Raw genomic sequence first — 57,671 nt, forward strand, 5'->3', positions numbered from 1 at the left:
ATGCCGGAACTCCTGCATGGTGACGACGTTGTAGCCATAGTCATAGGATGGCTGGAGCCAGTCCAAGGTCCGCGGGTGCCCTCGCAGGCCGATCTGCATCGAGCGGGTCGGATCAACCTTCCCCTGATCGGCGAGATATGCGCCCCAATGGGCTGCGGATTTGTGGGCGCCGAGGAAATGATCCACCTTGGTGAAAACGTCTGTATGGGCATCAAGATGCAGAAAGCTGATAGGTTCCCCACCGGCGATCTTGCCGCAGCCTAGGGCCTGAACGATGCCGCCAGTTATGGAATGATCGCCGCCGACGGATACAGGCCGCGCGCCGGCATCGTCTATCGTTTGGTAGAATTTGGTAATCTGCTCAATGCAATGCTCGTTGTCATTTGCCCGCGGGAAGGGGACGTCACCGACATCAGCGATCCGCGCGGCGTTCCATGGATCGATGCCGAATTGGGCATGAACCCGCCGTTGTACTGCGGATACGTTTCTGAGGGCGCGCGGCCCAAGGTGCTGATCGCGCTCGGTTGTTCCATTGCCTGCCGAATGCGGCACACCCACGAGCGCGATGTCTTGATCTTCCGGTCCGGAATTCGGGCAACGAAACATGGTGGGAATGCCCCACCAATAGAGGTTTTCCATCATCGAGCGGTCGTGTTCGTCAGCCATGTCTAATCCGCGCTCTTTGCCTTTTCGACTTCTTCCATGAGTATCGGAACCCCCATTGTCATCGAGTGTATGCCCATGATCGAGGTCAGTTGGATCACCTCAAGGATTTCTTCTTTGGTTGCACCCGCGGCGAGGGCATTCGCCATATGGCGCCGCGCACCCGACGGCCAGAGATGCGTTGTCGCGACGTTGATGGCGATAAAGATCAGTTCTTTGGTTTTCTGATCCAGCGGTCCGTTCTGGGGGACTGACCGGAATTGCAGGAAGGCCTCTAGATAGTCACGATCCAGTTCCTCCAGTGTTGACCAGAACGGATTCCAGTCGCCGGTAGCGCGCTGTGCGTCGGTCGCGGGGTAGGTTTTCTTGTCTGTCATGTTAGCCACCTCTGTGCTTGAAGCTGTCGCGGCGGAATGAATAGAGCGCAGCGGGGTCGACCATAACGTCGATAACAGCGGGTTTTCCGCAGTCCAGCGCTGCCTCGATTGCTTCGGCCGTTTGGGAAAGCGTTTCGGCGCGGTAGCCCTTGGCCCCATAAAGCTCGGCGAGTTTGTCGAACGGCGGGCTGGAGATATCCGCGCCGATGTAGCGCCCATTGAAGAAATCGCGTTGGTAGGCCTTTTCGGCGCCCCAGCAACCATTATTCATCACCACCGTGACGGTATTGATGCCGTAGTCGACCGCTGTGGAAAGCTCAGATGTGGTCATGCCAAATCCGCCATCGCCCATCAGGCTGACTACGGGGCGATCAGGACAGGCCAGTTTTACGCCCAAGCCTGCGGCAAAGGAGAAGCCAACCAATCCGAAATCCAGTGGTGTGAACAGGCTCTTGGGCTGCCAGTAGTTCAGTTTATCGGTTGCTTGCAGGCAGAGTGTTCCCGCATCCATCGTGAATGCGGCATCATGAGGAACAACATCGCGTAGAGTTTTAAACAAGCCAGAAGGCTGGATGATGGTATTCGAGACGTCCGCATCTATATCGCGCTGCGTCAGAAAGGCTTTGCGCTCAGCTTTGTAGCTCTCCGTCCATGCCTCGGCTTCGGCGCGACGCGCCAGCTTTCCTGCCTCATATGTGAGCTGCTGTGCGACGGTAGGTGCGTCACCCCAGATGCCCAATTCGACAGGAAAGTACCGGCCGATCGCGGTGGGTTCTTGTTCAACATGAATGATTGCGGCGGCGCGGTTGATATTGTCGTAACTGAAGAACGTCGCGTTGAAGCCGATCCGTGTACCCAAGGCCAGGATCACATCGGCTTCTTTCATGAGGCGGGAGGCGACCTCGTTGCCGCGCGGCCCCATCTGGCCCGCATTCAGCGGATGACCGAATGGTATGGCGTCGCCATGGCCCGGAGACGAAACGAGTGGCGCATTGAACGCCTCTGCAAGCGCGATGGCGTGACTTGAGGCGCCAGTATTTTTGATGCCGCCTCCAACCATGATGACCGGACGTTCCGCATTCGCTAGCATTTTGGCGGCTTGAGCGATGGATCGCTCTGGCGCGGCAGTCGGACCAACGGGGCGATAATGTTCGGGCGCAGGCATCGCCTCATAGTCGGCCTGACCGGAAAGGACGTCGCGGGGAAGGTTGAGATGAACAGGCCCCATACGCGGGGCATTTGCCACACGAAATGCCTCCTGCACGAGTTCGGGAACCCGTTCGGCAGAAGGGGCCGTCCAGGTTTTTTTGGTAATCGGGGTGAAAAGCGCCTGCTGGTCGACCTCCTGAAAGGCATCGCGATACACATGACCAGACGCCAATGCCCCACCGATTGAGACGATCGGAGTATAAGCGGCTTTTGCCTGTGCGAGGCCGGTAACGAGGTTGGTCGTACCTGGGCCGTTTTGACCGGCGAGAACGACGCCGGTTTCGCCACTCGCTCTGGCGTAGCCGTCGGCCATATGGGTGCCCGTACGCTCGTCGTGTACGCCGATGAAGTTGATCTCTTTGGCGTCGTATAATGCATCGAACATTTCCATCGTCGCAGAGCCGATCAGCCCGAACACATATTTGGTATCTTCTGCCTTCAGGGCTTCAACGGCGGCCTGCCCACCGGAAAGTCGGGTCATAGCGTTTTCCTCTATTGTTTGGTGAGCGTGCGGTTCAGGAAATCCCTGAGCGCGTGCGCGAAAAGTTCAGGTCTTTCGATCAGACCGAGATGCTGAAGCGACGGGATGATAATCGCTTCGGCGCCGTCAATTTCGGCCGTGATGGCCCTGGTCATTGCCGGTGTTGAGCCGGTGTCGTTTTCGCAGGTGAGGACGAGCGTCGGGTGGTTAATGGGGGAATCGGGTGCTATCAATTCGCGCACGCCTTCTGCCAGCACCCAGCGGTGCGCCGCATAATTCTTTGGATCATTGGCCAAGACGATCTGCCGAATTGATGCGACGTCTTGCGCATGGGTTTCCATGAAGTCTTTCGTGAACCATCGTGCCAGCGTTACGTCTATGCCGGCGGCAGGGCCGCCTTCCGCTGTATCTTGTGCGCGTTTCTCAACAATTTGTTGTTGCTCTTCACCACGATCGTGCGGTGAGTTTAGAACAGCCAGCGCGGATACGCGGTTGGGGAAATCGATAGCAATGCGCCGATTGATCATCCCTCCAAGTGAAAAACCGAGCAAAGCCGCTTTTTCAATTTTCAGTTCGTCCATGAGGTCAACAAGCTGCTTGGCGAGGGATCTTAGCGTAACCTCGACGTTTGGTAGAGCGGATTGGCCGTGGCCCAACAGGTCGTATGTAAGGACGCGGAAGTTCTGAGACAGATCGGGTACAATAGCCCCCCAAGTGCTGCTGCGTGTCAATCCAAGCCCGTGGATGAGTACGACCGCGGGGGCGTCGCTCGGGCCGGACAATTCATATGCGGTTCCGTTTTGCGAGATCGCCATCATAGGCCCGCAGGGTTGTCGGGGTCGCGGCCCATCTCTGCCAAATCTTGATACCGATCGCCGATGCGGTGGTTCGGATGCCCGCCCACAGATGCCCCTAAGGCAACAACAATTTCATCGGCGGCGGGAGCATCGGAAATCGAGGTTTGAATGGTTTGATAGTGCGACCTGCGACCTCCATCATCCTTGTCCATCAGGGGGATAGTGATAGGGCAATTCGCGGCACCGCGCGTGTTGGAAAAAACGAGATAGGATTTTGCGTTCACTGCTTCGCGCAGTTGGTTGCCGAAGTGAACGGTGTGCGTCATGGCTTGGGCGTGCTCAATTTCGCCTCCCATGCCAACGACGCTGGCCTTTCCGCACCCCTCCAGTTGATCGCCCGTTACATCGAGCAGCATCTCCGTCAGCATTTTCCCGATCACGGGACCATGCTCCATGATTTCGGGGCGCATGTTTTCAACATGCCCGCGACCGAACCACGGGTTCTTGATGATCGCCAAGGCCGCGACGAGCAAAGTTGGTTCGTCGACTTTCTTCCAGCCTTCGAGATATGTTGTTTGTCTCCAAAGAAGCGTGCGACGAAGTTCAACCGGCATCAGCTATTTTCCTCCTCTTAAATTCCGGAATTACCTTGTCGATGAAGAGTTGGAGCGACCGTTTTTGCTGATCCATGTCCATGCCCATCGACGCGTAGTAGATGAAGCCATCGAGGCCCAGATCCTCATAGAGTTTCAGTTTTTCGAGAACTTGAGACGGCGAGCCGAAGAGTAGGTTCTCTTCGAGTGTCGCGGGATCATATCGGAAATTGCCCTCAAGTTTTTCTGGTGGCACGGCTTCGGGGAAGCCATTCACGACATCACCTGTCTGCGTCATGAGATTGCCGAACTGGCTTAGTTGAACGCGGACGGATTGCAGGGCGTTCTGGCGGTCTGCCTCAGTTTCGTAGACCGCTGCGTGGCGCATCATCACCCATCTGCCGTCGTACTTCCCGCCATTCTTTGCGATCGACTCGTCGAGGCGTGCACGATAGGCCTCGGCCTCAGACATCGGCATCGTCAATGGCCATGACATGATATTGCAGTCGTTTTCGACGGCGTAGTCAAAGGTTATTGGCGAGCGCGCTGCCACCCAGACGGGTACGTCATCCTGAATGGGTTTGGGGCAAGACGTCGCGCGTGGAAACTGCCAATAGGTTCCATTGTGTTCGTAATCGCCCTTCCACAATTCGCGCACTACCGGCAGCATTTCCTGCATGTAGCGCCAGCTGTCTTTTTGATCGAGGCCGGGTTTCATGCGGTCGAATTCACGCTGATAGGCACCAGAGCCAATGCCAAACTCCAAACGCCCATCGCTGATCAGGTCAAGAAACGCCGCCTCGCCTGCAAGGTCGATCGGGTGCCAGTAGGCGGCGTTAACTACGCCAACACCGAGGCGAATATTTTTGGTGTGTTCGCCCCACCAAGTCAGGATCTGAAAAGGGTTCGGGGCGATAGTCATCTCCATGGCATGGTGCTCGGCAGCCCATGCGATTTCGAAGCCGGCGGCGTCTGCCATTTTTACCATTTCAAGCGTGTGATCCCTGACGTCCTTCATGTCGGTTTCGGGGCTCATGCGCTCCAAATTGATTGCGAGCTGAAATTTCATCGCTTCCTCCCTTGTTCAACGCGCCACAAACTGGCTTCCCAGTGGCTCTGAGGATGTGTTCATCCATACTGTTTTGGGGCGGGTGTAATCGTAGACTGCTTGGAACCCACTCTCGCGGCCGTATCCGGAGGTCTTCATGCCGCCAAATTCTGCGATCGGAGAGACGGCTCGGTAAGTGTTGACCCAGACGATACCTGCTCTGACGCCCCGACTCATGCGTAAAGCGCGGGCGCTGTCTCTCGTGAAGATGCCAGCGGCAAGGCCGTGCACGGTATCATTGGCCAGCGCGAGGGCTTCTTCCTCGGTTTTGAACCGCAGGACCGAGAGGACGGGGCCAAAAAGCTCCGTATCGACGATGTGCAAATCCGGCGACGGGCAATCGATGATTGTGGGCCTATAGTAGAGTTCGGAACCCGCCACAGCACGCTCACCGCCGCAGATGACTCGCCCGCCTTCCTCGATTGCGCGGGCAACCTCACGTTCGATGTTTTCAAGCTGACCGTGAGTGCAGAGAGGCCCCATTTCCGTTTCCTCGGCCATCGGGTCACCGATTTTCGCCTGATTGGCGATCTGGGCGAGACGTTGCAAGAATTCGTCTGCTATTGCCTCGTGGATGACAAGCCGAGAACCGGCGACGCAGCTTTGACCGGAGGCTGCAAAAATACCTGAGACCGCACCGTTTACAGCGCTTTCGATATCCGCGTCATCAAAAACGATTAAGGGTGACTTTCCACCAAGCTCAAGGCTGAGTTCGGCAAAGTTTTCGCGGGTGTTTCCAATGACATGACGGGCCGATGAAGGGCCGCCTGTGAACGACACACGCGCAACAAGCGGGTGTGATGTGAGAACGCGCCCGCATGGGTCGCCATGCCCAGTCACGATGTTGACCACGCCATCAGGTATTCCGGCCTTTGTGATCAATTCACCGAATTCCAACATTGCGGCGGAAGCATGCTCGGACGCCTTGAGGACAACGGTATTTCCAGCGGCAAGGGCGGGGCCGATCTTAACCGCGGAAAGGAACAGTTGCGAGTTCCAAGGCACCACTGCGGCAATCACGCCCAGTGGCTCGCGATTGGTAAAAACGAACATTTCCGGTTTGTCGATCGGAAGTGTCTCACCGTTGATCTTGTCAGCGGCGCCGGCGAAAAAGTGATAGAATTCACTTATGTATTTTGCCTGCCAGCGTGTTTCCTTGAACATTTTACCCGTATCGCGTGTTTCCGTTGCGCCGAGGCTTTCGGAATGCTCGGAGAGCAGATCGGCCAAACGCCTGAGGCAGTGGCCACGCTCGGTGGCGGACATGCGCGACCATGGCCCGTCGTAGCAGGCATGATAGGCCACTTTGACAGCGCGATCGACGTCAGCAGCGGTGGCTTCGGGGATGCGGGCCCAAGCGTTTCCGGTACTGGGGTCCATGCTCGTAAATGAGCCATTGTCGGAAGCACTGACCCATTCACCCGCAATCAACATCTTGTAGTTTTTCATATCGGTTTCTCAGGTTGCGGCGGATAGAAAGCGATCCGCTTTTGGGAGTACCCGATGGTAGCTGCCGTCACGGTAGGTGAGGGGTCGTGCGGCGCCCGCGAGAACGTGCCGAACATGGCCTAGAATGATGAGGTGGCTACCCGACAAAATCGTCTGTTGTTGTACGCATCGAAAGGCGGTCGCACCATCGATTTGGGGAGGCGTACCCGGGGCACCGTAGCAATCAATCCCAGAAAAACGGTCCTCTACCAGAGCATCGTGCCGACCAGCAAAGCGGTCTGCAATGTCGCTATCCTCCTCGGAAAGGACATTCACGCAGAAGTCTTTGTTCTCCAGAACGGCTTTGGCAATCCGGCTTTCTGCAAAGAGGCATATCAATATGGTTGGCGGGTCCGCAGAGACCGATGAAAAAGCACTTACTGTGGCGCCTAGCCGTCCGGCTGGGCCATCTGTGGTCACAACGGTAACCGATGAGGCAACCCTTCGCATGGCGTCGATAAAGCTGTCACGCGGCACCAGCTTCGTAGCATCCCGAAACATGTTTACCCTCCTGCGACTGCAAAATTTTGTTGATTGGCCAGATGTGTCACAGAAACTCAATTCTTGATAGTGAATAGTTTTGCTGCAAAAATGCAAAAAATTCGAATTAAGGGGGCGAGATGAATATTGTCGCGTTGCAAACGTTTTTGGCGATTGTGGAGACGGGTAGCCTCGTTCGGGCGTCTCAGCGGATGAACGTTACGCAGTCTACGGTGACGGCTCGCCTTAAGACGTTGGAAGACGAAATCGGCCAGGTGCTGCTCAATCGTCAGAAATCAGGAACGACATTGACGCCTGCTGGAACCAAACTCTTGGGGTATGCGCGGATCATGACTGGCCTCTGGCGGCAAGCCAAGTTTGAAACGGCGCTCCCTGCGGGCCTCGATGCTGTTTGCACATTTGGCTGTGACCGAGAATTATGGCACGGGCCGGGGCGGCGGTTCTTTTACGATATTCTGTCCAAGCATCCTGAGATTGCGATGTCTGTGCATCAGGGTAGCGCTAACGATCTCGAGGCTTGGCTTTCAGAGGGGTCCGTTGATGTGATCCTGACCTATGAGGCCGTCGCACGGGGGAGCCAAACGATACATGAGCTGCCGGTTGAGAGGCTGGTTCTTTACTCTGACAGGAATGATACTCCCATCATCGGGGATCCCGATTATATCTTTGTCGACCATGGGGCGGATTTTCGGCGTATGCATGCGCAATCCTATCATGATGCTGGGGTTGCGCGGATCAGCTTTGACAGCTCTTGGTGGGCGTTACAGTTTATGCTTGATAATCGCGGTTCGGCCTATCTGCCCGAGGCTTTGGCTGACAGGTTTGTGCGAAGCGGGCGCATTTTCGCGGTGCCCGATGCGCCTGTTTATACGCGCAAGAAGTGCCTTGTTGTCAGCGATAGCGCAGCGCAAGGTTGGAGCTGGTTCCAGCCGCTGGTCGAGCGGCTTATGGACGAGTCCGCGCTCTTCAATTTGTAGATAATTCGATTTTTTCGAATATAGTCTGCACAAAGTTTCGCTTATCAATTTTTTCACTCCCGCTAACCTGAGTGGGTCGAGGTTGCGTGCGCCGGTCGCCAGATCAGCTGATCCTCGCCCAAGAATGCGCCTGTGCGCTGGCGGAGAAGTCTCCACGGCGAATGCGGGCCAATGAGAAATTAGCAAATGCCGGATAAAGAACATGTCGGCGATAACTCATAGGGAGTAAGTCAATGAAGAAGCTTGGAACCATTCTGGTAGGTGCGACCGCACTTGCCGCTTCGCCGGTTATTGCGGCGGATATTGTCATCGGTGTACCCAACTGGCCTTCGGTAAACGCAACAGCGCATATCATGAAGGTCGCGATTGAGCAGAACCTCGGGCTAGAAGTGGAACTGCAGAACGGGACCAACCCGATTGTATTCGAGGCGATGGATTCTGGCGCGATGCATGTGCACCCCGAGGTTTGGCTGCCGAACCAGCAGAATCTTCACGATACGTTCGTTGTGGATAAGGGCACGGTGTCGATGAACCCGAATGGGGTTGAAGCGTTTCAGGGCATGTGCGTCGACAAGGCGACGGCGGATGCCAATGGCATTACGTCGATCGACGATCTGACCAATCCCGATATCGCGGCACTGTTCGACAGTGATGGCGACGGCCAAGGGGAGCTTTGGATCGGTGCGCCGGGTTGGGCGTCAACCAATGTTGAGAAAATACGCGCAAAATCATATGGTTATGATCAAACCTTCACACTGACAGAGATCGACGAGACAGTTGCCTACGGTGAACTTGGCAACGCGATTACTGCTGGCGATGCATGGGCGGGCTTCTGCTATACGCCGCATTATGTGTTTGCGCTGCATGATCTGGTCGTGCTCGATGAACCGGCCTATGATCCTGCAAAATGGAATGTCACCCAGCCGACAGATTCAGCGAATTGGCTCGAGGAGTCGGATGCAGCGGTCGCTTGGGACTCTGCTTATTTGCACATCCATTATGCAACCTCATTGGAGACGGACTACCCCGGGGTGGCAACGTTGCTCTCCAACATGATGTTCGACACAGATACAGTCTCGGCGATGACGTTTGCGCTGGTCATCGATGGTGTTGAGCCGCTTGCCTATGCGGAGCAGTGGGTAGCTGACAATGAGGATGCCGTGCTTGGCTGGATGGCCAACTAGGCGGAGCTCACACTGCTGATACGGAAATTGCAGGCTGCCACTGGTGTGGCGGTCTGCTCGGGGAGCCGGAGGCGTCATGAGCGAAGCTGTCGTCAAATTAACTGATGTCTGGAAGATCTTTGGCGCGCGTGCCGACGAAGCAATGGCCACCGTCAAAAAAGAGGGTATCGGAAAGCCCGAGGTTTTGGAGCGTTTTGGCTGCGTTGTTGGGGTGCAGGGTGCGTCTTTCGAAGTATCTCGAGGCGAGATCTTCTGCATCATGGGTTTGTCGGGTTCGGGGAAATCCACCCTCGTGCGCCATATCAACCGCCTGATTGACCCAACCGCCGGAAAGATTGAAATTCTTGGTCATGATGTTTCGACCATTTCTGACAAAGAGTTACGCCGTATTCGCGCGCAACAGATCGGGATGGTTTTTCAGCACATGGCGTTGATGCCGCACCGGAGTGTGCGGGACAATGTGGCGTACCCCTTGGAAATACGAAAGGTTTCAAAGTCCAAGCGCTGGGCGATCTCAGATCACGCTCTTGGGCTTGTTGACTTGACGGGATATGAGGACCGCCTTCCGAATGAACTGTCCGGCGGGATGCAGCAGAGGGTTGGAATTGCCCGGGCGCTCGCTTCCGATCCTGAAGTCCTTTTGATGGACGAACCTTTTTCGGCCTTGGATCCGCTGATCCGGTTGCAACTTCAGGACCAATTCAAGGCCTTGGTCGCGCAGCTGAAGAAGACGACGCTCTTCATTACTCATGATTTAGACGAGGCGATCCGAATTGGTCATCGCATTGCCATCATGAAGGACGGTGTCATCGTTCAGATCGGTACGCCTGAAGACATCGTGATGAATCCAGCGGATGAATATGTCCGCGAGTTCGTGCAGGGCATTTCCAAGCTGAAACTTGTTAGAGCGCATTCGATCATGATGCCGATTGATGAGTTTCGAGCGAGAGACGAGCGTTCGCTCGATGAGTCGCCACGGGCCGATGAAAACGCCGATCTTGATCAGTTGATCGATCTATCGGTTGGAACCTATGCACCAGTGATCATTACTGAAAATGGTGTGGACGTTGGTGTTGTGGACAAAGCACGCCTGCTGCGCGGTATTCAAGGAGGCAAGGATGACTGATACTCAGACCGGAATAAAAGTCACCGCTGCCTCTGACATTGAGGTTGATCGAGACGCTCTTGATTCATCCATCAGGGAATTTGCAGGGGCTAATGGCGATGTTTATGTTTCCGCCTTTCACAAAATCCATAATTCGACCGAATGGTGGCCGAGCACATTCAATTGGGCCGCCGCGCTATTCGGACCGTTGTGGTCCGCCAGCCGCGCTATCTGGGGTTTGTTCTGGACGTTTCTGATCCTGGAAATCGTGGCTTGGGTGCAGATCGGCAGGGGGCTTTGGGGTAATCCAGGCGCGGATATGCTCGACCGTGCCAATCGGCAACAGGCGCGCGTCGACGACATGCTTGAACGTGCTGCTGCGGCGACAGAACAGGATGACATTGATAGGTTCACGACACTTGCCGAAAACCTGCAAAAAGCGACCGATAACAGCTTCGCGCAAGCCGAAGCGATGCAAGCCGAGGCGCCAGTGATCGCGCTTGCTGGAATTGTCCTTCTTGTAATTTTTAAAGTAATTCAGGGCTTTATAGCGAACGGTCTGTACGAGAAGCGCTATTCCAATTGGCGGGTCGATAGCCGCAAGGTTGAGAGTGGCCGGAAATTGGGCAATGTCATAATGGGTGTGGTGCTTGTCGCCGCAATCGCGCCGCTGATCGTTTACAAGTTCACAGTGAATGTGACCTTTGCTCTCCTAGAAACCTTCCCTGAAAAGGAAGTTTCCCGGCTGATCCTCGGTGATGGTAGCGGTACGCTCTTTTCTGAACTTGCGGGCTGGCTGGAGGCACGGATTGATGCCGCAGCGCTGGCGGGAGGGGACGTTTTTGATGGGGTCGTTGCGGGTGTCCGCACGGTGCTTGACGGGCTGACACTGGCCCTGAACGGCTCGCCGTGGCCGGTGGTCATGTTGATTATTTGCGTGACGGCTTGGCGTTCTGCTGGGCCAAGGGTTGCCATTTTTACGGCATCGTCCCTCGCTTACATTGCTTTGCTTGGCTATTGGTCGGTTGCAATGGAGACGGTGGCGCTTGTGGGGGCGTCGGTGTTGCTTTGCGTGGTCATCGGCATTCCGCTAGGCATTTGGTTTGGCAAGTCGCGCCGGGCCTACTCTGCAGCTGAGCCGGTTCTCGACCTGATGCAAACCCTCCCAGCCTTTGTCTATCTTATCCCCATCATCGCGTTTTTCGGCACGGGGAATCCGCCTGGAATTTTGGCGACCATTATTTTCGGAATGCCGCCGGTGATCCGTCTTACCGCGCTTGGAATGAGGGGGGTGCCTGAAAGTATTAAAGAGGCCGCGGTCGCGTTTGGTGCCTCTCGATGGCAGCTGCTTAAAGATGTTGAGGTGCCGCTCGCATTACCTTCGATCATGACTGGTGTGAACCAGACCATTTTGATGTGCCTTTCAATGGTGGTAATTATCTCATTGATCGGTGGTGGTGGCTTGGGAAAAGAGATTCTGGAAGCTCTTCAATATGCCGCGAAAGGGCCAGGGCTTTTGGGTGGGTTCGCCATTCTCTTTCTCGCGATGGTGATGGATCGCATTGTGCAAGGGGCGTTTCGTCAGAAGCGAGACTGAAGGGGTGGTGCGCTGTATCATAGCGGCACACCCGCGCCGAATGCGAGACGTCTAGGAGGAGGTCAAAAGACCTGTTTGTCGCTTATGGCGTTGTCTGTATGGGCAGTCTGGGGCAAGACTTGTGCTTAATGGAAAACTTTAAAAACACGAGTAAGCCGGTGCCACTTTCGCAAGATCCCCATAAACTTCGTGAAGGTGGCGAAAAGAAACTGGAGGTCGCGATCGGGCGTGAAATTCGCGCACTGCGGCAACAGCACGGTATGACCTTCGCAGAACTGTCCAACCAAACAAAGATCTCTGTCAGCATGCTTTCGAAGATCGAAAGTGGTTCAACATCGGCATCTCTTGCCACATTGCAGACCCTCGCGGACGCTTTGAGCACCAGCATCACTTCATTCTTTCGGCGCTTTGAGGAGGCAAGGAATGCAGTGCATACGAAAGCTGGTGAAGGTGTTGAGATTGATCGCACTGGAACCAGAGCCGGGCATCAGTATAATCTATTGGGTCATCTTGGGTCTAATGCCAGCGGTGTTGTTGTCGAGCCGTATCTGATTACCCTTACTGAGGAGTCAGATGTATTCCCGACATTCCAGCATGACGGAATTGAAATGCTCTACATGCTGGAAGGTGAGGTTGGATACCGACATGGTGATCAGAGTTATCACCTGAGACCAGGGGATACGCTGTTTTTCGACGCGGACGCGCCGCATGGGCCAGACGTGTTGATAAAACTTCCAGCAAAATATTTGTCGATCATCTCGTATCCTCAGCGGAGCTCGGGTGACGAAAAACCCTGATCCTTTTCAGGTAACAACCACGCAAGCTGGCAGTTTCGGTTGGCGGAATCTATTTTCCTGAAAGGAAAATTTATTTCACTATATTGCAATTCCGTTTTTCGCTATTTAGCCTAACCTTGATACTTTCAGGGAGTCGCTTGGAAATGTGCGGAATTGTCGGCCTGTTTTTAAAAGACGACGCGTTGAACCCTCAACTTGGTCAATTGCTTTCTGATATGCTGATCACAATGACGGATCGTGGGCCGGATAGCGCAGGAATTGCCGTTTATAGTGATCGCTCTTCCGGCAAAGCAAAGGTGACCGTTCAGTCGGACAAGCCTGAGAGCGATTTCCCCTTACTAGAAGCCGCATTAGCAACTGAACTCAATGCGCCTGTTGCGTTAGTTCGTAACGACACTCATGCAGTTATCGAATGTGACAGCCATCTGATCGTAAATGTCCGTGAATACATTCGCGAGAAACACAAGAATGTCCGGATCATGTCAGGTGGCGATGCAATTGAGATTTATAAGGAGGTTGGCCTTCCCAAAGATGTTGTCGGCAGGTTCAGTATCGGAAAAATGTCGGGCTCTCACGGGATCGGACACACGCGTATGGCCACAGAGTCCGCCGTAACGACCGAAGGGGCGCATCCGTTCTCGACCGGCGCTGATCAGTGCCTTGTGCATAATGGATCGTTGTCGAACCATAACTCCTTACGGCGCAAGCTTGTCCGGGAGGGCGTGCGCATCGAGTCGATGAACGATACGGAGGTGGGCGCAGCCTATCTCACATGGAAAATGCGAGAGGGCGCAACGCTGGGCGAAGCCCTTGAAAGCAGCCTGAGTGATCTTGATGGATTTTTCACGTTCGTAGTGGGAACCAAGGACGGTTTTGGTGTGGTGCGTGATCCGATTGCCTGCAAGCCCGCAGTCATGGCGGAAAACGACCAATATGTAGCATTCGGGAGCGAGTATCGAGCGCTGGTCAACCTGCCGGGTATCGAAGATGCGCGGATATGGGAGCCCGAACCCGCGACCGTGTATTTCTGGAGTCGTTGAAATGAAAGTCTATGACCTCTCCAAAGACGGTTTGCGTGGCTTGAATTCGGCGCTGCATGCGCAATCGGAAATAGTCACCGCGCCTGCGTGGAAAATCGTAAACCCAAAAGGGAGCCATGCCCTTGCGGTTGGATTGGATGCGGCGCTTGATGTCACTATCCAAGGGTCCACTGGTTATTATTGCGCCGGCATGAACCAAGAGGCGACAATTCGCGTAAAGGGGTCTGTTGGCCCGGGGGTGGCCGAAAATATGATGTCCGGAACTGTCATCGTTGAAGGCGATGCAAGCCAGTACGCGGGCGCGACAGGGCACGGTGGGTTGTTGGTCATCAAGGGAAATGCAAGCTCGCGATGTGGGATCTCGATGAAAGGTATTGATATCGTTGTCGAGGGTAACGTCGGTCACATGTCGGCATTCATGGCGCAGGCTGGAAATCTCGTGGTTTGTGGTGATGCGGGCGAGGCACTTGGAGACTCCCTCTACGAGGCGCGTCTGTTTGTTCGAGGTTCCGTGAAGAGTTTAGGCGCCGATTGCGTTGAAAAGGAGATGCAACAGGAGCACCTCGATATTCTCGGTGAGCTCCTTGAGCGCGCTGGGACTTCCGCAAAGCCTGAAGAGTTCAGGCGCTATGGATCTGCCCGCACTTTGTATAATTTCGATGTCGACAATGTTGCGGCCTACTGAGGAGCCTTTGCATCAATGAGTGATACCGGTCCCCGCACTGTTCCTATCCAATCCGCGACATTCACGAATGAGGTGAATGCAGAGATACGTCGCGCTGCGGCGACGGGCATCTATGATATTCGCGGTGGGGGTGCGAAACGTCGCGTTCCGCATTTTGACGACCTTTTGTTCTTGGGCGCCTCTGTATCTCGTTATCCACTTGAGGGGTATCGGGAGCGATGTGATACCTCAGTGACGCTCGGAACACGGTTCGCAAAAAAGCCGGTTCCGCTCGACATCCCAATAACGATCGCTGGAATGAGCTTTGGTGCTCTGTCGGGCCCTGCGAAAGAGGCGCTGGGGCGCGGCGCATCCGCGGCGGGGACGTCGACTACTACTGGTGACGGTGGAATGACCCCAGAGGAGCGAAGCCATTCTAACAAACTGGTCTATCAGTACTTGCCTTCGCGCTACGGCATGAACCCAAATGACTTGCGAAAGGCAGATGCAATAGAGGTCGTCGTCGGGCAGGGGGCGAAGCCGGGCGGGGGTGGAATGCTGCTCGGCCAGAAGATTAGCGATCGCGTCGCTGACATGCGGACCCTGCCAAAGGGCATAGATCAAAGATCCGCGTGCCGACACCCCGATTGGACCGGACCTGATGATCTGGAGATCAAGATATTAGAGCTGCGAGAGATCACGAATTGGGAGGTGCCCATCTATGTTAAGGTCGGTGCAACGCGCCCGTATTATGACACCGCACTCGCTGTAAAAGCTGGTGCAGATGTTGTCGTGATGGATGGTATGCAGGGTGGAACCGCTGCAACCCAAGATGTTTTTTTAGAACATGTCGGTATTCCGACGCTCGCTTGCATACGCCCTGCAGTGCAGGCTTTGCAGGACCTCGGCGTTCACCGCGAAGTTCAACTCGTTGTTTCCGGCGGCATACGAAACGGTGCCGACGTCGCGAAAGCTCTGGCGCTTGGTGCGGACGCGGTAGCAATCGGGACCGCTGCGCTGATTGCGCTGGGCGATAACGATCCAAAATGGGAAGCCGAATACCAGAAGCTTGGAACGACAGCTGGTGCCTATGATGATTGGCACGAAGGGCGCGATCCGGCTGGTATTACCACGCAAGATCCTGAACTCGCTGCGCGTCTCAATCCAATAGAGGCGGGCCGACGGCTGCGCAATTACCTAAAGGTGATGACACTGGAAGCGCAGACCATCGCGCGCGCCTGCGGGCACAATCACCTGCATAACCTAGAGCCTGAAGACTTATGTGCGCTGACGATGGAGGCTGCTGCGATGGCGCGGGTGCCTCTGGCGGGGACGGATTGGTACCCGGGCAAAACAGGGTTTTGAAGTAAAGTTCGGGCAGCCTCAAGGGTTGCCCGATTTCGTATAAAGATATGAAAATCAATGGGTTGACAGACCATGACTATAGATCTTAGTGCCTTTGCCAAAGAGCGTGGCGTTAAATATTTTATGATTTCGTTTACCGATCTTTTCGGTGGACAGCGGGCCAAGTTGGTTCCCGCTCAAGCGATTTCCGACATGCAGGAGGAAGGTGCGGGGTTTGCGGGCTTTGCAACTTGGCTGGATATGACGCCTGCGCATCCCGACATGCTTGCCGTCCCAGACCCATCGTCAGTGATCCAGCTCCCTTGGAGGCCAGAGGTCGCATGGGTGGCTGCTGATTGCGTCATGGAAGGTGAACAGGTCGCTCAGGCACCGCGAAATGTGCTGCGTCGCTTAATCCAAGAAGCCGCTGAAATGGGGCTGCATGTCAAAACGGGTGTAGAAGCCGAGTATTTTCTGCTCACGCCAGAGGGCGATCAGATATCAGACCCGTTCGATACAGCAGAGAAGCCTTGCTATGACCAACAAGCTGTGATGCGCCGGTATGATGTGGTGCGCGAGATTTGTGACTACATGCTGGAATTGGGGTGGGGACCTTATCAAAACGACCATGAGGATGCGAACGGCCAGTTTGAAATGAACTGGGATTTTGACGACGCATTGAAGACCGCGGACAAGCATTCATTTTTCAAGTTCATGACGAAATCAGTCGCTGAGAAACACGGTTTCCGCGCGACCTTTATGCCCAAGCCCATCGAGGGGCTGACTGGCAACGGTTGCCATGTCCATATTTCCGTCTGGGATGGGAAGGGCGATGCGGCTAAAAAGAATGTTTTTGCAGGATCAGGCGAAGGGCAAACTGGAGAAGTTGGCCTCAGCGAACAAGGTAAACACTTTCTTGGAGGTATTATGAAACATGCCTCCGCGCTGGCCGCGATCACAAATCCCACTGTAAATTCCTATAAGCGGATCAATGCGCCGCGGACAACGTCAGGTGCAACTTGGGCGCCCAATACGGTGACATGGACCGGTAATAACCGGACCCACATGGTGCGCGTACCAGGCCCGGGGCGTTTTGAACTTCGATTGCCCGATGGCGCCGCCAATCCCTATTTGCTGCAAGCTGTGATAATTGCGGCTGGGCTTTCAGGGCTGGAGGCGAAGGCTGATCCCGGAAAGCGTCACGATATCGATATGTACGCCGAGGGCCATAAGGTGAAGGGCGCGCCAAAGCTCCCACTCAACATGTTGGATGCTCTGCGCGCCTATGACAAAGACAAGGATCTCAAAGCCAAAATGGGGGAGGCTTTTTCCGTAGCTTATCTGAACTTGAAGCATCAGGAATGGAATTCATTTGTCAGCCATTTCAGCCGATGGGAGAAAGAGAACACGCTTGACGTCTAGCAAAAAGTTTTGCGCAGAACTTGACCCTGATAAGCGTTGTCAGGTCGATTGATCGTAGATGATGGCTGAGAAGTCTCTCTGGCAACCGCATTCGCCGTGATCGGTGCGCCCGGCACAAATCTGGATAGCCTGCCTCTTAATATCACGTTGAAATTCATCAATATCCGTTGCTCCGCAGATGTTCGGTGGCCAGCCTTCTGCTCCGAAAGCGGAGCCACTAATCCCGATATAGAACATTATATGGAGACGCTCGGTCGGCAGGAAAAACATGCTGTCAACTGGTCCAATACAAGGCAAAGTTGTGCGTTGGAGTTCCGTCGGGCGCGACGTGATTTAGTTTAGCCTTCCATGTTGCCCATTAGGACACATTTTGAGATCTGAATTGTAGCGAAGAATGTAACATTTGTTGCCGCGTTTCCCTCAAGCGACAATAGTAAATAGGCGACCATCGGGAGTGAAGCCTTGGAACATGCTGACGTGGAAATGACTGCTGCGGACGAAATGAGTGCGAGCGCAAGTCAATTGGAAACGGCCAGTGACATGGATATGAGTTCTGGCTCCGGTATGGAAATGGACATGAGCGACGGGGTGATGGGAAATTTTCCGCCCTGGGAAGTAATGGTCGCACTGGATTTGCTGACGATTGCGTTTGTTGTTTTTGGGACCACGATACTTTTGCGTAGGTGGAAGAAACTAGGACCCTCCGGCGCAGGGCGTGGGGTTGTTCTTATTCTATTGGGGCTGTGGAGCGGGGCCGCACTTTATATCGCAGATTTTGTTAGCATGACTATCCTGCCGCGATTCATCGGAATGATGTCAGCTATGAATGTGATGGAAAATTTGCATCTGCGTTTGAGCTGGTATTTCAACGTAACTTCGACGTTATTGATCACTATTGGTTTGTTCATGACGCTGCTTCATCTTTTGAGGCGGATCGAAATGGACCAAGAAATCAATGCGAACTTGGTTGAAGCGAATATTCAGGCGGAAGCTGCAAGTCGCGCCAAATCGGCATTCCTTGCCAATATGAGCCATGAAATACGGACGCAGATGAATGGTGTCGTCGGGATGGCTGAACTGTTGGCGCGATCTGATCTTCAAAAGGGTCAGCGCGATATGTTGGCAACCATATTGTCGTCCGGCCATGCGCTCCTTCGTATCATTGACGATATCCTTGATTTTTCGAAAATCGAGGCGGGGCGTCTCGATGTGGAAGTGACCGACACAAATCTGCGCGAAATCGCGGAAGATGCGGTGATGAATATCGCGCTCTCTGCCGATAACATGAACGTACGGACCAGCCTGATCATCGGCGCAAATGTCCCAGAGATCATTTCCAGTGACCCAGTACGACTTGGGCAAATCTTCACGAACCTGCTGAGCAGTGCGGTCAAGTTTTCGCAGCCTGATGATCCGAAAGGGGTGGGCAAAGTTCTCCTAAAGTTGAGCGCTGGCAGCAGCGGAGAACTGGAGATACGCGTCTCAGATAATGGCATAGGCATGTCACCTGAATATGCAGAAAACCTGTTTTCAGCATTTTCCCAAGAGGAAATCTCGACCACCCGTCGTTATGGTGGCAGCGGGTTGGGCCTGAGTATCACCAAAAATCTTGTTGAGCTCTTGGGAGGCGAAATTTCAGTCCAAACGGAGGTCGGACGTGGATCAACCTTTGTAATTAGGTTGAAGGTGCCAGTTATTACGCCTGCGACAAGCCCCACCGTTCATAATCCATTTACGGTTGCACTCCTATTTGATGATGAGCTCAGTCCTGATGGATCCGTCCAAAACGAAACGCTCATTGAAGGCGTGCCGTTTTTGAGTTTCTACAGCGAGAGCGACCTACTCGCTGCGTTGGACACGATTTCCGGTGATGTGATCGTTGGCGTTGCGACGGGCCATTTACGGGAAATTGACCGGACTGTGCGGGGGCTTATCAGCCGGGGCAATGTCATTGGATGCATCAGGATTGTTGATGACCGTAGCGTTGAACAGGGACTGCATGGCGAAAAGATATACACTATTCACCGGAGCCCGATCCTTCCGTCACGGTTGATAGAAGCGATTTCGACGTTAGCGAAAGCGCATTTGTCATGGCCGAAGCGGGACGAGGGCTTTCAAAGCGAGCAGCGAGATGTATTGCCTGATCAACCAGCCAATAAGCGTATTCTTTTGGTGGAGGATAATCTCATCAATCAGCGTGTGATCATGCTGCAGTTGGAGGCTCTTGGCTATTCCGTTGAGGTGGCCAATGACGGTGCGGACGGGCTTCGAAGGTTTAAGGAGCACAATTTCGATATTGTTTTGAGTGATTGCCATATGCCAATTCTCGACGGCTATGAAATGACCAAGACCATTCGCAAATTGGAGAGCGAGCAACAGCTCGGCCGCAAACCGATCATCGCAATCACTGCAAATGCGATAGCGGGTGAGGCTGCCAAATGCATTGATGCGGGTTTTGACGGGTATCTTGCAAAACCGTTTCAGGTCAAAGAGCTCGGCGCTGTTCTTTCCAAGCATCTCAGGAATGGGGCGTTATAGGCGTAATGCCCCCTGGAAACCCTCGTGGGGCCTTGGTGACACGCTCGCGATCAGGGACTTGATGACATTTCGAAAGCAGCGCCGTGTTCGGTTCACCAATCACGGTCGGAGGTAAATTTAGGATGTCTGCTGCATTTCAATCTTGTCACGAGTTGTCTAGACCAGATCGCGCGGAATGGCTTCTTCATAGTCACGTCTGAAGATTTCGGTACCGTTCTCTCTGGCTATGAGCGTGGCATGGATGTCCCAGAATTCAGGCTGCGCTCTCACTGAGCATTCTGTTTCGACCTCGGCTTTCCATCCTTCACGCGCATAACTCTTGCGCCATTTGCAATTGCCAAATGCGCTGTTGGGATCATCAGGGTGAATGTTGAACGTCTCGTCCTGAATATAACGTATTGTCAGGCCGGTGTGGGCGTGACGCACTTCTCCGGTGTCATTGAAGCGATGTAATGTTTCGGTTCCTGTGCCGATGTCCGAAATAAGGCGCCGGTACCAATTTCCTTCGGTCAGCGCCTCAGCTCTGAGTGGCGCTGCCCCTTCTGCCTCGTGAAACGGGGCAAGGGTGCTATCCCGCTGAGAAGCGCGCCTTGTTGGCAGGAATAATCGCGCTGATGACAGGTCAATATCGAGCGTTGCGCTTTCGGGCGAAGGCCAGATGATCGGCCAGTATGCAGAGGAGAGGGCCAGCCTCAGACGATGCCCTGCGGGCACGACTTGACCGCAGGCATTGAGTTGCACCTCAACAGTAACATCTGTTCCCACAGGCATCGGCGATGGATCCGAGTGGCTTATGCGATGGGTCAGGTTGAGTACGCCGTAGCTGATCATGGTTGCCTGACCGTTTGGTGCAACAGACGACAAGACCGCGCCGATTTGCCCAATAGGGCGGTCACATGCCAGAGTGCAAGTGAAACGCGGAAAGCCAAACAGATCCAACTGTTCTGACAAGGGCGAGCTGTCCACTGACCAAACCAGACCGGCTTCGCCGTTTTGATCGGTTGGGCCGTCAGCACCAAGTCCGAATTGGAACCAGTTTGGTGCCGTGCGCCCCGCGGTATGCGGCGACTTGATTGTCAGCCGACCTGCGGATTGCGTCGGTACGCTGTCGAGCAGGGCTTCTTTCGTCAAGTGCCACGCTGTACCCGCATTGGACATGCTCCAGTCATCCTCGGCGATCCAGCGCCCTTGGCGCTCCGGATGCCTTGGTGTGGGCGCATGGGCATCCTGCAGCCAGGCACGGATCATTGGTTCATCCATGATTCCGGTATCAATCCCTTTCAGGTGCTGGTCCCACCAGCGGAGCGCCTCTTGCAAGAAGCCGATCTGCGGTCCTGGATTAGCGAAGTGGGGATACTTATGCGCCCAAGGGCCGATCAATGCTTTCTTTGGGCAGTTTAGATTATCCATCATTCGGAAGACGGGGTTGGTATAACCGTCGGCCCATCCGCCGATGGCATAAACTGCTGCGGTAATGGCGCTATAGTCTTCGCAAACCGATCCATGCTGCCAAAAAGCATCGCGTCTTTGGTGACGGAACCAGTCCATTAGCCAGCAACCGTTATTTTCCAGTCTTTCTAGCCACATTTTCCGCCAACTCTCGTCCACGATTGCGGGGTCGGGAGGGGTCATGGCTATTGTAAAAGCAGTTGCGCCCCAGCTGAGCTTGTCCGTCAGGATGGCGCCACCCATGAAATGGATATCGTCCGCGTAGCGGTCATCGGTCGAGCAAAGCGTTATCACGGCTTTCAGCCCCTCTGGCCGCCTTGCCGCGACTTGGAGGCCGTTGAAGCCGCCCCAACTGATCCCCATCATACCAACAGTGCCGGCGCACCAAGGCTGCGCGGTGATCCATTCGATCACCGCTAGGGCGTCGTCCTGTTCTTGGCGCAAGTACTCGCCAAGGCAGACGCCTTCACTGTCGCCGGTCCCACGCATATCAACCCGAACGGAGGCATAGCCGTATCCCGCAAAATAGGGGTGGGTCAGGTGGTCGCGCTCGACGGTGCCGTCGCGTTTGCGATAGGGCAGGTATTCGAGAATGGCGGGTACGGGATTCGTTTCGGCATCGACGGGAAGCCATATCCGCGCAGCAAGCCTTGTCCCGTCTGGCATCGGGATCCAGATGTTCTCGATTTCCTTTATTTCGTGCGGAAATTCGGTGCGGATTCTTGGTTGCGCCATACGATGAGCCTTCCCCGATATTATTTCCGAGGAGAGTGGCCGATCATATGGATTCTGTCATGTCTTTTTGGCGTTAGTCAGCGATAGTCTTTTCCGAAGGTGATCGCCGCTCTTGCAGGTATTTTTTCCCAAGGTCGAGAATGTAGGCGGCGAGATCGTCCATCGCGGCCTCTGCCTGTATTTGTTGGCCCGCTTTAACCGCATCTAACAGAGCGCGGTGCAGCGCGATGATGCGCGCGCGCGAGCGACCTGAATATGTGATCATGTTCATCAGCGGTTGCATGGCTTCGACTGATGCGGCGAGCTGCCACGATAGAATGGGGTTCTGCGCTGCATCCACCAGCGCACGGTGGTAGCCCACGTCGGAAGCACAAAAGGACTCGTCACTGAGAAGCGGGTCGGCTTGTTTTTCGATCTCTTTCTCCATGAGTTCGAGATCAGCTTCCGAGCGCCGTGCGCAGGCCAAGGCAAGGCAAGCGCGCTCGAGAGTGAAGCGAGATTCACAGGCGGTTTCAAAGTCAATTGCGTTCATTGAGAGCAAAAGTGTTGCGGTTGTCGCCATTTGCTCTTGTGCTTGCGCGAAGCTGATTTTGTTCACGAAAGCGCCGCCGGTTGCGCCCCGTTGGGTTCGGATAAGGTTTTGCGCGGCGAGGCGCTTGAGTGCTTCACGCACCGTTGAACGAGAGACGTCAAATTTTGTCGCAAGGTCGGCTTCTGACGGAAGCCGTCCGTCCGCGGGCAGGTGACCTGAAACGATCGTTTCTTTGATTGCTTGCGCAATTTGAACGGAGAAATCTTTGCTCGTAACCAGTTGGGTCTTCATTCTAGTCGATCCTCATGCGTCATTTCGCAATATCCGAAAATTTCAATTGTCAGACATTTTTCAATTGTCAGACAATTATCGGTCGTTTACCACGGATAATACATTCGAGTCGCGGAACCAAGCCGGAAAAGCCGAAATGCAGGTGTTAGCAACATTTAGACGGATGGGCGCGCCGCATTGGCTCGGGCTATACGCGGTTGTCCTCGCGGCCTGGGCTGCGCTTTTTGCCATGCAGACCCCGGTTGAATTAAGAAATTTGGCTGATCTATACGGCGCGGATTTCTGGCGTGAGCTATGTACTGTGGAGGCCGGGTGGGCCGGTCTGCCCATCACTATTTTGATGTGGCTGCTGATGTCCGCAGCGATGATGGCCCCGACGGCAATTCCCGCGCTCGTCACTTGGGATGATCTGGTGATTTCTGGTGCTGCGCGCGGTTTTGGGGCGCTATTGTTCGGGTATTTGGCCGTTTGGGGTGGCTTCTCCGTTGTTGCTAGCATTTTGCAGGTCGTGCTGGCAGAATTCCAGCTGCTCGACGGCTTTGGAAAAAGCACGAATGATCTGGTCACCGCGAGCCTGCTTTTGATCGCTGGAGCTTACCAGTTTTCGGCGCTGAAAGAAGCCTGCCTGAGCAAGTGCCGCAAACCGCTTACCTTCTTTATGCAGTATTGGAATGAAGGTCCGTTGCGTATGGGGCTACGCCTCGGCGCTGTGTGCCTCGGATGCTGCTGGGCGCTGATGGTGCTTGCCTTCGTCGGAGGCACGATGAACCTCCTGTGGATGGGCGGTGCCATGATTTTGATGTTCTTGGAAAAAATGCCCGATATCGGGCGGTATCTGACACGACCCGTTGGACTTGCACTGATTGGTGCCGCTGGTCTGGTCTTGGTTTTTTGATCCGGAAGGAGAGACGGACATGAATGATGTAATGACTGCTGAGTTGGGCACGGTGCCTTGGTCGATCAAGGGTGAATTGATCCTGAACTGCAACTGTACCGTGTTTTGCCCCTGCGTGGTGAGCCTCGGTCAACACCCACCGACTGAAGGCTATTGCCAGGCGTGGTCCGGTGTTCGGATCGACGAGGGGCAATACGGAGATGTTGATCTCAGTGGCCTGAATGTTGGTTTGGTTCTGGAAATCCCAGGCCTGATGGCGCGAGGCAACTGGAAGGCCGCCGCCTATATCGATGACCGCGCAAGTGATGCCGCGTTCGATGCGCTTGTGGCGATTTTCTCCGGAAAAGCAAAGGGCACTACCGGCCTCTTCTCGATGCTGGTTTCCGAGTTCCTTGGCGCGGAACGGGCACCTGTCGTGTTTGAAAACGAAGGCAAGGCCCGTCGCTTGATGGTTGGTAAGTTCATCAAAGGCGAGGTTGTGCCGGTCGAAGGCGCACGCGAAGGCGAGGATATCGTCGTTCATAATACTCAGTATTGGATGGGACCGGATATCACCGTGGCAAAAGCAACGCAGGGTCGCGTGCGTGCGCACGGGCGCGTGTGGGATTTCGACGGGCGTTCCGCTGAAATCTGCCAGATCGATTGGAAGGGGCCCGGTCGCTAAAGCGCGGCCTTAAGGATAGGGACGATTTGAAATGGCAATGATTTCGCCATCTCGGCGCTTGCGCCGGACGCCATTCTCCGCAGGTGTGGAGCGCGAGGGTGTCAAAGCATACACCGTTTACAATCGCATGCTCTTGCCGACGGTTTTTGAATCTGTGGAGGCGGACTACCACCACCTGAAAAAGCATGTTCAGGTTTGGGACGTTTCCTGCGAACGGCAGATTGAACTTCGTGGTCCGGATGCGTCGCGCCTGATGCAGATGCTCACGCCGCGCGATCTGCGGGCCATGTTGCCGGGGCAGTGTTTTTACGTTCCGATTGTGGACGAAACCGGAGGCATGCTGAACGATCCTGTTGCGGTAAAGCTCTCTGAGGACCGCTGGTGGATTTCTATCGCCGATAGTGACCTGCTTTTCTGGGTAAAAGGTATTGCGCATGGCTACCGCCTAGATGTGCTGGTCGATGAGCCGGATGTGTCTCCCCTCGCTGTACAGGGGCCGAAAGCAGATGATCTTATGGCGCGGGTCTTTGGCGATTCCGTTCGGGACATTCGCTTCTTCCGCTTCGGCCATTTTGATTTCGAAGGTCATGATATGGTCGTCGCGCGATCAGGATATTCCAAACAAGGTGGCTTCGAAATCTATGTCCAAGACAGCGCAGCTGGTATGCCGCTTTGGGATGCTTTGTTTGCCGCTGGCCAGGATCTGGAAGTGCGCGCTGGGTGCCCGAACCTCATCGAGCGGATTGAGAGCGGCTTGCTGTCCTATGGCAACGATATGACCGACGATAATACCCCGCATGAGTGTGGATTGGGCAAGTTTTGTAATACCCACACCGCTATCGGTTGTATCGGCCGAGACGCGCTTCTGCGGGTTGCGAAAGAGGGACCGATCCAGCAAATTCGCCCGATTGAAATTTCTGGTGACCGTGTGCCGCCCTGTGACAGGGTTTGGCCGGCTTACGCGAATGGGAAGAAGGTCGGGCAGGTGACGTCGGCAACGTGGTCGCCTGATTTCAAGACGAACGTCGCAATCGGCATGATCCGCATGACCCATTGGGATGCCGATACGGTCATCGAAGTAGAGACACCTGATGGAATGCGCGCGGCGACTGTTCGCGAGACATTCTGGAATTAAGGAGAAATTCAATGTTCAAAGCATTGGTCGTCGAAAAGGACGATGAAGGAAAAACCCACGCTGCCGTGCGAGAGTTGGACGAAGCGCAGCTTCCCGATGGGGAAGTAACGGTATCGGTCGAATACTCAACGGTTAACTACAAAGACGGTCTGTGCGTGGGGCCGGGAGGTGGCTTGGTCCGGAATTATCCGCATGTGCCGGGGATCGACTTCGCGGGCACAGTCGCGGAATCCGATGACCCGCGTTATAAGGCAGGCGATGCTGTTGTCCTGACCGGTTGGCGTGTTGGAGAAGCGCACTGGGGCGGATATTCGCAAAAAGCTCGGGTGAAAGCAGATTGGCTTGTTCCGCTTCCGGAGGGCTTGGAGGCCCGTCAGGCGATGGCCGTCGGGACAGCAGGCTTTACAGCGATGCTCGCAGTCATGGCGCTCGAAGATCACGGAATGAAGCCTGAAAACGGCCCCGTTCTGGTGACTGGTGCAGCAGGTGGGGTCGGCTCGGTCGCAACAGCGATCCTTGCCAATCTGGGTTATGAGGTAGCAGCCGCCACGGGGCGGCCGGAAACTGAAGAGTATCTCAAACGCCTTGGCGCGAGCCGTATCGTCGCGCGTGACGAGATCAACGAGACAGTAAAGCGTCCGCTCGAGTCTGAAACTTGGGCTGGGTGTGTAGATGCCGTGGGCGGGGCAATGCTCGCGCGGGTGCTTGGCCAAATGAAATATGGCGCTTCTGTCGCGGCCGTGGGCCTTGCCGGCGGCGCGGGGTTGCCAGCAACTGTGATCCCTTTCCTTCTGCGTGGGGTCAACCTTCTTGGGATCGACAGCGTGCTGCAACCGTTCGAGAACCGTCAGCGCGCGTGGCAGCGGATTGTGACAGACCTGCCGATGGACAAGCTAGAGGCAATGGTGCAGCCAGCGACGCTTTCCGATCTTCCTGCATTGGGAGCTGATATCCTTAAAGGGAAGGTAAAGGGTCGCGTTGTTGTGGATGTAAACAGCTAACCGCGCGGCAAAAACTGGAGGAGGAGCCATGGGGTGGATGAGAGACGAGACGGGACTCGGGCGGCGCGAAGCCAACCATGTACCGCTTACACCGCTTTCACATCTGCGGAGAGCCGTTGAACTGTTTTCGGACAGGGAAGCGCTTGTCCACGGATCACTCCGGCTCTCCTACCTTGACTATTATCGACGGATCAGTCAGCTTGCTTCCGCTTTGCAGAAAAGCGGTGTGGCTTCGGGCGAGGTTGTGGCAGCGCTGTTGCCGAACATCCCCGCGCATGCCGAAGCCCATTTCGGTGTTCCTGCTTGTGGCGCTGTTCTGAACTCAATCAACACGCGCCTTGATCCTGAAACGATCGCTTACATTCTTGGCCATGGCGAGGCGAAAGTTGTTCTCGCTGATACAGAGTTGCTTCCAGTGGTGGAGTCTGCCCTCGCACAAATGGAAGGGTCTGTGCCGCGCATCATCGAAGTTTGCGACCAACAATCCGGCTTTCAACCTTCAGGGCGATACGTTGAGTATGAGACTTTCATTGCCGAAGGTGATCCGAAATTTCACTGGATCATGCCCAAAGACGAATGGGAAAGCCTATCGCTGAACTATACATCCGGCACGACAGGGCGCCCCAAGGGGGTCGTCTATCATCACCGTGGCGCTTATCTCATGACGATGGGAACGTTAGTCAGCTGGCAGATGACGCGACACCCACGATACCTGACCATTGTTCCGATGTTCCATTGCAATGGCTGGAACCACATTTGGATGATGCCCTTGGTGGCTGGGACCGTGATATGCTGTCGCCAACCGTCTGCGGCCGAGATCAATCGTTTGATCGACGCGGAGAATGTCACACATTTTGGCGGCGCCCCGATCCTTCTCAATATGCTGGCCAATGCACCTGAACACCAGCGCCGCAAATCCCAGCATATCGTTGAAGTTTTCACGGCAGGGGCTCCGCCGCCTGCCGCGACTCTGGCGGCTGTTGAACCACTTGGATTGAACGTGATGCAGGTCTACGGCCTGACCGAAACCTATGGCCACGTTACAGAGAGCCTTTGGCGCGGAGACTTGTGGAATAACGAGAATGACGAAGATAGGTTCCGCAGAAAGGCGCGGGCTGGAGTTCGTTTCCCCATGATGGAGGATGTCGCAGTGTTGGCTGAGGGCGGGCGACCTGTCTACCATGATGATGCAGACACTGGTGAGATCATGCATCGCGGCAACACCGTCATGAAAGGCTACCTCAAAGACCCCGAGGCGAGCGCAAAAGCCTTTGAAGGCGGGTATTTCCATTCGGGTGACTTGGCTGTGCGGGACAAGGACGGGTTCATTCGCATCGTTGACCGCGCAAAAGACATTATCATTTCCGGCGGCGAAAACGTGAGCTCGGTCAGCGTTGAGGATGTGATCACACGCCATCCGGCAGTCTCCCTCTGCGCGGTGGTGGCTAAGCCTGACGAGAAATGGGGCGAGGTGCCTTGTGCTTTCATCGAGCTCAAAAGCGGCGCTGAAGCAACGGATCAGGACATAATTAAGTTTTGTAGAGAGCGGCTCGCGGGTTTCATGACACCCAAAAAGGTCGTGTTTGGCGAACTACCAAAGACGGCCACCGGAAAAATTCAGAAATTCGAACTCCGGCAGGCCGCAAAGGCACTTTGAACAAAGCGACATTGTCGTTATTCGAAGAAGTCGGCTGAGAATAGAAAGCCGTAGAATTCGGCCGCCGCCAACGCACCTCGGTCATAGAGCTTGGCGTAATTGTTGCCCATGTCTTGGAATGCCATAAGCACCGCGCGCTCGGTCATCCTGCCCCATGTGGCGTCTATACGTCCTTGGTAATAGCCAAGGCGGTACAAGGTGTCTTGCAAAGCGTAGCGCTCGGACGCCGAAAGCAACTGAAATGCTCGGGCAAAATCGTTCCCAGAAATCAGGTTGCCTTTGCCGATGGAGGGCCGGGGAAGCGTATCTGAAATATACCGAAACTCCAGACGCTCCCAGCGGGAGGTTCCGTCAGGAACGCAGTTTGAGAAATTGGGGCGCCACCCTTCCAGGACAACATATGTCTCCGACACTACATCTCCATTCATTGGATAGGTCATCGGTAACGCGCATCGGGACGAGAACACACGCGCTGTACCAATGTATCTGTTTCCGATGCGCTGGCCATCAAACAACATGGTACCAGTCTGGACCCCGACGTCGCGCATGCCTTGTCTTGGGTCTTCGTAATAGAAAAAACGTTGCTGACCGTTCGCGACCAATCTCATGGTGCTCCCATTATGGTCCCAAAAGCTGTCTGCGGACACAGTCGTCGCTAAAAACGTTATCATGAGCAGGGCAATTATTTTCATCTGAACCTTCCGATCGCGATTTTGTCTCAATGTGACGCAAGGTTCTCGTGAGGCCATGGGGCATTGGAAGCAAGGTGGCTCACATTTGGATGACCTACGGCGCATCAGGATAAGTTTCGCTGAGATAAGAGACTGGAACGCCGGATCGTGACGCTGGGATTGTTGGAGGCGAGTACCGGACTCTTCTACATTTTCTTAAGTATCTGTTTTTATGAAATTTTATTTTTGACGTTGTTCCCACATGCGACCTTTTTTTGTTCCCTTTTGTTTTTTGGATTTAGACTGCGCCGTCACAGTTCTTGGTTCCTCAAGTTATCAGGTTATCGACGGCTCAGATCGCCAACGTGCTGTTGTGTTATACTCGAGCGGCGACCCCCCCAAGAAATAGTCTGATTAGCACCTACTTTGATGCGTTGTGACTTGCTTCCGCTTGTCTGGCGGTGCTGCGGCGCGGAATTGGGCCAACTTCAGAAAGGCGGAGTGTGGGGCCTCCCAACTGGAAATTGAACTCTCAAAGACGCCGATAAACGCGAACTGTCAACTTTGCTTGGTGGCATACCGCTTTTGGCTAGTTGCGCATGTCCTTAGGATCAAATTGATACATCCCTCTCAAGAGCTATGTTTGAAGAAAGAGTGTGTTGGGTGTACATGATGAAGATACTTCAGCTAGTTTCTTTGGTCGCCTCTCTAGGCGCACCACTCGCAGCAAAGGCGGAGGTTTTCACAACTGACCGCTCGTTGCGCGATTTTTCTTCGGTTCAAGTCTTATCTTTGGATGGCGCGAAGGGGGGCTGCTGGACCAATATGGGGGTGGCTGAAACTTACGCCGCAGACCGCCTTCGGTCGCGAGGGGCAAATGTCGTGATGGGTAAGCAGTATTACTCCACTCACCAGAACGGTCACGTGATCTTCCATATTGTCGTCGATGCTTCAAGGAATGGCCAATGGTGCTACGGTACATATGGCGTCACGATTCAAACGTTCCTCGAAGAGGGCGACCGGCAGCAACCAAACGTTGTCTACTCGGACCGCGGAGGTTACGCGATGGATCAGGGAAACTTTAACAACTATGTGTTGGACGTAATTTCTGACGCAATCAATGAGTGGTATTGATTGGAGCGTGAGCGATTTATGCGGCGGGCTTTACTCATTACTGTGACCCTCAGTGTCTGGTCCGGAAATGCACTTCTTGCTGACGGGGCAAAAAAAACATCAGACATTCTAATGTGCGCACCGAATGGCTCGGGTGAGCGAACCTTTTTCATGGATCCTTACATTTCCTCCGACTTCTGGAATACGGGCATCGGTTTGTCGTGGACTCTTCTAGTTTCCGCCAAGGAAGTGATAGCGGGTCAAGAATATCTTGTCGGTCAGTTGGTTAGTCCGCGAGGAAGTAGGCAGCCTAATGTTGGTTACGTGCTTGCTGAGGAATGGGACTGCGCAGAATCGGCCATTTCGTCAAACGGGTAGCGGTACCGGTCAGACGCAGGTTCGTTGAAATTTCCCAAATCCCACATGGGAAATGGTTGCAATTATTATTACCTCGATAAGATATATTTAAGCAGTTGGGGTTGGCAGAACCGTCGTGCGTTACATGTTGCGTGGTGTCAAAACCCAGCTGCAGTCAACATGTTGATTAAGACGGCCCCGAAAATGCGTAATGTATCTGGTTTATTTGTTCCGTTTTTTCACTTACGGCTTGCTTCGCAATAAATGAAAATCCACCAGGAAGTCCCTAGACCCCGAGACTGTTGTAGCTTTTTCGGACGTATCCGGTGTGCTTCGCACGACAACGACAACGCAATACGCAAGTCTCGCTACTTCCTCAGTTGAGCCAATTTCCTGAGCTACAGAAGGCAGTATTTATATCAGCATCGCAAGATTCCTAAACTTCGAAGCGAGCATGGCTAACTACGATGATGATTCAGACCTGTTCTTCCTCGATCCAACATCGCTCCCAGTTTGTGGAGATTTTCAGTTTCGAACCGTGTACAAAGGCACATTAACAATTGGTGTTGGGGACGAGGTAACTGTCAGCGCGTTCACATTCAATGGTGCGGACATCGGCTTAATTTCGGCCCTAACCTCCGACGGTAAATACACGATCGTATCCGGACTTGAGCCTTCGAACATTCCGCCCACAGGATTTGATTATGCGGGTCAGTACTTGGTGGCGGCTATCGATAATTCCCTCCAGGAAGGTGGGACTTTTGACCTTGCTCTAGATTTCGAAAATGGTTCAGGCACGCTCTCTGCAACTTCTGCTTGAACCTCTCTATCAGGGAACATTGACGTAGATGTAGCAACAGGTGAGATGTCAATCTGAACTCTAGTAATGATTGCACCGCCGTTTAGTGGTGACGCAAGCGCAACCTTCGAAGGAAATCTACATGAGGCGGCAGCGAGTAGCGTTTCCGGACTACCCTATGATGCGGAAGGGACTTCTCCAAGCGTAACCGGCGCAATTATTGGCGCGCGGCAGGGGTTAACTGTCAGTCGAATGGTAAATCTGGGCGCCGGTAGGCTGAACCAAGTGCTTGACGTTGGTTGCCCCTATGCTCGTTCACTGAACTCTAAAAAACCGTACCGTATATGGCGAAGCCGGAAGGCGAGCCTCTGAGGTTAAACATTAGTTAAGGTCCACCTATTATTTAATAGTCTTAAGTATAAAGCTTAAGAGAGATACTCTCCTCTTAAATCATCACCTTTAAACAAATCATCAGTAGGTATCTCTTCAGCAACTTCACATTTAAGAGGGACGAGGACGTTTAAACCGCTCATGTTGTAGCAGTATTCCCTGATGGTTTCGCGATAGACCTTTGCGGCTTCTTTCGCGTCGGCGAGCTTTACCATCAGGCAGTCATGAACCGGGTAAGCAGGGATGCCTTGCTCATGGAGCCTTTCAATCGCTTGCATTGTCATCTCGGATTCATGAAAGCTCAAGAAACCCGCACCATTGATGTAGCCATCCAATTGACCGTTATTGTCGTATCTTGGCTCCAGTTTATTCAAGGCCGGTATCACGTCTTTGAGGTGAGCTTTGAATAGGTCCCACTCTTTTTTACTGACCTCCGTCGATGCGACCAAATCATCCGTCGGATTAGACTTATTTGGATCGCCAGAACCGATCATTTCCATCACGGCAGCCTTCGCAATAAGGCGAGTACGTTTGGTAGGTTCGATTTTTGCTTCGCCTGAGTCGTAAAATTCTTCGAGGTACTGGTCCCATGCGGCTTCATCGTAGAAGGTCAGGCCGGTCAACTGTAGGTAGGGATCGTGCCAAGTTCCGTGGTCTGAAACATTCTTCATACGAATCCCAAGCAAACAACTCAGTAGCGTTGGCTGAGAGGCGCGTATGTCCAACTCGCAGATCGGTTCGCCATCGATTGTGCACTGAAGCCGCTCACCTTCTTTGTTGTTGAGCATGGTCCATGCCCCATAGAGGCGTCCGCCTGACGTGAAACTCCCATCATGGAATATGCGTGTCGCAGAGGCCGCCACAGAGCCATTAGGAAGTTCTATGGGATGATCTCGCCAATAGCTGTTAAGCCGCTCCATGCGACTCTCGGAGGCTCTCAGGGCCTCTCCATCAACTCCTCCTACTTGAGTTCGATTGAAGAAGGGTTTCGGCTTTCGATCCTTTTCCCTTGTCGCTTTTTGCTGTCGTGTTTCAGGCTTGTTGACCTTCACAAGAGGACGTCCAACGTCAATAAATTGTGCCTGATCAATTCCCGATGGGAGGTTATCCCGGACGAGTTGGTACATTGTCATCTTCGGATCACTATGCCATCGCTCGCTCTCATCTTGGAACAACCCACTATCGCCAGACCCCTCAACCAATTGACCATTGAAGTGAGCTACAAAATCTTTGGCGACGTTTCTCCAAATGACACGGCCAATCTTTGGATACAGCGACCAAGCACCCGATCGCAGCCTAATGCCGAGGTACTGAGGGGCGCAGCTACGTCGAAATCTGGTCGCTCTTTCACTTGCCATTAGCAGTGACGACAATGCCACGCGATACTTCTCAGATTTTGGGCCAGTGAGGGGGTAACCTAAGACCCTCAAAAGGTCGTCGACCATTACCACAGCTGTTTCGTTGTAAGGTAGCCATATGGGAACTGCAGGATGTAGCCCGTACTTTTGTTCAGTTTCGTCTGACATTTGCCCTCTGACGTTCAATCTGAATGTTTCAGATCAGACTGAAACGGAACGCCTCATTAATCCAGCCTCCACTTTATGGTCTGGCACTAAATGGTTAGCGAGGAATACGACACGACATAATCAAGATGTAGTCTCCCAGAGGCAATTGTAACAATATGTGGATGTCGCAGAGCTACTTGCTACCTTGCCGCTCCATTTCTACTGGGGGGATGAGCACACAGCGAAGCTGAGAAGGGTGTGGGTGAGTAACGCAACTTCACCATGTGCTCTATGCTGAGGCTATCAACCAATTCCCATCGTGGGGGTTCTCGGTCGCGTTGTGTTTGAGTGCATTTGGGAGCCGCTTCATACGAGAGTATGTTTCGCCTTTCAAATTGGTAACCGGTCTCGAACTTTTCAGTGTGACTTTGCAGTGTCTCAGGAGCCAACCATACAAGGTATCTTTGGGTGAATTTACTACGTAGGGGTTTCCACGCGAACTATGTCCCGACGGACTAACTAAGGTGAGTAATCTGCCGTCATTGGTAGGTATGGTTTTGTTGTTTGGACTGCTTAGGTATTATCAATAGAGTAAGGTCTAATGGGACCTCTCATATCGACCACTATTTGGCAAAATTCCTATCATACGGGTTGATTTTATTATGAGAAAATGTGACCCTCACAGGGTCTTAAATATGTAGGAGAATTGCTGTGCTCATTGGATATGCTAGAACGTCTACTGTGGATCAGGACTATGGCCTGGAAGCCCAAAAGGATGAACTGCAAGCCTACGGAATTGGGGAATTATATCATGAAAAGGTGAGCGCGGTGGACAGCAACAGGGCGGAACTGAAGTCTGCTATCAAATCCCTCCGCAAAGGTGACAAGCTGGTCGTAACCAAGTTGGATCGACTTGCTCGTAGCGTGAGGCACTTGGGGGAGCTTTTAGAGTCTCTAGAAGCAAAGGGTGCTGGTCTTGTCGTTCTGTCGATGGGTGGTCAGCAGGTCGACACCACTACAGCAACAGGCAAACTCATTCTCACCATGCTCGGGTCTGTAGCTGAGTTCGAACGCAACCTAATGAAGGAACGCCAGAAGGCAGGCATAGAGAAGGCCAAGGCACAAGGTAAGTACAAGGGTCGCATCCCTACAGCCAAGCGACAGGCCGACAAGGTTCTAGCACTCAAGGAAGCTGGAGTCTCTCGTCAACAGATCATGGAGCAGCTTGGTATCTCACAGGCTTCCTATTATCGGATTGTAGCTTCAACTTGATCAACGGTTGTAATGACGTCGTGACACTTCAGTGGGTATCACAAGTAGCTTCTAAGAGGGTTCTACTAAGGCGGGGCAGGTTCGGCAGTAGGTACTTGGGTCCCTCCAGATTTCAAGCAATGAACCAGAGGCACCGCTGTTTGGGCGGCTATATTCGGAACTCAGATTTTGGTTTCAGCACTTGCCCGAAGGCGTCTAAGCGCGGCATCCCTTGGCCGCAAAGCACCTTAACCTGCCGTAATTTCGTGACAATCTCTTCAGGCTTATGTCGTTTGATACCCATATCTGATCCTCCGTTTCCTAAATATACGGGCGGACCACTTCATGGGGGGAGGATCAAGTGCCTTTCAAAAACGTCGTATTGAAAAAAGAAAAACTTGCCGAACGATGAAATTGGCCAGTTCTTTGTGGCGCGACTAACTGAAGGAAAACATCTGCTCAAAGGCTATGAACGGCACTTGCGCGGTCTCCCAGCTACCGCTCCGTCTGTTTTCAGGTACATGAGGTCTCATGTCTTCAACACCGATAACGGCAAGCTTCGGTTGGTGTGAAGCAGTGTTCCAAAGGTGAAATGAATAGCGTTCTGATTTGTCGGCTGTTTCCCACTCATTTCGTGTGAGGTACAAGGTCGCTTCTCTCAGTGGTCTTTCGGAGCACTTGCACTCGACTTTCATCGGTGCGGTGTCGCTAGCAGACGCCATTGAAAGGAGATCGTAACCAAATTCATCGCTATCCAATGCGACCCATCTAGGCTTCTTTCCAGTTCGCTTCGTCTCATATACTATGCTTAGTCTCTCGCCTGTTCTGCCAACTTCAGTCCGGTTCCTGTCTTTGTCGCCGCGAACGCGATCCGCTATTTCATCCCAGAAGCGGACTACCTCGTCGTGCTCGCCCTCAGCCAATTCTGCTTCATGTAGCAACTGCGCTATTTCAGGTGGAGCCTGAAGTAGAACGTGAATTCGACCGCGGCGTGCCAATTGTAGCCAGGGATCTTGTCTCAAGAGGAAATAGTCTGTAAGCAGGAAGCGCAGCTGTTCAGTTGCATGGTTTAGCTCAAGACATTCTTGTCCACGGTGGGCGATCGAGACCCTCCCGTCGGAACCTTCTGTGATCCAGCCGAGTGCACTTACGTTCTCCATGACACTATGAGCGCTTGTAGAAGAAAAACGTAGGCTCTTGAGTTCGGATACAAACATGTTTTGTTCGCAAACTTCCGCGAGAAAATCGATGCATGCATAAGCTGTGCTAGGGGTAAGTAGTGCAGGCCTCATTTGGGGCTAAGGGCCTCCACAAGTGCCTCCACATCTCCTTTGTCCAGGCCCGCACTGTCCACTTCCTGCTCCATCTCTTCTGTTTCCCAAACAGGTGAGATGTTCAGTGAGTGATCGCGCAGGACTTGAGCCATTGCAGATACCTTGCTCTCGAGGCGAAGCCTAACTGTCTCATCAATTGTTCCTTGGCACTCAACAACTTCGAGAGTGGTCGCAATATCAGGCGGCAGACCAAGTCTGTGAATTCGGTCTTCAGATTGTAGATATTGGGCCGCATTGAAATTTCGATCGAGATAGATTGCGTGATGGCAAACGCGATGAAGGCTTATCCCTTCGCTTGCGGCGGCTGGATTTGCGATCATGACTTGCGCGTGAGCGTCATCATGAAACTTCTTGATCTTGCCCTCTCTCGTATCCTCATCTTCGTCGCTCCCGGCGTCAACACCGCCGTGAATGTACACAGCCCCAAGATCTCGAAGGCATTCTGAGAGGTATTCCACGTTCTTAACAAAAGAAGACCAAATCAGAACTTTGTGGCCTTGCTTGGTGAGCTCTCTCGTCCGACCGATTACATACCTGATCTTTGGGCCTTCACCCTCGCTCAAAGCATTAGTCAGCTCTGAGGCGTAACGAAACTCTGGTTTGTCCGCGAGCAGCGCAGGATTGGACACAAACTGCAGTACTGTTGCGACGGAACGCCCAAACCTGCGCAGTGCGCCCTTAGTGCTATCGGTTAATGCTCGTTCAGCCTCACGAGCCAACTCACTTTTTAAGAGCGAGTATAGCTTCTCCTGGTGTGGATCCATCGGAAGGGGTTTCACCTTCCTCAAAGGGGGGCGTAATCCTAGTTCATCTTTTGAGGTTCTAACGTAAACCCGCTGAATGCGATCTACTACATTCTCGGCTGAAGCGCTTACTTCGGGGAAAAGAAATCTGAATTGTGGAACTAGGTCTTCAGTTGACTGTGGCATTGGCGTGCCGCTTAGTATCAGTTTTCCTTTCGGCAAATGCGACATGGTCAATATCGCTTGGGATTGCTGACTGTCGATATTTTTGATCCGATGGCTTTCGTCCAGAAAAACAAACGGTTGGGTCCTACTAATGTGCTCGGCGACCCGGTCTCGCACTCTCACTAGCTGCTGATACCCTATTAACATGAGCTTCGGGTTGTCCGAGAGTTGCCGGGGGATTTGATCGGTTTTCCGGAGCCTTTCAAACTTTCCTGAGCTATCGGGAAAACACTGGGCGTATTGCTCGTCCCAAGCAGCAAATGCGTTTTTTGGTGCAACAACAAGGAGGCCAGTACCCTCCTCTGCGGTAAGTGCGTAAAAGGCCAGTGCTTCCGTTGTCTTACCAGCGCCAGGCACTGAAAAAGTCGCTCCACTAGACCTCGCTATGAGCTTGGTAACATTCCTAGCCTGTTCTGTGGTTAATTCTCGCTGGAAGCCTACCGCTTCCAATCGTTCCTTAAGCTCTCTCTCGCTTAAGTTCTGTGCGGTTTCAGACAGGAAACTCTCTTGCATCCTGCGAGACTCGTTGAGGCGAGCAACAGCTTGTTCGGAGATCCCAAAGTCATCTCCAGCCTTCAAACCGAAAGCTGAAATTACGCTTAGCACTTCTCCTCGAACGGCAAGAAATGTCCACCACGGCAAGGTAAGCGCGTTCGAACTGTTTAGCTCGGCTGAATCGGAGGCCTCCAAACAGATCGAAATAATCAGCTTTTGCCATTTCTGCTGGGCATCTTCTTCGGACCAGCGAAGCAGCGCGAGCCCTTGTTTCTCAACATAGTCGAACGAGAGCAATTCAGTTCTTCCGCTGCGCTATGAATTCGCGAATGCGTAAAATCGAAGCCTCCATGGCCTCCAACTGTTTCTCAGCGCCCTCAATCTCGGCTTCGGGGGTAAGGCCTAGATTCAAGGCGTCGTTCAGTGCAGTGCGAGACTTATGCAGCTGTTTGATGAAGTACTTTGCCTTTGCTTCTTCGCCGACTTTCTCTTTTTCGGACTTCAGTGTCTCCACGATCACATCTTGCGCCTTACTTATTGTCGCAGGAGAGGCGAAGATGCTAGCCACTAGCTCCATATCGGTAACCTCAGTCGAGTTCGTTTCGCCACCACCAAAGGCGAGCAGCGCTTGATCGTCCGGGTATTTGGTATCTTCGTCTGAGAACACCAATCGTAGCTCATCCTTTACCGAGCCAAGGTGTTTCCCTAGCTTTGGAATGAAGGTGTACAGGCGTTCTTCAGCAGCGTCGGGATCATCTATGTAGTGAAAGGCCAACTCCTTCAGAACTTCACGATCCGCCAAGCTCTTCTGTTCCTTCATCGTCTTATTGAGGCGTTTGAACGTGTGCTCGGTCTCGTTCAAAAGCGACCACATGTTCTTTTTCCCGCGAGCCGAAAGATACTCTGCCCCCAACTCTCTTATTTCAAAGAGCTCATCGATATCCTTCTTCTTCTTCCTGTATTGTCGCGAGAGCTCGGTGGTTGAGTAGCCAAACCTTCTCTGCTTCTCCTTGAACATCTTAGCTTCAGCGTGCCATGTATAGTCGCTTCGAATGTCTTTCTCGATCTGAAGGCGCGACTCAATGGCATCAAGTTCTTTATCCTCGCATTTCGGTAGGACAACGACGTCAACATGGCTGAAGTGCGAGTATTTTTCTTCATTCGAATAATACAACTCGCGCCAGCTACATAGACGGCGGTTGCCATTAATCACAAATCCACTCTCATCAAGCAGGATTGGTTCAACTTGCTTATTCGTAGGGTCGCGGAATTTCTCGGACAGCCCTTCTTCACCAATCATTTCGCTAAGGATTTGGTGCTGAGCCTCCTGAAGAATATACAATTCCGGGTCACCATCAGTGAAGAAATTCTCGTCTTTTCCGTTGACTACAACCCATTCCTCTTGAATCGACGATGTCCTCCCATTCGCAATTCTGTATTTGGGTAAGCCAATTTCCACCCGGAGAATGGGCAGACTTATTGTTTGTCCTTTAAAGTTCTCAATTCTGTGAGAGTCTCGGCCCTTTTCTTTGGCTTCTTTGGTGAGATCAGAGAACGACTGCCGCCTAGCTGGAAGTGGCCAACCAAATTTCTTCTCTGCCAGAGGTGATCTCTCTATTTCATTCATTATTCGGCCTCACTGAAAGGAAACAATGACTAGTGGCATGTGGATGACCTTGCGAAAAATTACCAACTCTCCCTCGAGCCGGTCTGAATTGGCGAGATTGTCGCCCAAAATTCGGGCTGCAACCGCCGTTGGCAAGATGAGCACGCCCACATCAATTAGGCCGTCCAAGTACATCTGCTGGAGCTTTATGAGATCAGCGTACATTCTTGACATGTTGCCTGCAGTCTGGATGCCGAGTCCCACACGGTTTTTTTGCGAAGCAATCGTGATCTTGGACCCGTGCGCCACCTGAACCTTATCGGTCCATCCCTGATCTTTTAGCCTATCTAAGACCTCATTTCGGAGTTCGGTGCCAGAACCTCTCTCTATTGGGGTCTTACAGTGCTTTATGGCATTAAGAATTTCTTCCCGCTCCACAGAGGGTAGGGCCTCACTGCCCACGAGATGAGAGTATTGATGCGTTTCCATCGACGTAAGTTGCTCTCTTCACTGATGTCTGTCCGAGAATACACGCCGCTGAGTGAAACGCCATCCCCGGATTGTCAGCCAACCAGGCCCACTACCCAACTTAGATTGGAGGTGGCGGCACATTGGTGTTGAGCAACTAGGACTAACCTTCGGTCAAGCAGTGAGTTCTCTTGTCTTGCGTTCGAAGTTGCCAAAAGCGGCCATCCTGATAGCGTGCATGCCAATAATCCATTTAGGAAGTCCAGTTGTGAAGCGCGCTGAGAACAGTGGTGTACGGCTTAGTTCGGCAGATGCCGCGATTGTGAAAGGGATGCTGATCAGAGGTGATCGACAGCATGACATCGCCTCTTGGTTCGGAGTGAATGGTGGGCGAATTGGAGAAATCAGTAAGGGCCACAAGTTCTTCGACGTTCCTCCTCAAACACATGGACTGCCGCGGCCGGGACCTTACATGTCTGGAAAGGCATCGGATTCCTTAGTTGGCGAGTGTCGGCGTCTTAGAAGCAAGGTACGTAAGCTACTTTCCGATTGCTCTTTGGGGCCTGAGGCAAAGTCCATCGCAACCAGCATGATGGAGCAACTGGACGGGATCATTGATGATTGAACGGCGCTTGGCAATTGTCGCACACCGCCTCATCAAACGCACATTCAACCGCGCCTCGGAGAGTAGAAGTGGTGTACATCTTGTGCGCTCAGTTGTAACTACTGGATCTTCTTGTGGTAGCGTGCTAAAAATTGGAAAACGTAGGAGTGAGGGGCCGAGTGCGGGTTATTGATTTATACGCAGGTGTGGGCGGTTGGTCGGTAGGCCTAAAGCTCGCAGGCTTCGATGTCGTCAGATCGTATGAATGGTGGCAAGCAGCTGCGAATACCCATCGGTCCAACTGTGGTTCAACGGTTGAGGTAATTGATATAAGAACCCTGGACACGAGCACCTTACCCAGCGACATTGATCTCGTAGTCGGCAGCCCACCCTGCACACAGTTCTCGTATTCCAACCGCGGCGGGTCCGGTGATGTTGAGGACGGATTGCTAGACATCGCAAAGTTTTTGAGCGTGGTTAGGGCCTGCAAACCTAAAGCCTGGGCCTTTGAAAATGTACCCCGTGTTAAGTCGGTGCTTGAGAAAGAGATACAGCCTGGCGGTTCGTTGAGTAGTTTTGCTGATCTGTTTGATGACGCCAAAGTTGAGATATTTGATTTCGCAGATTTTGGTCTTCCTCAACGCCGAAGGCGCTGCATTGCAGGAAACTTCGATTTCAATCTCCTTAAGTCATATTCTCGGAATTCGAGCCATCCAACCCTAGGGGACGTGGTTTATAAGCTAAGCATTGGCCGTGAGCCCATCTTCAAGGATTCACTCAAAGATGAGGTGACCGATAATGACCCAGAAGAGCCGCTAAATTGGGAGGAGCATCGCTTCAACAGAGACATGAAGGTCGCACATCCAGTCTACAACGGCATGCCCTTCCCAGACCCGCTGGATCGATCGAGCAGAACGGTGACCGCGACATGCACCAGAGTTTCTCGCGAGAGCCTAATCATCAAAGATGATAACGTCGGAGGGTACCGCAGGCTGTCAGTGCGAGAAAGAGCTTCACTACAAAGTTTCCCAATCAGCTTTCAGTTTCTTGGCTCAAGTCACTCTCAAAAATTGAAAATGATTGGAAACGCTATTCCGCCCCTATTTACCTACATGGTAGGGGAAGCGGTAAAAGGTACGTCCAAAGATAAGCTGGTTCCAGTAGATGAGCTTGACGCTAATTCTTTGGTATCTGCCACTGACAGCATTACCACCAAACCCGACAATTCTGGGAGAACGTATCCGGAGAATAGGCGGTTTAGGTTCAGTATACCCAATCTACGCTTCAAGAGTGGAACACGCTTTGAGCTTGCCAACATTGACGGACCAACGAGTTGGGCTGTGTGTTTTTACTTTGGAGACTCAAAGAGAATACAAAAGCGTCAATTCACGCTGAACGATGTTGAATCCTCCGTCCGTGGCTGCTCTTCGGATTTGCGCGAGCTACTCAAGTCGACCATGGATGATTTCAGAAAATGTGACTTCTGGGGTGAACTAGCGGGTCTTCAGGAGACATGGAGCCACCGTTCTAATGGTCTCCATCCTTTCAATTTGATCGATGCATTTGGCGAATTTGCCGAACGACATGCACAGAATGACGCGTGGATTTCGCTAGATGAATATGACGTAAAGAGATACGTAACATCAATTGTTTACTCGAATGATACCATCCGAGGATTGGCAATCCAGAAAATTGAGAACTATGCAAAAATGATAGCCATTGGTTCAGTGGTAGCCGCTCACGCCAACCAAGAGTTCTCGAAAGTTTTTCAATCTGTTGCCGCCTAGGTATTGATCTCTATTTGCTACATTGGCGTCTTCTTCTAAGTCATCGGCGAACTGTTGAGCGCTCGCTTCAATAAGTCGGTACCCGGCTTTTCATGGTTTTGGTTCGTCATCGTTGGTTGCGTTTGAGCTGACAGGCACACAGACCTACGACCGATCAGTGGCATATTGCACTATCCATGGGAGAGACTTGGGCGAGCTGCTTTTTGCCAACACACAGCGTCAGGTTTGGGAACGGTACGATGTATGGGAGCGGTATTGAGGGGGGTAAGGTCGTCGTGTCGATCGCTGCTCGGAGCTGTACCTTCTCAGAGCCTAGACAGAATCAAACAGATAGCTGCCTGGAGCGGAAGGAGGCTACCATCAGGCGCGCCCTTGGAGCCAAGGATGCTGCACACGATTAACGATACTATACTTGATGGTCACGTCTATATCTTGGAGGTATGTCCTCGTCCTCTCAGACTGCCGGACATTGCCCTCCATATCGTGTCCAGTGATCCAGTCCATGTGCGCGCCTGACGGGACTGGGTCTGTTAGGTTAGCCATTAGGCCGGTCAGATTATGTCGTAACGAATGAGCGACTTTCCGGTCATCATTCTCGTTGTCCCTAACTGCATGAAAATAAGGACTGACTGCCCTGCTTGCTGATTTCGATGATTTCCCGTCGTTCTCAATTTTAAAGCTGAAGATGCGGCCGGTGCTGGGTTCGGGTAACTCAAGGCAATCGGGTATCGCTACTGTTCTTGCAGAGAATTTATCATTTTTTACCACTGCTCCAGTCGACAGGTCAAAATATCTCAACCCATTTCTATCAATCTTGTACTGCGACCAAGTTAGTAGGGCCGCCTCATCAAGTCTCATGCCTGTGGTGATTAAGATGGACAACAGCAACCAGTGCTCATCTGGCATATCTAGAGAGAATAATCTGTGCAATTGTTCGGTGCTCAACGCCTCATAGCTGCGTTTGGCAATACCGTAGCCTTTGGCGCTAATACCCACAAATGGGTTAGCGGTTAAAAATGGTTTGGGCATCTGCGCATTAGAATCGACTAAGTCGGTTATTGCCCAATTCAGCATTGTGGACAGGTGTCGTTTGTAGGTCTTGATCGTGCTATTCGCCAACCCCTCATCCGATAATGTTTCCATGATGATTTTGGCATCGCGCGCCAAGATTTGGTCTAGCGGTTTGTCACCGATGATTTCTGCACATGTAGTGATGTAGCTTGATGCATATTGGTGTTCTTTTCTCGATAAACCTGCCCAGCGCCTATCTTTCAAGTAAGCAGGAAGGACCTCAAGGATTGTTGGGCATCCGGTAAGATTGACTCGCTGCTCAGCTTCAGATCCAACTTTGCTGCGCGGCTCAGGCAGGGAGTTATTTTCGGAGCCATCTATTGTTTCAAGAAATTCTTTCAACTCGGCAGCGGCTTGGTTCTGCATGGTAGTCGGGTAGGGGTTGGGTGGGGCTGTTATCCTCGATCGAAAGTCTAATGCCTCATGATAATTAAGAAAGCGGAACAGCTTGTTCGCCAAGCTCAAGTTCCAACCATCTGGTGCCATGCAAACGATCTGACACGCTAATACTCGACCGTCGTCCCACTTTTGGATGAAGGCCTGCGGTTCAAGCCCTCCGGCCTTTTCTGGCTTCCAGTTCGTCTGGAGGAGTTCCAAGAATGGGTCTCGTTCTAATAATTTATCCCATTCATCATAAATTTCGCGTTCGATACTGCGCCAAACGCGCTCTGCCTGTTTTCGGTCCCTTGATCTTGTCGATTTGCGTACAGTTCGGTTGCCGCCAGTAACTTTAAACACGTCAGCAGGCTTGGTTACTTGAACGTAGTAGTATCCACCCTTCGAGGTGATTTTTACTAGCCGAGTTACAGGATACCTGCTTATGGAAGTCATGACTTTGTTCCCAATTTTCTTCCCAGCATTGTTCCCAATGGGGTCGTTTGGGTCAATGATATATAGAAAAAAGGAGTGTTTGGTTTGCTGGAGGCGAGTACCGGAATCGAACCGGTGTACACGGATTTGCAATCCGCTGCGTCACCACTCCGCCAACTCGCCTCGCTTGCGTCATTAGAGGTGACAGCGATCGGCTACACCAACAAAATGGGCGGTGCAAGGCGGATTTTATGGATGCGTTGCGAGAGATCTCTGGTTTGATCATTGCCCTGATCCGCCTGTTGTGGCAAAGGCTTGTCAACATTCAGTTCAGCGAAGAGGCGGACAGTTGGCAAATTACGATGCTCGCAGAACCATGATGGTCGATACGCAGATCAGACCGTCGGACGTGACCAAGTTTCCGATCATTGATGCGATGCTTTCCGTCCCACGGGAAAAGTTTGTTCCAGACGAACTGAAAGAGGCAGCCTACATTGGCGAACATGTTTCGTTAGGCAATGGCCGTGTTCTGTTGGAACCACGCACTTTTGCAAAAATGCTGGATTTTGTTGATGTGCAACCGGATGAGAACATTCTCGATATCGGTTGCGGGCTGGGATACTCGACGGCTGTGCTTGCGTCTCTCGCGAAATTCGTGGTCGCCGTCGAAGATGACGAGCAACGTGCGGACGAGGCTCAGAGCCTACTGTCGGAATTGAATTTGGACCAAGCCGTTGTCGTTTCGGGCGCTCTTGTCGAGGGTGCGGCAAAGTCCGGCCCTTATGATGTTGTCTTCATTGAAGGGGCTGTTGAAGTCCTGCCAGAGGGTATCACCGCTCAAATCAAGGATAATGGCCGTGTGATTGCAATTTTCGCAGAGGGTGAGCTGGGCGTCGTACGGGTCGGTTACAAGCGCGATGGTCGGCTTCACTGGCGGTTCGCGTTCAATGCAACCGCACCCATATTGCCCGGCTTTGAGAAGAAACCAGAATTTTCCCTTTGAATTTGAACCGAACAGTCTAGTTTGGCGATGACGAGGGGCCTGAAGGGACTGGAACTGCATATGAGAATAGCACGAAGCCTTTTCGCGTCGTTGTTGATTGCATCGTCTGTCTTTGGATCCTCGGCGAGTGCTGACACCCTTTCAGGCGCGCTATCGCGTGCTTACGAGAATAGCGGGTTACTAGAACAGAACCGTGCTACGTTGCGGGCTGCTGACGAAAATGTCGCGCAAGCGGTGTCGCGTCTCAGGCCAGTCCTGTCTTGGTCCGCATCGGCGCTGAATAATAATCTCACCGGTGCTAATCCGCTGGCCGATTTCGACAGTAATTTCTCGACGTCCTTGTCGCTCAACCTGAACTGGCTTCTATATGATTTTGGCGCGAGTGACTTGGCGGTTGAAGCGCAGAAGCAAACTGTCCTTGCGACGCGCGAGGCATTGGTTTCAGTCGAACAGCAAGTTCTCCAACGTGCTGTTGCCGCTTATCTCTCGGTGTTGCGCGACCAACAATTCGTTTCGCTGAGAGAGAGTAATGTTCGGCTGATTGCTGAGGAACTGCGTGCTGCTGAAGAGCGGTTTAACCTCGGTGAGACAACGAGGACTTCTGTAGCACTTGCTGAGGCACGGCTTGCCTCTGCGCGCAGTCTCCTCGCCGTCGCGCGGGGTAACCTGGTGCGTGCCGAGCAGGAATATCAGGTCGCCGTCGGGGCGATGCCGCGTAATTTGGCGCAAGCGCCTGCGTCACCGGTTTCTCTGAGTGTAGATGCTGCAAAAGCGTATGCTGTGCGCCATCACCCCCAGATCAAGCAACTCCAGTATAGCGTATCTGCGAGTGAATTGGCGCTGGAACGCGCATCGCTTGCCATGAGGCCGCAAGTTCAGCTGAACTCCGGTATCACATTGCGGGACGACGGAACCGAGAGCTCCAATATTTCGGTGACAGTCGGCGGTCCCCTTTACAATGGCGGCGCGATGCAGAGCCAAATGAGGCAAGCTCGCCATCAGTTGGACAGCGCCCGCGCTGGCCTACATATTGCGGTGCAAAATATCGAACAGAATGTTGTCGTCGCCTATGCGAATTACGATGTAGCAGGTGCGGCGCGAGACGCGTATGAACAGCAGGTTGCTGCGGCGGAAGTGGTTTTTGAGGGAACCCGCGAGGAAGCTAGCCTTGGAGCACGGACGATGCTCGATGTACTCACTGCGGAGCAAGACCTGCTTGATGCCCGCGCCAACCTTGTCTCGGCACAGATCGATGAAATCCTTGCGAGCTACTCCATTCTGGCGGCTCTAGGGAGCTTAACCGTTGATCATCTGGATTTATCGGTGCAACGCTTCGATCCTGAAGCCTATTACGAACTTGTCAAATCTGCGCCAATTGCCTCCTCTGCTCGCGGGCAAGCGCTAGATAGGGTGCTTTCTGCAATCGGAGATTGAGTATATTTTGCTTCGGCGCCCACTACCTGTTGTTTTGCGGGCGCATTCGGGGTTACTATCTCGGATAGAAAAAGAGCAGGGAAGTTCATGTCCGATCCGCTGACGAATGTTGATGCTGAGGACGTCCTCGTTTCAATTCGGCGTTTGATTGCACAAGATGCTGATAATGAATGGACTGTCGAAACAGTCCCTGTCGCGCGCGAAGGTGCTGGACAACACAGCCAACCATCGGCTGACGATCAGGAATCGAGGTTTTTACTGACACCGGCATTGCGCGTTGTGGGCGCAGATACTCAGCGCAAAGAGACGCCCGCGACCGATGCCGCGTTGGGGCGCACTGCATTGTCTCTTGATCCCTACCTCGTTTCCAAATCCGAGGATGGCGCCGGCGAAAACGCACCGTCACCGAACGAGAGCTTGGCGGAACTCGTGGAAAACCAGATCAGGCACGCGACTATGGAAGCGACGATTGCCGAGCTGGAAGCAGCCATTAGCCAGAATGACGATGAGTTCGAACCTGATGAAGGTGAGCCAGAACCTTCGACACCGTTGTGGTTCCAAAGCTATGCAAAGGCGGAGCGCGCGCTTTATGCGAACCTTGGCAACGCGCCGTCCACTAGCGGACTGCACGGACAGGCTCATGATGATGCTCCTCTAACGGCAGACCGGATAGCCTCCGGCAACACCGAGGTGGAGCCGCAACCGAAATCTGTTGAGTTCAATGCGGCACATACATCCGTCGCTACGTCTGAACCCAATCAATTGGTGCTGGACGAGGATGCATTGAGGGATCTTGTCCTGGACATGGTCCGTAGTGAACTCAAAGGCGCGCTCGGGGAGCGGATTACACGCAATGTTCGTAAGCTCGTTCGGCGCGAAATATATCGGGTAATGTCCGAACAGGGTCTTATCGAGTAACTGTTTCGGCAAGCGCAAGAAGTCGGTCGAGATCCAGATGCTGTTCCATGTGATTTGCAAGCGCGTCCAACGTTTGTTCTACTTCGGCTTCGTAAAATACGTCGCTCCGCGGCATTCCCAACTCCGCGAGAAAGTGGCGCCGGAATGCGTCAGACGAAAAAAGGCCGTGCAGGTAACAGCCAAGAATTTGCCCACCTTTTGCTGATGCACCCTCAGGGCGCCCATCTAGGTGGAGCCACGCATTTCTGCAATCCGGTCCGACAGTTTCACCGATATGAATCTCATATCCCGAGACGTTCGTGCCGCTAGCTAAATGAACCGCCGTACTCAGAGCGAGCCTTTTTTCTGGTTTCATATATGTCGTGATGTCTAGAAGGCCGAGCCCTTCGACTCTGGCAGGTTTTCCCTCGATTCCGAGGTCGTCTATGATTTCGCGGCCGAGCATTTGGTAGCCACCGCAAATTCCCAAGACACGACCGCCTCTATTTAGGTGGGCCGCGAGATCGACATCCCACCCTTGCTCCCGAAAGTGCCTCAGGTCGGCGATGGTTGATTTTGAACCGGGGATAAGCACCAGATCGGCATCGCCGGGAAGCGCGCGTCCCGCCTCGATAATCTCGACTGAGACATCTGGTTCCGCTGCCAAGGGATCTAGATCGTCAAAATTCGCGATGCGACCAAGTCGCGGCACAGCGATTTTGATCTTACCAATGCCCCTGCTTGCTATGTCCATTACATCTTCTGCGGGCAACTTCCACGCAGCATCGAACCAAGGGACAACGCCAATCGGGGCCCATGATGTATATTCTGTTATTGCCTGCATCCCGTCATCGAACAAAGAAACGTCACCGCGAAACTTATTGACGACAAAGGCTTTTATGCGATCTCGATCACTCTCTGGTAGGATCACATGTGTGCCGACAAGCTGCGCGATTACACCTCCTCGGTCGATGTCACCAACGAGCACGACCGGCACGTTGGCGGCCTCGGCGAAGCCCATGTTCGCGATATCGCCTGCGCGCAGGTTGATCTCGGCGGGACTGCCAGCTCCCTCCACGATGACGAGATCATGCTGACTCGCGAGCCGGTGAAAACTATCAAGGACCGGCGGCATTAAAGTCGCTTTCATCTTGCCATAATCGCGTGCTTTGAGTGTGGCGATACGCTTGCCTTGGAGCACAATCTGCGAACCAACATCTGTTTCTGGTTTCAGCAGAACGGGGTTCATATCCGTGTGAGGTTGCAGGCCACAGGCACGGGCCTGAAGTGCTTGAGCGCGCCCGATTTCCCCGCCATCCTTTGTTACGGCAGCGTTGTTGGACATGTTTTGTGGTTTGAATGGAGCAACCGACATCCCCCTCCGTCGCGCAGCGCGGGCGATACCGGCAACCAGAAGTGATTTGCCCACATTTGAGCCAGCGCCCTGAATCATTATTGTCTTGGCCATGCGGCACCTCCAAAATTCGTCATACGGTGTGGAGCGGGCCGTGAAAAGCCGATCGGCGGCAGGTTTGTGACAGTGACCGTCACATTTGTTCGCGTAGGACTTCTGAAACAAAAACAGGCGCTCAATCGAGCGCCTGTTTTTGAACTATTGAAATGGTTCTTAGGCTGCTTTCGCGCCTTCCAATTCTGCGGCGTGGCGGCGTTCACTCTCTTCGCGTGACAGTGCGACTGAAGTCCGTACACCCTTGCCGACAAATTCCATCAGGCCCTTAACGACTCGCTCGTTCGGGTCGATCCCCGCGCAGGACAAAACCTCGCGCCCATCGCGCGAGCGTGCCCAACGAGCAATTTGCTCAGGGCCGTTTCCGTATTTCTTATCGTCCGCAATCGCATCGTCTAACGCAGCAAGAACCACCGCCGCAAAAAGCTTGCGAGCGCGATTTCCTTGTTCGTTGTTGAAAGCAGTGCCATCAACGAAATCAGTCATGACGCATCCTTTGTTGTTTTTGCTCTTGTGGTTTGGTCGGTTCGCGCAATATGCCTGTTTCCAACCGATTCGGGGTGGTTCATTTGGAATGGCAGCTATGCATATTATGCATATCTGTGGCCAGAACTTTTTGGTTTTGAGCGGTTTTCCAGATCATCACAACGATATGTAGTTGGAAAACGCGCTTCATCAACCATGACGTCACAATTTGGATAAAATTCGAAATGCCCAAAATCAACGGAAACGAAATTCGCCCTGGAAACATCATTGAGCATGATGGAGGTTTGTGGGCCGCTGTGAAGGTGGGTCACGTCAAGCCAGGAAAGGGCGGGGCGTTTGCACAAGTCGAGTTAAAGAACATCCGTGATGGCAGGAAATTGAACGAGCGTTTCCGTTCTGATGACCGTGTCGAGCGTGTCCGTCTTGAACAGAAAGATCAACAGTTCCTTTACGAGACGGATGGACGTTTGGTCTTTATGGACAACGAAACCTTCGAGCAGACAGAGGTCGATGCAGAACTTTTGGGCGAGCGCCGTCCCTTCTTGCAAGACGGCATGGTCGCGACGGTCGAATATTTCGACGAAGAGGCGTTGAGTGTACAGCTGCCGCAAAAAGTCACCTGCACCGTTGTGGAGACTGAGCCGGTAGTGAAGGGCCAGACAGCGGCAAACTCATATAAGCCTGCGATCCTGGACAACGGTGTTCGGATCACGGTTCCGCCATTTATCGCAACCGACGAGCGGATCATCGTCAACACCGAGACAATGGAATATTCCGAACGCGCATGACGAATTATTGGCATCTTTGGGCTGACTGCTGGACAGGGTGCCCGAGAGACCCAATATAGGGGGCATGAGTCTTCCGCCCGGGTTCCTAGATGAGTTGCGAGGTCGCTTGTCCCTTGGGCAAGTGGTCGGTCGTAAGGTTATGTGGGACTCGCGGAAGTCCAACCAAGGGAAGGGCGACCTATGGGCGCCTTGCCCGTTTCATCAAGAAAAAACGGCGAGCTTTCATGTCGATGACAGGAAGGGCTATTACTATTGTTTTGGCTGTCACGCCAAAGGCGACGCCATTTCTTTCGTCCGCGAAACTGAAAATGTGAGTTTTATCGAGGCGGTAGAGATTCTGGCGCGCGAGGCAGGGCTGCCGATGCCGGAGCGTGACCCTCGTGCGCAGGAGAAGGCGGACAAGCGAACTGAGTTAGCCGATGTCATGGAAGACGCGGTTCGTTTTTATCAACTTCAACTCCGAACTGGCGCCGCGAAAGACGCTCGCGACTATCTCGCGGGCAGGGGGATTACGGAAAAAGTTATCGAACGTTGGGAAATTGGGTTCGCGCCTGACAACCGTCAGGCCGTGTACTCTCATCTGACCTCGAAAGGGGTCAGTCCCGCCGATATTATTGAGTGTGGATTGGCGGCCAAACCTGATGACGGTGGCGCGCCTTTTGATCGGTTTCGGGGGCGGATCATGTTTCCGATCCGCGATGCGCGGAACCGGGCGATTGCATTTGGCGGGCGTGCGATGGACCCGAATGCCCGCGCCAAGTATTTGAACTCACCAGAAACCATGCTCTTCGACAAGGGCCGCACCTTGTTCAACCAAGGGCCTGCAAGGGCGGCGAGCGGCAAAGGCAAGACTTTGATCGTTGCTGAGGGCTACATGGATGTTATCGCTTTGGTTGAGGCGGGGTTTGAGGCGTCGGTCGCGCCGCTGGGAACGGCCATTACCGAAAACCAGTTGCAGCTTCTATGGCGTATGCACCCCGAGCCAACGATTGCGCTTGATGGAGATACGGCGGGTTTGCGGGCCGCTATGCGGTTGATTGAACTGACGCTCCCAATGCTTGAGGCAGGCAAATCACTTCGTTTCGCTCTGATGCCCGATGGCAAAGACCCAGATGATATTTTGCGCGGCAAAGGAGCGTCTGCTCTTCAGGCAATTCTGGAAGCTTCTATTCCAATGGTTGACCTACTTTGGCGTCGGGAAACGGAGGGTAAGGTCTTTGACAGCCCTGAAAGGCGGGCAGGCCTGGAAAAAGCATTCAATCAGCGCTTGTCGCTGATACAGGATCCGTCAATCCGGCATCATTACCAAGCCGCGCTCAAAGACAGGATGTGGCATCATTTCCGCCCCGCGCGGAGCGGCCGTGCGTGGAAGGGCGGCGCGCAGAAAAGTATCGCAGCGCCGATGGCAGAGACAAAACTCTCCCCCTTGGTATCCGAGGGCGGTACGAGCGACCATGTGCGCGAAGCTGTTGTGTTTGCCGTATTGTTGGCAACGCCAACTGTCATCCCCGAATTCGAAATCGCATTGGAAGCCTTAGTGTGCACCGATCATCAGCACGCGCAGATACGAAATGCGCTATTGAGGCATCTGGAAGCGCCAGACGTAAAAAATGCCGTCCTTTCCGACCTAGGAGAGGAGGCGCTGGCTAAGCTTTTCTCTCAGAGCTATGTGCGCATCAACCCTTCCTTCCGGCGGCCCGGTGATGAAGAAATGGCGCGCATGTGCGTGGCTGAGGAGTTGGAAAAGTTACAAGCCCAGCGCGGTTACGAGCGTGAGATGGCTGATGCGATGCAGGACCTCTCCACCTCCGCTGATGAGGGGCTGACTTGGCGGTTGCGCGAGGCTGCAAAATCTCTCCAGCAAGCCGGCAAGGGCGACGGAGAAGACCGCGCCGCCTACGAGCGCGGTGAAAATGGTGTTCAGATGAAGAAAGAGGAGAAAGAGGCCTTCGACGACCTCGTTCGCAGGCTGAATTCCGAAGATTGACAATTATTGGCCTTTGATTTGGTCCATAAGCGAAAAAAACCACTCAGGTAGGTTGCGTATTCCGCCCCGCGCGGATTGATTCGAGTTTGGACGAATCACTGATTCTCGTTTTGTGCGAGAGATGATTCGGTAAGGAGTTTTGAATGGCTGCACGTGAAAACGAAGAAACCCGCGTCGAGGACCAAGATGGTGAAATCTCGCTCGATGTGAGCCAGTCGGCGATCAAGAAGATGATCGCGGAGGCACGGGAACGGGGCTACATCACTTATGATCAGCTCAATGCTGTTTTGCCCCCTGACCAAGTTTCTTCTGATCAGATTGAAGACGTCATGTCGATGCTCTCCGAGATGGGCATTCAGGTCACTGAGGATGAGGAGTCTGAGGAGACAGAGGAAAACAAGGCGTCGACCGCCATTGCCACGACCGGTGGAGGGCGTGACGTTGCTGTTTCGGCCGGAGAAACCGAGAAGCTCGACCGTACTGACGATCCGGTCCGGATGTATCTGCGTGAAATGGGGTCGGTTGAACTGCTGAGCCGCGAAGGCGAGATCGCGATTGCCAAGCGGATCGAAGCCGGTCGCAACACGATGATTGCAGGGCTTTGCGAAAGCCCGCTGACCTTCCAGGCAATCACCATCTGGCGGGACGAACTTCTTTCTGAAGATATCCTCCTGCGCGACGTGATCGACCTCGAAGCCACTTTCGGAAACCAACTCGACGACGAAGAAGAGGCGGTGGTCACACCCGGCGCGCCTGTCACCAGCGGCGAGTCTTCAAAACCGGCGACTGAAGAGCTGGATGCTGATGGAAACCCGATCGCGACTGACGATGACGATGACGAGGACGATCAGGCCAATATGAGCCTTGCCGCGATGGAGGCGGCGTTGAAGCCGCGTGTCCTCGAAACTCTTGAGAATATCGCGCGCGACTTCGCCCATCTTTCCGATATGCAAGACGCGCGCATGTCTGCGACACTCAACGAGGATGGGACTTTCTCTGAACAGGAAGAAGCAACATACCAGCATCTAAGATCAGAGATCGTTGTACTCGTGAACTCGCTGCACCTTCATAATAACCGCATTGAGGCTCTGATCGACCAGCTTTACGGCATTAACCGGCGCATCATGTCGATCGATAGCTCAATGGTGAAGCTGGCAGACCAAGCGCGGATCAACCGCCGTGAGTTTATCGAAGCCTATCGCGGTGCGGAACTAGACCCGACCTGGGTCGATAGAATGCAGGAGAACAGCGGTCGCGGCTGGCAAATGCTGTTCGAGCGGTCGACCGACAAAATTGAAGAGCTGAGGTCAGATATGGCTCAGGTTGGTCAATATGTCGGTGTGGATATCTCTGAATTCCGCCGCATCGTGCAGCAAGTCCAGAAGGGCGAGAAAGAAGCACGCCAGGCAAAGAAAGAAATGGTCGAGGCCAACCTGCGCTTGGTTATTTCTATTGCCAAGAAATATACAAACCGTGGCTTGCAATTCCTTGATTTGATTCAGGAAGGTAACATTGGTTTGATGAAGGCGGTAGACAAGTTCGAATATCGCCGCGGCTATAAGTTCTCCACCTATGCAACTTGGTGGATTCGTCAGGCCATCACCCGCTCAATCGCGGATCAGGCGCGGACCATCCGTATTCCGGTGCATATGATCGAGACAATCAACAAGCTTGTTCGGACCGGTCGCCAGATGCTCCACGAGATCGGCCGCGAACCGACACCGGAAGAGTTGGCCGAGAAGCTGCAAATGCCGCTTGAGAAGGTGCGGAAGGTGATGAAAATCGCCAAAGAGCCGATTTCGCTCGAAACACCCATTGGTGACGAGGAAGATAGCCAGCTCGGCGACTTTATCGAAGACAAGAATGCGATCCTGCCTTTGGATTCGGCCATTCAGGAAAACTTGAAAGAGACGACGACACGCGTTCTTGCCTCACTGACGCCCCGCGAGGAGCGCGTTCTCCGGATGCGTTTCGGCATCGGTATGAACACGGACCATACGCTTGAGGAGGTCGGTCAGCAATTCAGCGTGACCCGTGAACGCATTCGACAGATCGAAGCTAAGGCGCTGCGCAAGTTGAAACATCCGAGCCGGTCGCGGAAGTTGCGGTCGTTCCTTGATCAGTAAAGCAACGAGGCAGCATGTCCCTTTTCGGAAAACTTTTCGGTAGTAGCGAGAAAAAAGCGGAACCTGTTGAGCACAACGGGTTTCGGATTTTTGCGGAACCGATGAAGGAAGCCGGTGGGTTTAGAATTGGCGCGCGCATCGAGGCTGAGATCGATGGTGTGAAAAAGACCCACTCGATGATCCGCGCTGATACCTATCAGAATGCCGAAACGGCGATGGAAGCCTCCGTCACAAAGGCGAAGATGTTGATCGACCAAATGGGTTCCCGCATCTTCGATTGAGCGGGGTGGTCTTGCACAACACTTTTGAGATCAAAACCAACGGCCCCGGGCTTTATGAGTTTACCGAGGCAGTTCGATCGTGGGTAATTGGAACAGGTGTCGTGACGCTTTTTGTCCAGCATACCTCATGCTCACTTCTGGTGCAGGAGAACGCCGATCCCGAGGTGCAAACCGACCTTAGGAACTTATTTGAAAGGTTGGTTCCGCCGAGTACCGACCCGTCGATGCGGTACCTAACACACACATACGAAGGCCCAGATGATATGCCAGCTCATATTAAAGCGGCGCTGTTGCCTGTGAGCCTCTCGATACCTGTGATTGAGGGGCGCTTAGCGTTAGGAACTTGGCAGGGCATCTATCTGTTCGAGCACAGGAACCGGCCGCATCTGCGCAGTATTGCCGGATGCATGCAGAACACGGCCTGAGTTACTGTATCTAGCGGTCGTGAATTCTCTCTACCCAAATTATTCACAACCACCTATACTCGTTGTGGATAACTGGGATTGAATACCTAGACGGCAGTAGATGAGGACAGGAACATGCGTTGCCCGTTTTGCGGTCATCAAGACACACAAGTAAAAGACAGCCGCCCGGCTGAGGACCATGTAGCCATTAGGCGCCGCCGTTTTTGTCCGGCATGTGGTGGGCGTTTCACAACTTATGAGCGCGTACAACTGCGTGATCTCGTGGTGATTAAGACCAATGGTCGCCGCGAAGATTTTGATCGAGACAAACTTGAGCGGTCGATCCGCATCGCGCTGCAAAAACGCCCCGTTGAGCCCGAGCGGATGGATCAGATGATTTCGGGTATCGTGCGTCGGTTGGAAAGCATGGGCGAAACTGACATTCCGAGCCAAACGATTGGTGAAATCGTTATGGAAAGTTTAGCCCGTATCGACACTGTCGCTTATGTCCGCTTTGCAAGCGTATATAAGAATTTCCAGGCTGCGGACGATTTCGATAAATTCGTCAGTGAATTGCGGCCACTGGCTAAGCCGGACGAGTGAGCACCGAACTGGATCGTCGATATATGCGGCTCGCGCTAGCTCTTGGTCGGCGCGGACAGGGGCGTGTTTGGCCCAACCCCTCTGTTGGATGTATAATCGTTAATGACGGGCGCATCGTTGGCCGAGGGCGGACCGCTGACGGCGGGCGCCCGCATGGGGAAACTGTTGCTTTGGAACAGGCTGGGAAAGCTGCGCAGGGCGCGACCGCATATGTCACTTTGGAGCCTTGTGCGCATTTCGGGAAAACACCACCATGTGCTTCCGCTTTGGTGTCTGCCGGAATCGCGCGTGTCGTGGTCGCGGCCATTGATCCCAATCCATTGGTGTCAGGTAAAGGGATAGAACTTTTGCGTGCGGCGGGTATCACCGTCGAAACGGGCCTGTTGGCCGACGCGGCGGAGAGGGACTTATCAGGATTTCTGTCGGGTCAAACCCGTCATGTTCCCTTTGTCACATTAAAACTGGCGATGACGCTGGATGGTCGGATCGCAACCAAGGATGGCGAGAGTAAATGGATTACAGGCCCGGAAGCCCGCCGGAAAGTGCACGCGATGCGGGCAACGCATGACGCGGTGATGGTCGGCGGTGGTACTGTACGGGCTGACGATCCCAGTTTGGATATCCGTGACCTTGGTATTGATCGACAGCCAGTAAGGGTCGTTTTGTCCGCAGGTCTGAACCTACCGTTGGAGAGTAAGTTGGCAAAATCTGCCAGGATTCAGCCGCTTTGGATATGTATTGGGCAGGAAGCGGCGCCGGACAAGATATCGGCATGGCAGTCGGTGGGGGCCAAAACTATTTGCTGCGCAACGGAAGGACCAGCGCTCGACATGGCCTCTGTTCTACGAACTTTGGCGGCCGAAGGGCTTACGCGGGTTTTTTGCGAAGGTGGTGGAGAGGTCGCGGCATCACTGCTCACCGCTGATTTTGTTGACGAGCTTGTTGTGTTTGGAGCGGGAGCCGCGATCGGTGGCGATGGCAGACCTGGCATTGCGAAAATGGGTGTCTCTTCATTGTCGCAAGCGCCACATTTACGCTTGATCTCAGTGGAGCGGGTTGGCGCGGATATTATGAGCCGCTGGGGCCGTTAGCGCCAAATCCAATAAAAGCTCGCGAAAAGCCCTTGTAGTTTTGCCAACATCCGCAGTCCCAAGGAACCCCTCAGGGCAGTGCTGCTGCGCAGTCTCTCTACAGCGACCTCAACTGGGCAGGGCAGGCCTGTGACCGGATCATGATAGCGTGGGTAATCGATCAGCGCCGCATGGATGAGCGCCTCAAGGGTGGGGCGGGTGGTTCTGCGCGGCATTTCGAGGCCAAGGTCGCGGGTCAAACCCCAGCCAGCATAGAATGGACTGCCAAGGCAGGTGACAGGTTTGCCGTGTATCAAGGCTTCGAAACCGAGCAGAGATGTCATGGTCCAAATCTCGTCTGCGGCCAGCAAGGCGGCAATGGGATCGGTTTCGGTGAGAACTTGATCCGCGCTCAGGCTTGCATCGGGGACTTTTCCTTGCCTCAAGCCCGCCTCGACATCTGGATGCGGTTTGTACCAGATCTCGGCGTCAGGATTGGCTTCTCTGGCGCTCGTAAGGAGTGCTCGGTTTGTTCGAATTTTGCCGGTCCCTTTGCGGATTGAAGCATCATCTTCGACTTGTCCTACGACGAGGATGACATTGCGGTCTGTGCGCTGCGGCAGTGCTGTCGAACTGTTGAGGTTGTATTTCGAAATACTCGCATCCCGTATGGATCTTTTCAGGGCGTTGACGCGCTCTTGCTGGTCTTCGGTCAGCATCGGCGTTGCGTTGATGAGTGTTTCAAGCCGGCTAGGTCGCGACGGATCGTAATATATGCCTTGATCGTCAAGCGATAGGGATACAGGCGGTGTCAGTGCCGCGCCAAGACCGACCGAGCGGAGGAAGCCGTCCTCTACCCGCGTGGCGTCTGCAACGGTTTCGAAGTTATCTGAATTTGATGCCCAAACCATATGACGCCGCGAAGGGTCTGATCCCCGAAATCGGACAGCCTTCTCTCTGCCGAAAAACGCTTGAAAATGAGGTCGTTTCCAGAGGCGGATGCCATGGGCGATCCAGCCAAGGCGGTCTTCGCGATAGGCACGGCTTTGAGACTCAAGGATGTCGATCACGCGCGAAATATCGCAAGTCTTGCCCATGTAAGGGTCAAACCAGACTGGATATTTGACGTAAGCGCCAAGGAACAGTTGCGCGGCTGTGAGGCGGCGTTGACGGCGAGGAATTGGCATTTCATCTACGGTGAGGCCCCATCCGGCATAGAAAGGCTGACCGAAGACAATCGGTTTGTGACCCGCGAGAATTGCTTCAAAACCAAGTTGCGATGACACGGTGTAAACCGCTATCGCGCCGTCTAGGAGATCCCACGGCGAGCAAGTGTCGGAATAGAACTGAGTAGCAGGATCAACTAAGTCCTCCTCAAGGAAATGCCCGGTCCGATGCCCTTGATTGGTTTCAGGGTGCGTTTTGATTAGGATCTTGGTGCCGGGATGATCAAGCCGAGCACGGGTCAGCATCTCGAGAAAGCGTGCACGGTCCGCGCTGCAGCACAGGAGGCTTGCGTCACCATCTGTCTGATCAACAATCAGTACATAACCCGGCTCGGGTGGCGGTGTCGTGGGATCGTGGAGATTGTATTTGGACAGATGCAGCCGTCGTATGCGGGCCATCAGCGCGCGGGCTTTTGCCAGTTCCG

50 protein-coding genes and 1 tRNA gene (2 of these 51 running past the window's edge) are annotated in these 57,671 nt (G+C 53.4%); 30 read left to right on the plus strand and 21 right to left on the minus strand.

All coding sequences use genetic code 11. The annotated features are described in order from the left end of the window. The 8 genes in view from AB1E42_RS05825 to AB1E42_RS05860 are tightly spaced (at most 15 nt apart) and all read right to left on the minus strand, a layout consistent with a single transcriptional unit that may run on beyond the window. Nucleotides 1-666, minus strand: the 5' portion of a protein-coding gene (locus AB1E42_RS05825; protein ID WP_368346046.1) for an arginase family protein. The gene continues 315 nt to the left of window position 1, outside the view; 666 of the gene's 981 nt are visible here — the first part of the coding sequence; its start codon is at nucleotides 664-666; its stop codon lies beyond the left edge, outside the window. A gap of 2 nt (nucleotides 667-668) precedes the next feature. Further along, entirely contained in the window at nucleotides 669-1,040 is a 372-nt protein-coding gene (locus AB1E42_RS05830) for a carboxymuconolactone decarboxylase family protein (protein WP_368346047.1), read from the minus strand. Nucleotide 1,041: 1 nt separating this feature from the next. Continuing rightward, entirely contained in the window at nucleotides 1,042-2,730 is a 1,689-nt protein-coding gene (locus tag AB1E42_RS05835; RefSeq protein WP_368346048.1) for a thiamine pyrophosphate-binding protein, read from the minus strand. Nucleotides 2,731-2,741: 11 nt separating this feature from the next. Continuing rightward, nucleotides 2,742-3,548, minus strand: coding sequence for an alpha/beta fold hydrolase (locus AB1E42_RS05840; protein ID WP_368346049.1), 807 nt, complete (start codon nucleotides 3,546-3,548; stop codon nucleotides 2,742-2,744). After that, nucleotides 3,545-4,141 carry an amino acid synthesis family protein gene (locus AB1E42_RS05845; protein WP_368346050.1) on the minus strand — a complete coding sequence of 199 codons (597 nt, stop codon included), beginning with the start codon at nucleotides 4,139-4,141 and terminating at the stop codon, nucleotides 3,545-3,547. Before AB1E42_RS05845 ends, AB1E42_RS05840 begins: the two co-directional genes overlap by 4 nt. Then, complete coding sequence (locus tag AB1E42_RS05850) at nucleotides 4,131-5,189, minus strand: LLM class flavin-dependent oxidoreductase (RefSeq protein WP_368346051.1); 1,059 nt, start codon at nucleotides 5,187-5,189, stop codon at nucleotides 4,131-4,133. The genes AB1E42_RS05845 and AB1E42_RS05850 overlap by 11 nt, the downstream gene beginning before the upstream one ends. Before the next feature lie 15 nt (nucleotides 5,190-5,204). Beyond that, entirely contained in the window at nucleotides 5,205-6,677 is a 1,473-nt protein-coding gene (locus AB1E42_RS05855; protein WP_368346052.1) for an aldehyde dehydrogenase, read from the minus strand. Between the two features lie 9 nt (nucleotides 6,678-6,686). Then, nucleotides 6,687-7,217, minus strand: coding sequence for a flavin reductase family protein (locus AB1E42_RS05860; RefSeq protein WP_368346053.1), 531 nt, complete (start codon nucleotides 7,215-7,217; stop codon nucleotides 6,687-6,689). Nucleotides 7,218-7,336: 119 nt separating this feature from the next. Here AB1E42_RS05860 and AB1E42_RS05865 point away from each other — a divergent pair, with 119 nt between their 5' ends. From AB1E42_RS05865 to AB1E42_RS05910, 10 genes are all read left to right on the plus strand, one after another. Continuing rightward, nucleotides 7,337-8,194, plus strand: a complete 858-nt coding sequence (locus tag AB1E42_RS05865; RefSeq protein WP_368346054.1) for a LysR family transcriptional regulator — start codon at nucleotides 7,337-7,339, stop codon at nucleotides 8,192-8,194. A gap of 233 nt (nucleotides 8,195-8,427) precedes the next feature. Beyond that, nucleotides 8,428-9,378, plus strand: coding sequence for a glycine betaine ABC transporter substrate-binding protein (locus AB1E42_RS05870; protein ID WP_368346055.1), 951 nt, complete (start codon nucleotides 8,428-8,430; stop codon nucleotides 9,376-9,378). 76 nt (nucleotides 9,379-9,454) lie between these two features. After that, a complete protein-coding gene (locus AB1E42_RS05875) occupies nucleotides 9,455-10,504 on the plus strand; it encodes a glycine betaine/L-proline ABC transporter ATP-binding protein (protein WP_368346056.1) in 1,050 nt (349 codons plus the stop codon). After that, nucleotides 10,497-12,080: an ABC transporter permease gene (locus tag AB1E42_RS05880; protein WP_368346057.1), complete on the plus strand. Its 1,584-nt coding sequence runs from the start codon at nucleotides 10,497-10,499 to the stop codon at nucleotides 12,078-12,080. The genes AB1E42_RS05875 and AB1E42_RS05880 overlap by 8 nt, the downstream gene beginning before the upstream one ends. Before the next feature lie 128 nt (nucleotides 12,081-12,208). Next, nucleotides 12,209-12,877 carry a helix-turn-helix domain-containing protein gene (locus tag AB1E42_RS05885; RefSeq protein ID WP_368346058.1) on the plus strand — a complete coding sequence of 223 codons (669 nt, stop codon included), beginning with the start codon at nucleotides 12,209-12,211 and terminating at the stop codon, nucleotides 12,875-12,877. Nucleotides 12,878-13,020: 143 nt separating this feature from the next. Next, on the plus strand, nucleotides 13,021-13,917 hold the full coding sequence (locus tag AB1E42_RS05890; RefSeq protein ID WP_368346059.1) for a glutamine amidotransferase family protein: 897 nt from the start codon (nucleotides 13,021-13,023) through the stop codon (nucleotides 13,915-13,917). A 1-nt stretch (nucleotide 13,918) separates the two neighbouring features. Continuing rightward, nucleotides 13,919-14,602 carry a protein GlxC gene (locus tag AB1E42_RS05895; RefSeq protein WP_368346060.1) on the plus strand — a complete coding sequence of 228 codons (684 nt, stop codon included), beginning with the start codon at nucleotides 13,919-13,921 and terminating at the stop codon, nucleotides 14,600-14,602. Between the two features lie 15 nt (nucleotides 14,603-14,617). Beyond that, a complete protein-coding gene (locus AB1E42_RS05900; protein WP_368346061.1) occupies nucleotides 14,618-15,946 on the plus strand; it encodes an FMN-binding glutamate synthase family protein in 1,329 nt (442 codons plus the stop codon). Between the two features lie 72 nt (nucleotides 15,947-16,018). Beyond that, nucleotides 16,019-17,347 carry a type III glutamate--ammonia ligase gene (gene glnT, locus AB1E42_RS05905; protein WP_368346062.1) on the plus strand — a complete coding sequence of 443 codons (1,329 nt, stop codon included), beginning with the start codon at nucleotides 16,019-16,021 and terminating at the stop codon, nucleotides 17,345-17,347. 462 nt (nucleotides 17,348-17,809) lie between these two features. Then, on the plus strand, nucleotides 17,810-19,885 hold the full coding sequence (locus AB1E42_RS05910; RefSeq protein ID WP_368346063.1) for an ATP-binding protein: 2,076 nt from the start codon (nucleotides 17,810-17,812) through the stop codon (nucleotides 19,883-19,885). Nucleotides 19,886-20,041: 156 nt separating this feature from the next. Here AB1E42_RS05910 and AB1E42_RS05915 read toward each other — a convergent pair whose 3' ends face one another. Both AB1E42_RS05915 and AB1E42_RS05920 read right to left on the minus strand, forming a co-directional pair. Next, nucleotides 20,042-22,069, minus strand: a complete 2,028-nt coding sequence (locus tag AB1E42_RS05915; protein ID WP_368346064.1) for a CocE/NonD family hydrolase — start codon at nucleotides 22,067-22,069, stop codon at nucleotides 20,042-20,044. A gap of 73 nt (nucleotides 22,070-22,142) precedes the next feature. Further along, nucleotides 22,143-22,892 (minus strand): FadR/GntR family transcriptional regulator, encoded by a 750-nt coding sequence (locus AB1E42_RS05920; RefSeq protein WP_368346065.1) that lies wholly within the window; start codon nucleotides 22,890-22,892, stop codon nucleotides 22,143-22,145. 136 nt (nucleotides 22,893-23,028) lie between these two features. Between AB1E42_RS05920 and AB1E42_RS05925 the strand changes: the two genes are divergently transcribed. From AB1E42_RS05925 to AB1E42_RS05945, 5 genes are read left to right on the plus strand one after another with little or no spacing between them, the layout of a single operon-like run. Next, nucleotides 23,029-23,787, plus strand: a complete 759-nt coding sequence (locus AB1E42_RS05925; RefSeq protein ID WP_368346066.1) for a DUF2182 domain-containing protein — start codon at nucleotides 23,029-23,031, stop codon at nucleotides 23,785-23,787. 19 nt (nucleotides 23,788-23,806) lie between these two features. Continuing rightward, nucleotides 23,807-24,451 carry a DUF1326 domain-containing protein gene (locus tag AB1E42_RS05930; RefSeq protein ID WP_368346067.1) on the plus strand — a complete coding sequence of 215 codons (645 nt, stop codon included), beginning with the start codon at nucleotides 23,807-23,809 and terminating at the stop codon, nucleotides 24,449-24,451. Between the two features lie 31 nt (nucleotides 24,452-24,482). Beyond that, a complete protein-coding gene (locus AB1E42_RS05935) occupies nucleotides 24,483-25,586 on the plus strand; it encodes a dimethylsulfoniopropionate demethylase (protein ID WP_368346068.1) in 1,104 nt (367 codons plus the stop codon). Nucleotides 25,587-25,597: 11 nt separating this feature from the next. Then, a complete protein-coding gene (gene acuI, locus AB1E42_RS05940) occupies nucleotides 25,598-26,587 on the plus strand; it encodes an acryloyl-CoA reductase (protein WP_368346069.1) in 990 nt (329 codons plus the stop codon). A gap of 28 nt (nucleotides 26,588-26,615) precedes the next feature. Next, a complete protein-coding gene (locus tag AB1E42_RS05945; protein ID WP_368346070.1) occupies nucleotides 26,616-28,244 on the plus strand; it encodes an AMP-binding protein in 1,629 nt (542 codons plus the stop codon). A 17-nt stretch (nucleotides 28,245-28,261) separates the two neighbouring features. On the opposite strand, the gene AB1E42_RS05950 is transcribed toward AB1E42_RS05945, so the two are convergent. Continuing rightward, nucleotides 28,262-28,936: a peptidoglycan-binding domain-containing protein gene (locus AB1E42_RS05950; protein ID WP_368346071.1), complete on the minus strand. Its 675-nt coding sequence runs from the start codon at nucleotides 28,934-28,936 to the stop codon at nucleotides 28,262-28,264. Between the two features lie 648 nt (nucleotides 28,937-29,584). Here AB1E42_RS05950 and AB1E42_RS05955 point away from each other — a divergent pair. Both AB1E42_RS05955 and AB1E42_RS05960 read left to right on the plus strand, forming a co-directional pair. Beyond that, complete coding sequence (locus tag AB1E42_RS05955; protein ID WP_368346072.1) at nucleotides 29,585-30,049, plus strand: hypothetical protein; 465 nt, start codon at nucleotides 29,585-29,587, stop codon at nucleotides 30,047-30,049. A gap of 790 nt (nucleotides 30,050-30,839) precedes the next feature. Then, nucleotides 30,840-31,205: a hypothetical protein gene (locus tag AB1E42_RS05960; RefSeq protein ID WP_368346073.1), complete on the plus strand. Its 366-nt coding sequence runs from the start codon at nucleotides 30,840-30,842 to the stop codon at nucleotides 31,203-31,205. A gap of 404 nt (nucleotides 31,206-31,609) precedes the next feature. On the opposite strand, the gene AB1E42_RS05965 is transcribed toward AB1E42_RS05960, so the two are convergent. After that, nucleotides 31,610-32,701: a hypothetical protein gene (locus AB1E42_RS05965; protein WP_368346074.1), complete on the minus strand. Its 1,092-nt coding sequence runs from the start codon at nucleotides 32,699-32,701 to the stop codon at nucleotides 31,610-31,612. Nucleotides 32,702-33,790: 1,089 nt separating this feature from the next. On the opposite strand from AB1E42_RS05965, the gene AB1E42_RS05970 reads away from it, so the two are divergent. After that, complete coding sequence (locus AB1E42_RS05970) at nucleotides 33,791-34,351, plus strand: recombinase family protein (RefSeq protein WP_368346075.1); 561 nt, start codon at nucleotides 33,791-33,793, stop codon at nucleotides 34,349-34,351. Nucleotides 34,352-34,767: 416 nt separating this feature from the next. On the opposite strand, the gene AB1E42_RS05975 is transcribed toward AB1E42_RS05970, so the two are convergent. From AB1E42_RS05975 to AB1E42_RS05990, 4 genes are all read right to left on the minus strand, one after another. Then, the gene (locus AB1E42_RS05975) at nucleotides 34,768-35,547 is read right to left on the minus strand and encodes a DUF3883 domain-containing protein (RefSeq protein WP_368346076.1); all 780 of its coding nucleotides are present in this window, start codon (nucleotides 35,545-35,547) and stop codon (nucleotides 34,768-34,770) included. A gap of 71 nt (nucleotides 35,548-35,618) precedes the next feature. Continuing rightward, nucleotides 35,619-37,424, minus strand: a complete 1,806-nt coding sequence (locus AB1E42_RS05980; protein WP_368346077.1) for a DEAD/DEAH box helicase — start codon at nucleotides 37,422-37,424, stop codon at nucleotides 35,619-35,621. Between the two features lies 1 nt (nucleotide 37,425). After that, the gene (locus AB1E42_RS05985) at nucleotides 37,426-38,754 is read right to left on the minus strand and encodes a hypothetical protein (protein ID WP_368346078.1); all 1,329 of its coding nucleotides are present in this window, start codon (nucleotides 38,752-38,754) and stop codon (nucleotides 37,426-37,428) included. 9 nt (nucleotides 38,755-38,763) lie between these two features. Then, on the minus strand, nucleotides 38,764-39,222 hold the full coding sequence (locus AB1E42_RS05990) for a BglII/BstYI family type II restriction endonuclease (RefSeq protein ID WP_368346079.1): 459 nt from the start codon (nucleotides 39,220-39,222) through the stop codon (nucleotides 38,764-38,766). A gap of 762 nt (nucleotides 39,223-39,984) precedes the next feature. On the opposite strand from AB1E42_RS05990, the gene AB1E42_RS05995 reads away from it, so the two are divergent. Then, on the plus strand, nucleotides 39,985-41,592 hold the full coding sequence (locus tag AB1E42_RS05995) for a DNA cytosine methyltransferase (protein WP_368346080.1): 1,608 nt from the start codon (nucleotides 39,985-39,987) through the stop codon (nucleotides 41,590-41,592). A gap of 360 nt (nucleotides 41,593-41,952) precedes the next feature. On the opposite strand, the gene AB1E42_RS06000 is transcribed toward AB1E42_RS05995, so the two are convergent. After that, nucleotides 41,953-43,494 carry a hypothetical protein gene (locus AB1E42_RS06000; RefSeq protein WP_368346081.1) on the minus strand — a complete coding sequence of 514 codons (1,542 nt, stop codon included), beginning with the start codon at nucleotides 43,492-43,494 and terminating at the stop codon, nucleotides 41,953-41,955. A gap of 88 nt (nucleotides 43,495-43,582) precedes the next feature. Beyond that, nucleotides 43,583-43,656, minus strand: a tRNA-Cys gene (locus AB1E42_RS06005). Between the two features lie 68 nt (nucleotides 43,657-43,724). On the opposite strand from AB1E42_RS06005, the gene AB1E42_RS06010 reads away from it, so the two are divergent. The 4 genes from AB1E42_RS06010 (at nucleotide 43,725) to AB1E42_RS06025 (ending at nucleotide 46,828) form a co-directional block, all read left to right on the plus strand. Then, the gene (locus AB1E42_RS06010) at nucleotides 43,725-43,853 is read left to right on the plus strand and encodes a hypothetical protein (RefSeq protein WP_368346082.1); all 129 of its coding nucleotides are present in this window, start codon (nucleotides 43,725-43,727) and stop codon (nucleotides 43,851-43,853) included. Beyond that, nucleotides 43,823-44,476, plus strand: a complete 654-nt coding sequence (locus AB1E42_RS06015; protein ID WP_368346083.1) for a protein-L-isoaspartate O-methyltransferase — start codon at nucleotides 43,823-43,825, stop codon at nucleotides 44,474-44,476. Before AB1E42_RS06010 ends, AB1E42_RS06015 begins: the two co-directional genes overlap by 31 nt. 60 nt (nucleotides 44,477-44,536) lie before the next feature. Then, nucleotides 44,537-45,910 (plus strand): TolC family outer membrane protein, encoded by a 1,374-nt coding sequence (locus AB1E42_RS06020; protein ID WP_368346084.1) that lies wholly within the window; start codon nucleotides 44,537-44,539, stop codon nucleotides 45,908-45,910. Nucleotides 45,911-45,997: 87 nt separating this feature from the next. Then, nucleotides 45,998-46,828 (plus strand): hypothetical protein, encoded by an 831-nt coding sequence (locus AB1E42_RS06025; protein ID WP_368346085.1) that lies wholly within the window; start codon nucleotides 45,998-46,000, stop codon nucleotides 46,826-46,828. Here the strand turns inward: AB1E42_RS06025 and AB1E42_RS06030 are convergent. Then, the gene (locus tag AB1E42_RS06030; protein WP_368346086.1) at nucleotides 46,818-48,275 is read right to left on the minus strand and encodes a cobyric acid synthase; all 1,458 of its coding nucleotides are present in this window, start codon (nucleotides 48,273-48,275) and stop codon (nucleotides 46,818-46,820) included. The genes AB1E42_RS06025 and AB1E42_RS06030 overlap by 11 nt on opposite strands. 159 nt (nucleotides 48,276-48,434) lie before the next feature. Further along, nucleotides 48,435-48,761, minus strand: coding sequence for a DUF6280 family protein (locus tag AB1E42_RS06035; RefSeq protein WP_368346087.1), 327 nt, complete (start codon nucleotides 48,759-48,761; stop codon nucleotides 48,435-48,437). Nucleotides 48,762-48,985: 224 nt separating this feature from the next. Between AB1E42_RS06035 and efp the strand changes: the two genes are divergently transcribed. The 7 genes from efp (at nucleotide 48,986) to ribD (ending at nucleotide 56,041) form a co-directional block, all read left to right on the plus strand. Next, nucleotides 48,986-49,549 carry an elongation factor P gene (efp, locus tag AB1E42_RS06040; protein WP_368346088.1) on the plus strand — a complete coding sequence of 188 codons (564 nt, stop codon included), beginning with the start codon at nucleotides 48,986-48,988 and terminating at the stop codon, nucleotides 49,547-49,549. A 64-nt stretch (nucleotides 49,550-49,613) separates the two neighbouring features. Further along, nucleotides 49,614-51,536: a DNA primase gene (gene dnaG / locus AB1E42_RS06045; RefSeq protein WP_368346089.1), complete on the plus strand. Its 1,923-nt coding sequence runs from the start codon at nucleotides 49,614-49,616 to the stop codon at nucleotides 51,534-51,536. 143 nt (nucleotides 51,537-51,679) lie between these two features. Continuing rightward, nucleotides 51,680-53,662 (plus strand): RNA polymerase sigma factor RpoD, encoded by a 1,983-nt coding sequence (gene rpoD / locus AB1E42_RS06050; protein WP_368346090.1) that lies wholly within the window; start codon nucleotides 51,680-51,682, stop codon nucleotides 53,660-53,662. 14 nt (nucleotides 53,663-53,676) lie between these two features. Further along, a complete protein-coding gene (locus AB1E42_RS06055) occupies nucleotides 53,677-53,943 on the plus strand; it encodes an HlyU family transcriptional regulator (protein WP_368346091.1) in 267 nt (88 codons plus the stop codon). Nucleotides 53,944-53,954: 11 nt separating this feature from the next. Continuing rightward, nucleotides 53,955-54,368: a secondary thiamine-phosphate synthase enzyme YjbQ gene (locus tag AB1E42_RS06060; RefSeq protein WP_368346092.1), complete on the plus strand. Its 414-nt coding sequence runs from the start codon at nucleotides 53,955-53,957 to the stop codon at nucleotides 54,366-54,368. A 114-nt stretch (nucleotides 54,369-54,482) separates the two neighbouring features. Continuing rightward, the gene (gene nrdR / locus AB1E42_RS06065; RefSeq protein WP_368346093.1) at nucleotides 54,483-54,950 is read left to right on the plus strand and encodes a transcriptional regulator NrdR; all 468 of its coding nucleotides are present in this window, start codon (nucleotides 54,483-54,485) and stop codon (nucleotides 54,948-54,950) included. A gap of 23 nt (nucleotides 54,951-54,973) precedes the next feature. Beyond that, nucleotides 54,974-56,041: a bifunctional diaminohydroxyphosphoribosylaminopyrimidine deaminase/5-amino-6-(5-phosphoribosylamino)uracil reductase RibD gene (gene ribD / locus AB1E42_RS06070; RefSeq protein ID WP_368346381.1), complete on the plus strand. Its 1,068-nt coding sequence runs from the start codon at nucleotides 54,974-54,976 to the stop codon at nucleotides 56,039-56,041. On the opposite strand, the gene AB1E42_RS06075 is transcribed toward ribD, so the two are convergent. Further along, a protein-coding gene (locus AB1E42_RS06075) for a capsular polysaccharide biosynthesis protein (RefSeq protein WP_368346094.1) crosses the window boundary here: on the minus strand, nucleotides 56,038-57,671 show its 3' portion. It continues 262 nt past the right edge of the window; only the last 1,634 of its 1,896 coding nucleotides appear in the window; its start codon lies beyond the right edge, outside the window — the gene reads right to left on this strand; the stop codon is at nucleotides 56,038-56,040. The two genes, ribD and AB1E42_RS06075, sit on opposite strands and share 4 nt — an antisense overlap.

The organism is Pelagovum sp. HNIBRBA483, assembly GCF_040931995.1.
Lineage (GTDB): Bacteria > Pseudomonadota > Alphaproteobacteria > Rhodobacterales > Rhodobacteraceae > JAEPMR01.

Bases quoted from the DNA above. Each gene is read 5' to 3' on its own strand.
- AB1E42_RS05830 (WP_368346047.1), bottom strand. From the start codon at position 1,040: ATGACAGACAAGAAAACCTACCCCGCGACCGACGCACAGCGCGCTACC.
- AB1E42_RS05835 (WP_368346048.1), bottom strand. From the start codon at position 2,730: ATGACCCGACTTTCCGGTGGGCAGGCCGCCGTTGAAGCCCTGAAGGCA.
- AB1E42_RS05840 (WP_368346049.1), bottom strand. From the start codon at position 3,548: ATGATGGCGATCTCGCAAAACGGAACCGCATATGAATTGTCCGGCCCG.
- AB1E42_RS05845 (WP_368346050.1), bottom strand. From the start codon at position 4,141: ATGCCGGTTGAACTTCGTCGCACGCTTCTTTGGAGACAAACAACATAT.
- AB1E42_RS05850 (WP_368346051.1), bottom strand. From the start codon at position 5,189: ATGAAATTTCAGCTCGCAATCAATTTGGAGCGCATGAGCCCCGAAACC.
- AB1E42_RS05855 (WP_368346052.1), bottom strand. From the start codon at position 6,677: ATGAAAAACTACAAGATGTTGATTGCGGGTGAATGGGTCAGTGCTTCC.
- AB1E42_RS05860 (WP_368346053.1), bottom strand. From the start codon at position 7,217: ATGTTTCGGGATGCTACGAAGCTGGTGCCGCGTGACAGCTTTATCGAC.
- AB1E42_RS05865 (WP_368346054.1), top strand. From the start codon at position 7,337: ATGAATATTGTCGCGTTGCAAACGTTTTTGGCGATTGTGGAGACGGGT.
- AB1E42_RS05870 (WP_368346055.1), top strand. From the start codon at position 8,428: ATGAAGAAGCTTGGAACCATTCTGGTAGGTGCGACCGCACTTGCCGCT.
- AB1E42_RS05875 (WP_368346056.1), top strand. From the start codon at position 9,455: ATGAGCGAAGCTGTCGTCAAATTAACTGATGTCTGGAAGATCTTTGGC.
- AB1E42_RS05880 (WP_368346057.1), top strand. From the start codon at position 10,497: ATGACTGATACTCAGACCGGAATAAAAGTCACCGCTGCCTCTGACATT.
- AB1E42_RS05885 (WP_368346058.1), top strand. From the start codon at position 12,209: ATGGAAAACTTTAAAAACACGAGTAAGCCGGTGCCACTTTCGCAAGAT.
- AB1E42_RS05890 (WP_368346059.1), top strand. From the start codon at position 13,021: ATGTGCGGAATTGTCGGCCTGTTTTTAAAAGACGACGCGTTGAACCCT.
- AB1E42_RS05895 (WP_368346060.1), top strand. From the start codon at position 13,919: ATGAAAGTCTATGACCTCTCCAAAGACGGTTTGCGTGGCTTGAATTCG.
- AB1E42_RS05900 (WP_368346061.1), top strand. From the start codon at position 14,618: ATGAGTGATACCGGTCCCCGCACTGTTCCTATCCAATCCGCGACATTC.
- glnT (WP_368346062.1), top strand. From the start codon at position 16,019: ATGACTATAGATCTTAGTGCCTTTGCCAAAGAGCGTGGCGTTAAATAT.
- AB1E42_RS05915 (WP_368346064.1), bottom strand. From the start codon at position 22,069: ATGGCGCAACCAAGAATCCGCACCGAATTTCCGCACGAAATAAAGGAA.
- AB1E42_RS05920 (WP_368346065.1), bottom strand. From the start codon at position 22,892: ATGAAGACCCAACTGGTTACGAGCAAAGATTTCTCCGTTCAAATTGCG.
- AB1E42_RS05925 (WP_368346066.1), top strand. From the start codon at position 23,029: ATGCAGGTGTTAGCAACATTTAGACGGATGGGCGCGCCGCATTGGCTC.
- AB1E42_RS05930 (WP_368346067.1), top strand. From the start codon at position 23,807: ATGAATGATGTAATGACTGCTGAGTTGGGCACGGTGCCTTGGTCGATC.
- AB1E42_RS05935 (WP_368346068.1), top strand. From the start codon at position 24,483: ATGGCAATGATTTCGCCATCTCGGCGCTTGCGCCGGACGCCATTCTCC.
- acuI (WP_368346069.1), top strand. From the start codon at position 25,598: ATGTTCAAAGCATTGGTCGTCGAAAAGGACGATGAAGGAAAAACCCAC.
- AB1E42_RS05945 (WP_368346070.1), top strand. From the start codon at position 26,616: ATGGGGTGGATGAGAGACGAGACGGGACTCGGGCGGCGCGAAGCCAAC.
- AB1E42_RS05950 (WP_368346071.1), bottom strand. From the start codon at position 28,936: ATGAAAATAATTGCCCTGCTCATGATAACGTTTTTAGCGACGACTGTG.
- AB1E42_RS05955 (WP_368346072.1), top strand. From the start codon at position 29,585: ATGATGAAGATACTTCAGCTAGTTTCTTTGGTCGCCTCTCTAGGCGCA.
- AB1E42_RS05960 (WP_368346073.1), top strand. From the start codon at position 30,840: ATGGCTAACTACGATGATGATTCAGACCTGTTCTTCCTCGATCCAACA.
- AB1E42_RS05965 (WP_368346074.1), bottom strand. From the start codon at position 32,701: ATGTACCAACTCGTCCGGGATAACCTCCCATCGGGAATTGATCAGGCA.
- AB1E42_RS05975 (WP_368346076.1), bottom strand. From the start codon at position 35,547: ATGTTTGTATCCGAACTCAAGAGCCTACGTTTTTCTTCTACAAGCGCT.
- AB1E42_RS05985 (WP_368346078.1), bottom strand. From the start codon at position 38,754: ATGAATGAAATAGAGAGATCACCTCTGGCAGAGAAGAAATTTGGTTGG.
- AB1E42_RS05990 (WP_368346079.1), bottom strand. From the start codon at position 39,222: ATGGAAACGCATCAATACTCTCATCTCGTGGGCAGTGAGGCCCTACCC.
- AB1E42_RS06000 (WP_368346081.1), bottom strand. From the start codon at position 43,494: ATGACTTCCATAAGCAGGTATCCTGTAACTCGGCTAGTAAAAATCACC.
- AB1E42_RS06010 (WP_368346082.1), top strand. From the start codon at position 43,725: ATGGATGCGTTGCGAGAGATCTCTGGTTTGATCATTGCCCTGATCCGC.
- AB1E42_RS06020 (WP_368346084.1), top strand. From the start codon at position 44,537: ATGAGAATAGCACGAAGCCTTTTCGCGTCGTTGTTGATTGCATCGTCT.
- AB1E42_RS06025 (WP_368346085.1), top strand. From the start codon at position 45,998: ATGTCCGATCCGCTGACGAATGTTGATGCTGAGGACGTCCTCGTTTCA.
- AB1E42_RS06030 (WP_368346086.1), bottom strand. From the start codon at position 48,275: ATGGCCAAGACAATAATGATTCAGGGCGCTGGCTCAAATGTGGGCAAA.
- AB1E42_RS06035 (WP_368346087.1), bottom strand. From the start codon at position 48,761: ATGACTGATTTCGTTGATGGCACTGCTTTCAACAACGAACAAGGAAAT.
- efp (WP_368346088.1), top strand. From the start codon at position 48,986: ATGCCCAAAATCAACGGAAACGAAATTCGCCCTGGAAACATCATTGAG.
- dnaG (WP_368346089.1), top strand. From the start codon at position 49,614: ATGAGTCTTCCGCCCGGGTTCCTAGATGAGTTGCGAGGTCGCTTGTCC.
- rpoD (WP_368346090.1), top strand. From the start codon at position 51,680: ATGGCTGCACGTGAAAACGAAGAAACCCGCGTCGAGGACCAAGATGGT.
- AB1E42_RS06055 (WP_368346091.1), top strand. From the start codon at position 53,677: ATGTCCCTTTTCGGAAAACTTTTCGGTAGTAGCGAGAAAAAAGCGGAA.
- nrdR (WP_368346093.1), top strand. From the start codon at position 54,483: ATGCGTTGCCCGTTTTGCGGTCATCAAGACACACAAGTAAAAGACAGC.
- ribD (WP_368346381.1), top strand. From the start codon at position 54,974: ATGCGGCTCGCGCTAGCTCTTGGTCGGCGCGGACAGGGGCGTGTTTGG.